The organism is Wolbachia endosymbiont (group B) of Hofmannophila pseudospretella (genome assembly GCF_964028515.1).
GTDB lineage: Bacteria > Pseudomonadota > Alphaproteobacteria > Rickettsiales > Anaplasmataceae > Wolbachia.
The window spans coordinates 115,344-173,014 of the sequence record NZ_OZ034788.1; the positions used below are offsets into that span (position 1 = coordinate 115,344).

Here is a 57,671-nt window from a genome sequence, read left to right on the forward strand (position 1 = left end):
CCGACCCATCAGCATCTAAAATTATTCCCTTCAGCGCTCCCATACGCAAATGCTCCAACGTTATTGCATGTTTATTTCTCATTAGCTGCAAATGGTCAGTTATTACATCTGCCAGCGCTTTCAGTTCACTTTCCGACCCAAATGCTCTTATTCCCTGTACTTCCTCTGGTAACACTACATCATCGTGAGGAATATGTGGAATCGTAAATGTTCTTACTTTTCTTTTTCCTCTTTTTCCTACTGTTGCTGGTGCTCCTGGTATTTGTGTTGGTAATAAACTTAATACTCCGTTGTGTTCTTCTATGGTAATATGTCTAAATCTTACTGATCTACTTGGAAACAAATTTAAATTTTCAATTCGTCCATAATTTATCGGCAATATATTTATCGCATTTGTTAGTGCCGTCATGCTAAATGCTGTGTTTGTAAATGGATTTTGCATTTTTTATTTTCCCCCTTTGTGTTTTTTATTGTTTAATATAGCCTTAGACTGCTTTACGGATAATGATCCCTCGTCCTTCAAGTTGCTTTATTGCTGCATTTTTTTGCTCTTCAGTGATATTTGCTGGCCACACCACTGCATGATCTGCTAGTATTGCACCACGAGTAATAATTACTGCTTTGGCATTTTCTGTCGCATTTACATCACTTACTATTGCACCTATTGCTGTTTGTGTACCATCTGTGGCAGTTGGATTTATTATCTTAATCATGTTATCTTTATCGAGAGCCACTACTGTACCAAGTTTAAGATTTTGTCCCTTTGCTACTGTTATCTGATCTCTTGAATATAGACTTGACACCTCATACTTTAATAGGTCACCAAGATTATTTTGTTCGCTTATACAACTCATAAAATTTCCTCATTTATTTTCCCCTTTAGTTTTACCGCCATGTTTATAATTGTTGTACGCGGCGGTTATAAAAAAACTTAAATACTTGATTGTGCTCTAGCTTTAGCTACTTGTATCATCAAATCTTCTCCTGAATTCTGTGGTATTGCACTCAGTATCTCTGTCTTCTTTGTTCTCTCTGCAAGTAATTCCATTAAAACTTCCCTAGCTTGCTCAACACTTACACTTTGCTCAATAAATTCTCCTATCTTTTCTGGCATCTTCGATAAATTACATAAACGTATTAATTCAAGAACTTCAGTACGATACTTGGTTAAATTATCAGTTTCTAGGTCATTTGTAGTTTGTTCATTCATAGTAATACTCCTGTTTTTATTAATAGATGAAAGAATTGTCATTCCGTCTGCAAGGCCTATTTCTATTGCTCTCTCGCCAAAATATAGCCCTGCCTCCGTTGATCGAATCTTTTCAATTGAAAGACCTCTGTTCCTCGCTATTAGCTGCACAAACATTTCATATAGTCAGTCTACTTCTTTTTGTAAGCTTTCCAGACTTTCAGACGTCATTGGCTCATGTGGATTTAAATCATTTTTTCTACTTCCTGCAAATACTGTGGTATATTTTATTCCACATTTTTCATTAAATCCACTTTGATCTATATGACTTGCTATTACCCCTATGCTTCCTACTCCTGAAGTTCTGCTCACAAATACCTTTTCAGCACTTGACGCTATAGCATATGCAGCAGAGTAAGCATCATCATTTGCTAATGCCACAATTCTCTTTTTTGCTCTTGATTCGTAAATAAAATCAGCCAGGTCAAACACTCCATTGACCTCTCCTCCTGGACTATCTATATCCAAAAGAATTATTTCCACTTTTTCATCCTCTAAAGCTTCTTCTATTTCCTCTTGTATCTTCTCGTACGATGTCATACCTAGAAAATCATCAAAAGCTTCTGGTTTTTTAGTTAAAATGCCATGTATTGGTATTATTGCTGTCTTTTCTATATTGTTCTTTACATAGTGTTTTACGTTTTTAAAGATAGGTTGTTTTTGACTATGAAGCGATAGTAGTTCAAAACTTTTTGCTTCAAGCATTAATGGTCTACTTAGAAACATTGTTTCCCCCAACATCAGAATCAAATATTAAATTGAGACTATTTGCTCGCTTTTGATCTTCTGCTATTTCTTGATCAATTTCTTCTACGTCGTAACCCATTTCTGATACTACTTCTGATCGACTTTTAAAGCCATTTCTTACTGCCATTTGTTGTGCTTGCTGGTCTTTTAAAGGATCAACCCAATCAAACCCTTGTGGTATCCATTTTACTTCTTTCAATGACTCACTTGTTAAATCTTTAGCTATAGAAAGTTTTCCAGATACTAACGCTAATTCTAGCCATCTATTCCATACTGGTCTGCAAAATTGAAATACCATAATGTTGTGTTGCAGCATAGCACATCTACGACGAAACTCTATTAATCCAGCTCTGATTGATGAATAATTAACGCCTGTTAAATCTCCTGTTAACTGCTCATATGTTATCCCTGTACCAATCGCTATTGCCCTCAGTTGCTGTCTCATGAATGCTTCATAACTTCCTCCAACATCAGACGGCTCTGAAAATTTTATATCTTCTCCTGGGTCTAAAAGCTGCATTGTTCCAGGTTCTAGGCCAGATAATGCTACTCCTTGCTCACTTGCTTCACCTTCTCCCATGATATTTGCTTCTGGATCGAGTCTTGTAATAAATCCAGCAAACATTGCTGCAGTTTTCTTTCTCACCAGCTCTGCATCATCATATTGATCAAGCTCATAAAGCTTCAGCAGTATATTAGAAAGCCATGGCTCTCCTCTAATTTGCCCAGGTCTTAGTGGTCTATATATATGTAAAACATCGTTTGCTGGTACTCTCACTGATTCTCCAAACGTACTTTCACCAGGGTGTTCTCTAAATAAGTAATATGCTTCTCTTTGCCCAAGTCTATTGAACTCAATCCCGTTTCTTATTACATTACCATTGGCTAGTGTTTGATTGCTCTTATTGTCCAAATGCTCTGATTCCAATACTTGAAGTTGCAATGGTACAGAAAATCCATCTTCGAGTTTACGATGTCGGAGGCGTACAAAACACTCTCCACCTTCTATCATGCTCCTACATACCAGAGCTTGTAATCCATAAAAATCACTTATTCCACAGCTATCTGCTTCATCTGTCCATTTTAGCCATAATTCTTGCACTTTCTTTCGAAATTCTGCATTCTTTGCTTTTGATTGTGGTTTTATTCCTGTTCCAATAGAGTTACTTACTATTGTATCAATAATATTTGCTGCATATGGATTTTTTCTCACCATATCACGTGATCTACTACGTAAAGTTTCAAGGCTTTGAGACAGCAAATTGTTTATACTTCCTAACTCTGGTTGAAAGTGAAAAAATCTTCTTCCTGAGCCTGCTGCATCCCACGCTGAGCTTTTGATTTTTGGCTTACTAAATAGTTGTTTGAACGATTTTAATAGCATTTTGCCTCTTTGATTATGCAGCAGTTTGTTGCGCAATTTGACATTAAAAAATTACAGCAAGCTGCTGGAGAGTCTGGCTGTTAACACTTTATAAATTATGCATGAGGCTCTTGCACAAATACCAACGCTTATTCTGGGCTGCGTTCATAAATGTCCTTCCGATGTCCCATTGCAGTAATAGTTACTGTGTGTTTTGAGTAATTTATCCTATAAATTACACGATAATCACTTACTCGTATCCTAAAATACCCTTTGAATTCATGCGGTAATGCTTTACCTATTGCTTTAGGGTTGGTTGCAAGACGACTATCTACAGCTCTTCTCACTCTAGATCTTATCGTTGGTGGTAATGCAAGAAAGTCTTCCTCAAGAACTTTTTTTGAATAGATAATATCGTATCTCAGCTTGTATCTCCACCTTTAGACTGTTTTTGCAGATAATATTCTATTCCAATCTACATCCTCACTTCTAATTTCTTCATCACCTCTAGCATCACGCTCAAGAGAAAGCTTAGCCAACTTTATATCTACTTCATCTATTTCATCATCTTCTTCAGATAATTTACTTGCTTCAATTTCTTCTTCCACTAGGTCCTTTACAACCTCTTCTATAGTTCTATTTTGAACTTTTGCCATTTCTATAAGGTAGTGAGCAAATTCCCCCTCAAAATTTACATTAACATTAAGCCTTTCTTGACTTTGATCCATATTTTAACTAGAAAATACCAATTTTAAACTATAACATTTTTACACAATTTTGTCAATTCCCTTACTTGTCGCAATCACAATTCTTCTCTTCGGTCTCACACCTGCAACTTTCAGTTCAGCCTTAATACGTTGCCGTAGATTCAGCAGGTCATTTATCTGAACTTCAGCATATCTCACCACATGGTCACCATATGCAATTGATACTACTCGCTCTCCGTTTTGCAGTTTTTTTATCGCTTCTTCGACTTGACTTAAATATTCCTGATTGTACATTTTACTTCTCATTCAACCATTTACTTTGTCTCACTTTTTTAGGCTTTTTACTTTCCATTTTTCCACTCAAACTATTCCACTTACTCTCTGGCCATCTGTCTATTCCCAGTGCTATCGATGCTGCTCTTGCATAAATCCTACAGTCTAATACTTCATTTCTTTCTCTTACCTTTTGCCACTCCTGTTTGGTGTATCCTTTTACTACCTTGCTGACTAATTGCTCTGCCGTTAGCTGCTTAAAATACTCATACCAAAATCCATTACTGACCGAACAAATAAGAAACATTACAAACTCGTTTAATAGTAGTACTGGAAATATTGACAATAAAATTACACAAAACATCTTCAAGTAAACCTATGGTATCGTAGATACTATTGCGTAAAGTATTGTATTTGATATATTGCCACAACCTTTCAACAGGATTCAGTTCCGGTGAATAAGGAGGCAAGTATATGATGGTAATGTTTTCCTGAATTTTCAAACTTTTTGATCTATGCCAACTTGCACAATCCATTACAAGAAAGGCTTCTTTCGTGCCTAAATCTTTCGACATCTGCTCCAGAAATATATTCATACAATCAGTGTTTACATATGGAGCAAGTAGGCTAATTTTCTTACCACTTCTTGGATTTACCGCACTGTAGATATAGAAATTTTGTCTACCAATTTTCATTTTAACCTGTGTTCTGACCCCTTTTTTAAACCATCCGTGTCCGATTTTTGAATGAGTTCCAAATCGTGATTCATCAAAAAAATACCTCCTTTTCAGGGTGGGAATTGACTATTTTATTGAAGTATTTTTTAAACTCTTCTTGCTTGTTTTTATCTTGTTTATGGTGAATTGGCCTCGGTGTTATGTAAGAAAACTTCATCCTTTGTATCTCACGGTGCACTGTTGATTTGCTAATGTTTAGGCCAAATTCCTCTGAGATTTTTATTTGCACTTCCTTAATAGTAATATTTGGATTTCTTTCTACCCATATTTCAATTTGCTCACGTTGATTTTTGTTTAATTTGCTTTTTCTTCGCCGCTGAGACGGGGAAAATAATCTTTCTACTCTACCAAATTTTAGATGCTTTATCCATTCAGTCAAAGCAGTCCTTGAAATTTTACATATTCTTGCCACAGCGCTTATACTACTTTCTTTTCCTGCTATCACCGCTTGTAACTTTTTTGAAACATATGCGTTATTTCTGACCTTTTTTAACATTTCTTTCGCCAAATTTACAACTTTTTCGTCTAATAGTTTTGACCTTAATGCCATTTATACCTCTCTATTTTATCTACTTTAGTATCACTTCTTTCCCATTATTGTCTATCTGTTCTTTATATAGTGGGAATTGGTATCAGGTGCATACTCGGGAAAATGACAATATCCAGGTAGAGCTTTTCCTTCTTCTCCTTTTGAAATATTAAGTAATTGAAAAAGCTCTGACTTTAATATCGATACTCCTACTGGCCAGAGCTTTATTCCTCTTTTCAGCTTTTGACCACCAACTGTTATATCAACTCTACTTGGGCTACTCAGCGGCACTAGTGCTTTATTTACACCTTTTACTGCCATTACTCTTCCAGAGCCCTGATGACCTCTTACCCAGTTGTAAACTTCCTGCGTTGCATACCCTGCATCAACCGCCATCATGCTTATCATATATTCAAGCCCATTTTCACCGATAAAATGATGATTTAAGAGCTCAGAGAGTTTTCCCCATACTTCTCCTCCTCCTGTATCTCCTTCAAATACTCGGTAGTCTATTGACCAACTTTCACGGCTTTTTCCCCATGCTACAACTTCCACCTCTAGACGATCTTTTTGGACATCTACTCCTGCAGTAAGTACCACTTCTCTCCTAGGTACTGTGCCTACGGGAAAAAATTCTCTCCTGTTAAATAATTGCTTCCAATCTGGTACTTCTCCTTTGTCTACCCAGGTTTCTCCAAGCGTAGTATTTATCCATACTTTTAGTAATTGTTCACTTTCTTTTGCATGAAGAAAATCTTCTACTGCTTGAGTCCAGCTATACCAGCCTACTGGACTATAAAGACTTGAAAGATGAAATCCTTTTTTCTCACCTTTTACTCTATTAGTAGGCCTCCATTCTCCACGCTCAAGCATCTCTGTCTTTTGATGATTTTCTATTTTGCCGCTACATTCAGTGCAGACATAATGTGCTGTTCTTGAGTCATTGTTTTCCCATTTTATTTGTGACCATTTTAGAACTTGATAGTAATTACAATGCGGACAGGGAACAAAAAAATATCTCTTATCTGTTGCTTCAAATTCTTTCTCAATTCTGCTTATTCCATGAATTGTTGGTGTTGATACTAAAAAAATCTTTCGTCGTGCAAACGTATTAGTTCGGGCTATGCTGAGTAAAACTGGATCTCCTTCTCCTCCTGAATCTCCTGGGTAGGCATCTATTTCATCAAGAAAGAGATATTTTACTGGCATAGATCTCAGTGCTACACTGCTATTTGCTCCGGTTATTACTACTATTCCACCTGGAAATTCCTTACTCTGCACAGTATTGCCTGAGTCTCTTGATCTTGGGTCTTTTACTTTACTCTTTAAACATGGCGTACTCTCTATTAACGGCGCAAATCTTCCTTTTGACCAACGCTTTCCCATTTCAACTGTTGGCTGCACAACTAACATTGGACCAGGAGTCTGATCTATAATATAGCCTATCCAATTATTTCCTGCTTCTGTTCCTCCAATCTGCGCTCCTTTCATGAATACTACTTTTTCAGCAGGTGAAGACGGAGAAAGTGAATCCATGATTTCTTTAAGGTATGGCGTTCTCTCTGTTCTCCATTTTCCTGGCTCTGATGCTGCAGTTGGCGCTAAAACTCGATACTCATTCGCCCACTCTGATACTTTAAGCGACGAATCTGGTTTTAAACCTTCAGAAAAAGCTCTAGCGTATATCATTGTCTGCATCTACTCATAATTGGTTCTATCTCAATATTGTTAACAGTAGAGTTTATTCCTCCACACTCCTCCAATTCCATAAACATCTTTTTCTGAAATTCGTTTTCTATATATCTTTTGCTCATCTCGCTTACCATTATTGCTACAGCAAGAGCAAATATCCCTGTTATTGTTGCAAAAATGATCACACTGCTTATTGTTGTTGCTGTTAACCCTATACATACCGCTATTGCTACTGCACTTACTGAGGTAAAAACACAGATCACACTATTGTATTTTCTCACTTTTGCATCTCTATGCTCTATACACCTATAATAAATTGGTACAGATCTGCCTATCTCGTCTGGTAATTTGATGCTCTTTTCTTTAAATAAAGTTTTTAGCAATTCTAAATTATTTAACTTGATTGCTAAGTGCAGAACAGGTGTATAATTTGCTCCTTTTTTCAGCAATAACTTTACTACATGTAAATGCCCTTTTTCTGCAGCAAGGTAAATCGGTGATAGACTCTTATTATTTGAAATATCAATATCAATTTCTTCTTTTAAGATAGACTCTACAAGCTCAATTTCTCCTCTTTGTGCAGCTAAATGGAGTAGACTATTCTTTTCAGAACCGTATTTATTACTCATCAAAGCCTTCTTTATCTCAGGTTTAGCGTAATCAAATGGTGTTTTACCGCTATCGTCTTTTACCAGAGGGTCTATATCTTCTCGCGTTAGTAAAACTTCTATTGTTTTAAGTCTTTCAGCATAGTGTAGTGGTGTTTTATTTTCGTAGTCTTGCAAATTGACTTGAGCATTAGGCTCCCTTATTAAGCATTTGAGAATATCAAGACATAAGTCTCTTTCATCGTAATTAGTATTACTTACAGCTATATGAACAGGTGACAATTTCATCGAGTTTTGTCCTACACGTGCGCTATTTACATCTGCTCCTAGCTCCAGTAATAACTTTACTATCTCCAATTTTTTGTTGTTAACTGCATAGTGCATCGGTGTCTGATTTCGTGCATCAAAAACCTCGATTTCAGCATTTCCTTCTCTTATCAAAATCTTTACAACTTCTGCATGTCCTATGCCTGCCGCTAGATGTAATGGCGTATGATGCAAAGCATTTCGTGCATTAACGTCAATACCTTTTCTGATCAAATATCTCACTGCATTAATTTCACCTATCATTGCAGCTAAATGAAGTAAACTATCTTGTTCTGACCCGTATTTGTTATTAATTAGCGCTTGTAATATCTCTGCTTTTTTCCCTTCTTTGGCGTAATCAAGAGATGTTTTACCATCATTATCTTCTACAAAAGGATTGATATTCTTTTTTGTGAGTAGCAGATCCACCATACTTAATTCATCAAACTCTATAGCGCAATGTAGTGGGGTTTTTCCATTTAATCCTCTGACATTAACATCTAATCCAGGTTGATTAATGAGACACTTTATTAACTCCAAACTTAAGTTATCAGCCATTATTTAAAATTTAATATTAGATAACTCTTCAAGTGAGTTTGTAATTTCCTCAGTCAATGTTCCATGAATCTTTTCAGTGTCACTCAGTGATGCAAGCAATGCTGAAACTCTATTCGGAATATTAAGCAAATTATTACGTATAACTCTTGCTACATTAAATGCTTCGCGCTTTACTTCCTCTACTGCTACAAGTTCACCAATCTCAGCTTTTGCCTTTGCCTCAAGAAGTTTACCTCGTTCCATTTCATTTTTTATTCTAGTTTTTAGCAACATCGTGGAAAGGTTACTTGTATTTTCGTTTTCTGGATTTTTCCTCCTAAGTGGCTGACTTGGATCTCTTATTGCTGCCACCGCTTCATTTGCTTGTTCTCTATTGATCAAACCATCCTCCAACTCAACTATTCCTTTTTTTACTAAATAACAGACATATTGCTTTGATACTCCTATCTCTCTTGCCCATTCTGTTTGTGTGATTTTCACTTTTTTTTCTCCTCTCTCTTGTTTCTACGAATTTTCTTCTTGAATCTCTGAAAAGGTTTTGCCAGTATCAGCAATTTCCTACCTGTTTATACTTGCCGGCGTCTTAGAGATATTTTACTAATATAGAGCGAAGTACTCCGGTTTATAGCTGCTTTCTTTTTACATAGTGAAATTTGGCCATTTTCAACTAATACTATAAATTGCATCTTTGTAGTTATGAGATTCAACCACTACTTGCTCTAGCGTTAAACTGCTGCATTTGGCATCTTTACTATGGTTTTCTTCAAGCACTTTTGTCCTTGCTTCCTTTATTTCCTCAATGAACTTTCCATTAACTTTTTCTGGTTCAATTCTTTCCTCACAATATACAAGATTTGTGCAATTTGTTTTTCTGTAGTAATGTACTCCAAGGAATATCACTGATAGTGCAAGTATACTCGAGCCTATAAGTAGTGATAACCCTACGTTATTAATCAAAGCGTTCTGGTAAAACTTCTGTACACTATTAATACCACCTTCTACATACAGTAATAAAGGCAATACTATATTTGCAGCAACCAAACTGCTTAATAATGCTGTAAATAATGGCCTATCTTTGATTACTGATTCTACTTTATTTCTTCTACTAATGACTTTGTCGTCAATATTAATGAAGTTGTTCTTACCCTCCCAAGCGTTAAGTGTAAAATGCGAATGAGTACCATTGCTGTATTCCAGTTTGACTGATTTTATTACTTTATCTTTTGGTTGATACTTTAGCACCTGATTCAAAGTTTCATTCGCATTCTTTCTCCCTACTTGACACTCTTCAATATCTCTAAATTGCTTTATTCCACAAAATATCGGACTAATTGCAACCAATAGTGCAACAGCTAGAATTGGTATAGTCACATAGATGGTACTGTTTGCAAAAAATGCAATTAATTGTGCTTTATTCTGTAAATATACCAAAGCTGCAGAAACGCTAAGTGCAACAGCAGCTATACCGAAAATTATAAATTCCTTCTGCTGCACTGTATATTTTATTCTTGGCAAAATTCTATTTGTTTTCTTTTCTTTTTTAATTAATGGAGTTTCTGAATTCACTCCTCCACTATTTGTTTGATCACTTTCATGTAGCAAAATATTTGAAGATATATCACTAAGTGTGTCAATAGATGACCTTTCTGATGCTCCCTCTCTATCAGATATTGAGTTATCTTTCAGTTTCTGTAGATCTGATCTTTGTACTCCAAAGCTATTACCACTTATTCCACTATCATTCCCTTCTAAAACCTTTTTTGGAGATTTTGTATCTTGGTTTATTTTTGAATAAATAGGCTCGCCATTAGCTAGTTCTTCGTTTATTTCTGAATAAATAGGATCAGCATTAACTAGTTCCTCTATATTTTCCTCGTTATATGATTTTACTTCTAATGATGATTTTGATGGTGCAATAGACTGTATAACATTTGACACATGATTTTTTGCTGTTCTAGGTGAAGGTGGAGCCACACTCCTACTATTGTCCTGCTGTACGATTTTAGGTGATGACTTTGGCTTATCCCCTGATTTTCTATCCTCTTCATGCACATCTATTGTGTCATATGTTTGGCAGTTGGAAGATGTACTGAATGCCACATTAAACTGATCAGGATAATATCCACCGTTATATCCTATTCTATTTGCCTCACAAACTGCATTAAATTCGTCCTCTATGTCTTCACCCTCATCTAATGATGAAAGTGCATCAAATTGATCAGCACCTGCCTCGTCCATTTCTAGTGTAATACTGCTATCACTACCATTTCTAATCACATTCGAAAAAGCTGCCTTGTATTCAGTGTTGCACTGCTTCAGATCGTGACTACCACAAGTTTGCTTCATATGTTTCTCCTTAATAATAGGTGTTTGCTTCGTACCTTTTTCAAACAATTCAATTCTCTTCTTAACAGATAGTGTAGAATCTGAAACATTATTTTCTACTTCTTCAGAAAACGATGTTTCATTACTTGTTTGCGACGTTACTACTCCAGCTGACGTCTTTGCTTGATTCATTGAGTGCATCACACTTAATCCAAAGTTATTTGTTACGCTAAACTCATTAAAATACGGTATATACCAGTAAATTAATATTACAACTACCAAGGCTTACTAAATTTCTGTTTGTGTTATCTTTTCCGCTTTTTTCTTACTGTTTTTCTTCTTGAATCTCTGAAAAAGTTTTACCAGTACCAGAAAGAATTGCTTCCCTACCTGTGTACACTTGCCAACGTTTTATCGTTACATCTACAAATTTTGAATCTAGCTCTATTGTTCTGCAAATTCTTCCTGTTCTCTCACATGCAATCAGTGTACTTCCAGAGCCGCTAAATGGATCAAGAACTATGTCTCCTGATCTGCTGCTGTTTACTATTGCTCTCTCCATTAGCTCTACTGGCTTCATTGTTGGATGTAATGAGTTATGTGTTGGCTTATCATAAAACCACAGATCACTTTGATTTCTACCCCCATGCCACTCACGTTTATTACCGCTTTTCCATCCATAGAGCATTGCTTCGTATTGTCTTTGATAATCTGATCTTCCTAGCGTAAAGTGATTCTTCGCCCAAATGATAAATGTTGACCATTTTCCTCCTGCCTCCTCAAATGCTTTTTGCAACGTTGAAAACTCTGATGATGATATGCAGATGTAAATTGCACCTTTCGTATATGCTAAAATATGGGAACAGATGTCGTAGAGAAAAAGCTCATACTTTTCACCTTGATTATCATTTAATATTTTTTTATCTTCTCTTTCTTGACTGCTACCATAATCAACGTTATATGGAGGATCACAAATAGTAATGTCTGCCATTTTATCGCCCAGTACTGCTTTAAATGATTCAACTACAGAGCTATCACCACAATAGATTCTATGATCACCTAAAATCCAAAGATCACCTGGTTTTGTTACCTTTTTGTCATCAACAGCTAAGTCAGAAAGATCTTCTTTTTCACTATCTAAATCATCAAGGAAATGTTGAACTTTTTCTAATTCAAATCCAGTCATTTTAAGATCAAACTGTAAATCTTCTAACTCTTGAATTTCTACTTTTAAAAGCTCATCATCCCACTTTGCCCAATTAGCTGATTGATTTGCCAGTAATCGAAAAGCTTTGGTTTGTGGTTCATTTAAATTATCACTTAAAACAACTGGAATACTCTCCATACCAAGTTTTCTTGCTGCTTTAAGTCTTAAATGACCATCAACCACAGTTCCATCGCTTTTTGCAACTATTGGTATACGAAAACCGAATTCCCTGATTGAAGCACACATTCTATTTACTACGTCATCATTCTTACGTGGATTACGCTCATATTCAACTAGGTTTTCAACAGGATAGTAGTGGATTGCTAAATTCATATCTTAATAATTAAAAAGTTAATATTCAAAATATATCTGACGCTAAAGAAGGCCTGGGGTCAAACCCACCAAACCCGCCAGTATGGCCGAAAGGACCCACTTTTATGGATTTTTCGTCTTATTAATATCTTTACTAATATAGAACATTAATGCCAAAGCATCGGCCTCATTATCATCTCTAGGTGAAAAACTTTTTTCACGTATCGCTTCAATAACTTCACTCTTACTTGCATTGCCTTTGCCTGCTATAAAGCGTTTTATAGTTTTAACATTAACACCTTGGTAGGGAATATTGTTCTCTTCACACCAAGCAGACAGAACTGCGAGAAAACCGCCATAGCAATGCGCTGCATCTGTTCCTAGATGTCTTCTTACTTCTTCAAAATAAACCGCAGCGAACTTATGCTCCAAAGAGTTAAGCCAATTACGAAAATTCAAGAAGCACATGCCACCTCCGCTAAAACGACTACCATGAAAGCCTTTGCTTCCACTTTCAATTATTCCATCTGTTAGAATTGCCCAGCCCGTTTGCTTGCCAAGGTCCAGTGTTAGGATTGACATTTATATTCAGAATTTGTTTCGCTAGAGTGCTATATAATATATATTCAGGATTTGAAAAATTTTTGTCCAAAAAATCTTCTTCTTAAGCAAACTTTTTAGAAAAAACTTGGTTAAAAATCAGTAAACAGCCCTTGCATAATTATTGGTCAAGGCTTTCAGATTTCTATCTTAACTATTTAAATAGTCTATTATGCTGTGGTTAGTTTCTTATGAACATTTATCCAAATCGTAAATTTTGGGAAGATGATTTAGAAGTCCCTGTTAACCATTTGCTTGATCGTTTTCACAATACAAAAATACGTCAGTCTTGGATAGATTCACTTTCTGGTAAGCAATTAAATATTATTTTTCAAAACTCCTTTAAAGATAAATTAAATGCTCAACTCTTTGATGACGAAAGTTACGATAATACATCTGTACAATACAAACGTAAAGTGATTGCTAATTATTCCGATTCTCTCGTTACTTATACCAAAATCCATTACTGACCGAACAAATAAGAAACATTACAAACTCGTTTAATAGTAGTACTGGAAATATTGACAATAAAATTACACAAAACATCTTCAAGTAAACCTATGGTATCGTAGATACTATTGCGTAAAGTATTGTATTTGATATATTGCCACAACCTTTCAACAGGATTCAGTTCCGGTGAATAAGGAGGCAAGTATATGATGGTAATGTTTTCCTGAATTTTCAAACTTTTTGATCTATGCCAACTTGCACAATCCATTACAAGAAAGGCTTCTTTCGTGCCTAAATCTTTCGACATCTGCTCCAGAAATATATTCATACAATCAGTGTTTACATATGGAGCAAGTAGGCTAATTTTCTTACCACTTCTTGGATTTACCGCACTGTAGATATAGAAATTTTGTCTACCAATTTTCATTTTAACCTGTGTTCTGACCCCTTTTTTAAACCATCCGTGTCCGATTTTTGAATGAGTTCCAAATCGTGATTCATCAAAAAAATACCTCCTTTTCAGGGTGGGAATTGACTATTTTATTGAAGTATTTTTTAAACTCTTCTTGCTTGTTTTTATCTTGTTTATGGTGAATTGGCCTCGGTGTTATGTAAGAAAACTTCATCCTTTGTATCTCACGGTGCACTGTTGATTTGCTAATGTTTAGGCCAAATTCCTCTGAGATTTTTATTTGCACTTCCTTAATAGTAATATTTGGATTTCTTTCTACCCATATTTCAATTTGCTCACGTTGATTTTTGTTTAATTTGCTTTTTCTTCGCCGCTGAGACGGGGAAAATAATCTTTCTACTCTACCAAATTTTAGATGCTTTATCCATTCAGTCAAAGCAGTCCTTGAAATTTTACATATTCTTGCCACAGCGCTTATACTACTTTCTTTTCCTGCTATCACCGCTTGTAACTTTTTTGAAACATATGCGTTATTTCTGACCTTTTTTAACATTTCTTTCGCCAAATTTACAACTTTTTCGTCTAATAGTTTTGACCTTAATGCCATTTATACCTCTCTATTTTATCTACTTTAGTATCACTTCTTTCCCATTATTGTCTATCTGTTCTTTATATAGTGGGAATTGGTATTACTACTTGATTACCTGTTTTGACCGTGCAAAACTAGAAGTTACTGTCAGTGAAATTGCAAGATCTGCATTAACTACGGAACTCATGAAATCCTACCTTGTAAAAAATAATAATAAATATGATAAGAAGTCTTTGCTGTTTCTACTGTTTCATGCAGATTACAATCTTTTAAAGTCTGTCTATCACTTTGAAAAAATACAAAGAAAGAGTTTCATGTCTTTTGCCTTACAAAAAATACCAAGACGACCAAGTACTCCATTTAAGGACTTTATCTCAGAGGAAATCATACAACAAATACTGAAAGAAGATAACATTAAGAGAAATGACAGTTTCGAGAATCAACTACAAGGTTTCTTCTATCATCAGAATCGTTTATATGTGTTAATACGAAAAGCTAGCGATATAGATTTGTTGTTAAATTCAAACAAAGTTATTCATGGCCATAAGGCAGAGTGGATGATTTTGGATTTTCTACTAAATGGCACTCAGGTAGATCTTGGTGCTAGAAATATCGATCAAGCTATAGAAATAGCAAATAGCATTGCAAGTTGTTACTTTGGCTGCGAATGTATTTTTGTAGATGTGCAGGATAAAAACTTTGCGGAACAGGTGCATAAATTTATAGAAACTTGTATTAATGAATCTGATTCAAATATTCGTGTTTTTGAGTTAAAGTTTCAGTCAAATCGTTTCAATTACAGCTATACTAATATCACTTTGACTGTTGCTCCATATGATCCTATTGCACCGGAATTGCATGTTTTAAAGCCATTTGTAGGAGACATAGTGCCATTGATAGAGTCGATTAAAGTAATATTTCAAGGCAAAAAGATAGGCTTATTTTTCAAGCGAAGTGATGAGTATATAGCAATTTACTACTCTGAACATCCTCTGAATAAAAGGGAAAGAGAGGATTTTAAAGCATACATAAAACAATTTTATGGTCTTACAATCTTGCCAAGAGCAAATCTCTGATCTTCTTAATTCTGGCAGCTCTTGGGTTAATCCAAATCAAAATTACATCAAAGCAGCAAGGTATTTGTCAGATCTTGAATTAATTAAGATGCAAGAGAGGTCTTACATTATCTGCTCTCGTAGACAAGATAAATTAGATTGGCCAAATATAGTTGATCCATACTGTAACAATGAGATTTTCATTGATGAGGACTTTAACGAAGCATGCGATAATATAATTTGTGAAAATTGTAACCGTGATATTTTACCTAATACCTACAAGAAGCAAAGATTTCACCGCTTATCTGCATATTTAAACCCAGAGAAATTTATGAATTGGTTTGAAGGTCAGCTAAGTGATACAAATTTTATGTGGCAAAAAGTGGAAAGTGGAGTTTATCATGTTGGTGGACAAGGTAAGATTGTAAGTTTAATCATACTTGATTTTTGCACCAATCCAACATTCTTAACGATAGATAAGCTTAAAGCTAATCCAACTGTATTAATAATACTAAGAAAAAATCCATCAAACATACCTCTTGATTTGCCCACAGTAAAAATGGTTGACCTTTTCTTTCAGCATAAGACTTTAATTGAAGTATTCCAAGAAGCAGCACAAAGAGGAGTACTAGAGTTCATACCAAATACTTCAATGCAAATCTTACATACTGCACTTAATCTAATTGAACCTCCTAAAGAGAAGGAATTACTAAAGTTGCAATTGATAGAGGGCTCACTTTACGTAAACAATATAGAGATTCTAAATAAGAAAGCTGTAGCATGTATGAAAGTTTTGCGCGTATTATTTGAACAATTTTTGAATGATTGTAAAAAAGAATTACCTCCTGAAAAACACATGTTGCTTCGCATAACTGAAATAGAAAAGCGCCTAAATCTTGATCCAGAAGCAGATCCAGAACATCACATCAGAAAACCACTAAACACAATCCAAAGAACAATAAAAACCACCTTAGCTAAAAAATTAGGACTAAACATCGAACGTAATGATGTGATTCAAACAGTTGGTTGGCCTGGATCATCGCGTAGAGATTATGGTTACCGTATTAACCCTTTTACTGTGGTAGTTCGTTAACTGTGTTGACGAGAAGTAAAAGTAGTATATTTTACCCTAAAGTCACATCTAGCTTTAAAATACAGTTTTTGTCTTATTTAAAGAAATTTGAAAATATAAATTCTCAATTACGCAACTCACCAAAAACCTATCTCGTTTCTTTTGCTTTCTTCAATCTTTTCTACTCTGTTCGTTTGCCGACTTTTGTGTTTGAAGCACATCTACACTCAATGCCCTTCTATAATATATATACCGGATTTCTTGCTACTTTTTCCGGGATTTTCTGAAAAAAAGTTAAAATAATTTGAATGTAGCTCAGAAATTAAAGAGCTTTAAGAATCCGCTAAACGGAACTCCTAGACATCTTACTATTTGAGTTGTTTCCATTTTGGAAATAACTGTTTACTGGAGCTGAGAAGAGTTCAAATGGATTTTTGATAAAACATATATCCCCCTCTATCTAGCTCATTAATAAGTTATAATAGCTCTCTAAAGACGTTTTAAAGAATTTGGTTGCAGTAAAGACAATTAATTGGTTAAATTCCTTAAACTTCATTAATGGTTTGTTTGTAAGTTATAGGAGATAGATAATGGATGAGAATAAGATTGTATTTTATACTACCCCAGGTGGAAATATAGAAATTGAAGTTTTATGCAGAGATGAAAATCTTTGGCTTACGCAAAAAAGGATGGCTGAATTATTTGATGTGCAACTGCCGGCTATTAGTAAGCATATAAAGAACATATTTGAATCTGGTGAATTACAAGAAAAAGAAGTTGTTTCCACTTTTGAGGTAACTGCTGCAGATGGTAAAAATTACCCGACGCAATTTTATAATGTAGATACAATCATAGCTGTTGGTTATCGAGTTAATTCTAAAAAGGCTACATCTTTCAGAGTATGGGCTACAAAAGTTTTGAGGGATTTTATCATCAAAGGATTTGCATTGAATAGTGAACGGCTAAAAAACGGCCCAAAGTTTGGCAAAGATTACTTCAATGAATTACTTGAAAAAATCAGGGAAATACGAGCATCCGAACGTAGATTTTACCAGAAGATTACAGATATTTATGCTGAATGCTCTGCAGATTATGATCCACATTCGGATATAACAAGACAATTTTACGCAAAAGTACAAAATAAATTATATTGGGCAATTTATGGTTTAACTGCAGCAGAGTTGATATGTTCTCGAGTTGATCACGAAAAGCCACATATGGGGCTAACTACATGGAAAGATGGTTCTGGCAACAAAATTCATAAGAGTGATGTGAGTACTGCAAAAAACTATTTGACTGAAAAAGAGTTGAGTGAACTAAATCATATTGTTTCGATGTATCTAGATTATGCGGAACTTCAAGCAAGAAAGCATCGGCTAATGAAAATGCAGAATTGGGTTGAAAAGTTGGATGCATTTCTATTGTTCAATGATTATGAAGTGCTTAAAGATGCTGGTAAAGTTAGTGCTGAAGTTGCAAAAGCTCTAGCTGAAGGAGAATACGAAAAGTATAGAGTTATACAAGATAAATTACATGAATCTGACTTTGATGAATTAATTAAAGCAAGTAAAGAAAGTGAGAAAATAACTACAACAAAAACCAGCTTGTAGTTGAGCTATCTATGTTTGACATCTTGCTTTTATTTTAATTTCAAGGGGGGTGACCCACCCTTTAGAAAGCCCTATCTGCCAATAAATAGTGAAAACATGAATCTTTGTCTTCATTATACGCGATAAAATTGGAGACGTAAATAAATAAATTTAGATCTTTGTCTCCATTTTGAACTATTAAGCGGGTTAAGAGTTCTGTAGCTTCTGTTTCTTCTTCTATGGCAGTAACTTTTTTCCTTTAGCTTCATCTACAATTTGCTGATTTCATTACTGAGAGTTTTGCAATCAATTGCTCAGAGGTTTGCAATAAAAGTTGTTGTATTCTCATATAGTCTCCATTAAACCCTTATACTCATACCAAAATCCATTACTGACCGAACAAATAAGAAACATTACAAACTCGTTTAATAGTAGTACTGGAAATATTGACAATAAAATTACACAAAACATCTTCAAGTAAACCTATGGTATCGTAGATACTATTGCGTAAAGTATTGTATTTGATATATTGCCACAACCTTTCAACAGGATTCAGTTCCGGTGAATAAGGAGGCAAGTATATGATGGTAATGTTTTCCTGAATTTTCAAACTTTTTGATCTATGCCAACTTGCACAATCCATTACAAGAAAGGCTTCTTTCGTGCCTAAATCTTTCGACATCTGCTCCAGAAATATATTCATACAATCAGTGTTTACATATGGAGCAAGTAGGCTAATTTTCTTACCACTTCTTGGATTTACCGCACTGTAGATATAGAAATTTTGTCTACCAATTTTCATTTTAACCTGTGTTCTGACCCCTTTTTTAAACCATCCGTGTCCGATTTTTGAATGAGTTCCAAATCGTGATTCATCAAAAAAATACCTCCTTTTCAGGGTGGGAATTGACTATTTTATTGAAGTATTTTTTAAACTCTTCTTGCTTGTTTTTATCTTGTTTATGGTGAATTGGCCTCGGTGTTATGTAAGAAAACTTCATCCTTTGTATCTCACGGTGCACTGTTGATTTGCTAATGTTTAGGCCAAATTCCTCTGAGATTTTTATTTGCACTTCCTTAATAGTAATATTTGGATTTCTTTCTACCCATATTTCAATTTGCTCACGTTGATTTTTGTTTAATTTGCTTTTTCTTCGCCGCTGAGACGGGGAAAATAATCTTTCTACTCTACCAAATTTTAGATGCTTTATCCATTCAGTCAAAGCAGTCCTTGAAATTTTACATATTCTTGCCACAGCGCTTATACTACTTTCTTTTCCTGCTATCACCGCTTGTAACTTTTTTGAAACATATGCGTTATTTCTGACCTTTTTTAACATTTCTTTCGCCAAATTTACAACTTTTTCGTCTAATAGTTTTGACCTTAATGCCATTTATACCTCTCTATTTTATCTACTTTAGTATCACTTCTTTCCCATTATTGTCTATCTGTTCTTTATATAGTGGGAATTGGTATCACCACAAGTTGTTCAATCTTTTTTGAAAAATTTTCTTTGCAACCAACAAAAAAACATGATAGACTAGCTTTAGGGTTTTTTGTAATAAATAAAAATTTGAGATAAAAAATAATTTAGAAATGCCTCATAATCGATTTTTAAGCTACCTTACATGAGCAACTTAGGTCTTGGTGGTATAATTGTACCCTGAAGTCGTAGAATCGTTTTAAAACCGCATTAGCAGACCAACGTTTATTTGAGTTTTATCAGCATAAAAAAAAGATGAGAGTAAGAGCCTTTTAAAAACGCACTAATTGTATTTTTCATTAAATGTAAATATCTTAATAATATTTTGTGGCAGCCTTTCTGGACTTCTTTCTTTTTGCTGTTTAAGTTATTGTACTTTATTTGTATTTTACTATTATTTTATATTATCTATTATTATTTATTACTATTATATATATATAATATATAAGGGTTTTAGGAACGCAGAATCCGCTATACTGGCTGACTTCAGACACATAATAACTAGGAACACTTTTAGGAATAGAGGGCAAAAGGTTAGGATTCAAGCGATCTTTAGCTTCCTAGTTTCTCATTACTTATTTAGTAACCAAGGAATCAGGAATATAATTCAACCATTTGATGTCTTATCCCTTTTTAATTGAAATCATAACTTATAATAGGGTTGTGGCTCCGAAGTTAGATTGAGTAGATGGTAGATTGAATAGAGAAAATAGGGCAACTCTAAAATATTTAAAGAGCCACCCATAAAGAAAGACTTATCCTAACATTAAATTTTGCCTATAGCTAAAATCTTCAGCTCCAAGAGTGAACTTTCCTATACCACAAGCAAATGGTCCAGTTGGAATGTCAAGCCACTTATCCTCTTTTGCACCTGTAGACATTCCTTTAACTAACTGCTTTGCTTGTAAAAGTTCCTGAACTATACGCTCTAGTCGATCTCTTCCCATACTGTGGAAAATCTCAGGTAGCCTATGCCGTTGTTTATATACTCCTGTGCTTCCTGTGTGAGTAAATGGGTGTCCTGCAACAGCAGATCGTGTAATTGCATCAGTAAGACATATTTTAAGGTCTTTTTCACTAGCATTTTTAACTGTTAGTTGTATTGTTATATCTTCTAGTAGCCCTGTTTCCTGATTTCTTAGGTAAGTTCTTACAGTGCGATCAGCTAAACCATTGGCCTTCACAACTGCCCCATGAAACAAAGCATTCTGTCTTGGTGTTTCTCCTACTGCCTTAAAGATTTCTAGCCTAGCTGTATTTTCTATTGGCCAAAAAGCGTATGAGCATCTAACACCATTAACAAGAGCAGAGGTACCTCTAATTGCATCGCGTGCTTGTTCAGCAGTTAATATTGGTTTTTCTCCTTTTGGCTTTCTCATGTGATGAGCAGTAATTATCGAAGCTCCAGTACTACATGCTAAATCAGATAATAAGCACATTAGATAATCCCCTACAGCAGGATCAGCATTTATATCTGCATGGATAAATGAAGCAAGTGGATCAAATACTATCAATTTCAGATCTTTAATTTCCTCGAGCTGTTTCATTACGGATTCGAATTCAGGAGAAACTTCGACGATTTTACCACGAACATTTCTGAGTATTGTAAGTGATCCTCTGACGTTTGGCAGTGGTACAATAAATAATTTATCTTTATGTTTCAACCTTTCACACTTAGGGTCGAGTCGTTCTAAGCGGCGGTGTATCTCACTTGCATCATCTTCTGCTGAAAAAATCACTACTGATCCATGTTCAGTAACAAGTGAACCAAAGCCACACATCTGATCCTTATCACTTGCAACCTTAAGCGCTAGGTCAAGAAGAAGCATACCTTTGCCTGTATCTCCCATTGCTGCTATTATTGAAGTAACACCTAAAGGAAATAGACCTTCAACAAGAAACTTTTGCTCTGGTACCGGACCTACAAAGCGCTCTGCACTCCAATCTAAAATGTTAAGTGGCTGTTTTGTGGATCTTTCTAAACTTTTCATATTTGAAGTATCAGTAGCTGGAGTATCAATAGTAAGCAACGGAGTTGAAGCTAAAAACTCTTTGACATCTATACCTTCCTCTACACAATCAGCAGCATCCCATTTCTCAGGCTTACCTCGAGGAATTTCAAGCACAGCAAGTGATGCAACTCCGATCTCTAAAAGCTTTTTTTCAGCATTTTTTGCGTATTTATTACCTGCTTCATCATTATCTGGCCAAATGATAATATGCTTACCTTTAAGTGGTGACCAGTCTGTTTTATCAATTGGTGCGTTTGCTCCAGACATTGCTGTTGTTGCTGTGATACCTTGTTCTATCAGCGCTTCTGCACATTTTTCCCCTTCAACCAGAACAACTTTATCAGACTTTAAAATACTTGGTATGTTATAGAGAGGTCTTACTTTTGGCGCACCATACCGAGATTGTTTAACATCAAAAGGCTTATATTGCTTTTTTCCTTTAGGAGGATCAGAACGATAAATTTTTACAATGACCTGACCATTTTCATCATAATAATTCCAACTGTGGGTAATAAATTTCTCGAAGTCTTCGTCAGCCTTTGCGCATTTCTTGTTATATCCAAGACATTCACTTATAGAGGCCATCACTTCACAAAAGTCTCTCTTTGTATCTTTTCCCTGTGCACCTGCCCAAATATCAAGAACATCACCTTTCTGCCCAGTTGCAAAATCCTGCCAGAGTCCGGCTTTTCCACCAGTTAATGCTACTCTGAGGCTTTGTCCTTTGTTACCATGCACATCACCTATTCGGAATTCATCTCCATGAAAAGTTCCCCTTGGGAATAAATAAGAAAGGCATGATCTTATGTTTAATAATAGTTGTCTTTTTATTTCTTCTACATCAAATTGCTCTAATGGTTCTACAGTATTATTAAAATCATAATATTCATCATTTAAAGTATTTTTTTGTTTGACATCAGTTAAAAAATCTTGTACCATAAGTTGAAACTCCTTTTAAGATTAAGCGTTTGAAAGGTTTTTGAGTAAGGCTGTTTTGATTGGGGTCTTACTCTTTCATTATGTAAGTAAAAACTACGGTGGGGGTTCTCTTGGCAAAGCTTGAAAAATATATTAACAAGTAAAGGAAGTCAGTTCAGGTGAAAAGTGAGGTTTTAGTATCTTCTTTCTTTTAAGGAAAAATACTCCATTATAATTCTACTACATTTTACCCACCATGTCAACCACTTAGTTTTTATTCTGTTGATATATTTAAAATAAATTAAAAAAACTAATGTTTTCTTTCTGCTATATAATTCATAATGGTGTCTTTGATAGAAAACCCTCTACTATATATATACCGGGTTTCTTATGACTTTTTCTGAAAAAATTAAAAACTTTTTTCTTTGGAGGAGTTTGGCCTACCTATTAATGATAATCTTTTCAAGCCATCTGTAAAAATGAAAAGTTTCTGAAAACGGCAATTACTTTTTGGTTCATGAATAGAATTATTAAAGATGCTTTTTATTCAAATTTTAAAGGGCATTACAGGTGCTAAAGGGTACAGTTTAAAGTGGAATCACTTTAAAACGTAATTACAGGCTTTTTGCCTACCAATGAGACATAAAGTACGAAATATAAATCTTTGTCTCTATTTTGAACTATTAGCGGTAGTTAGCTGGTTCTTTACATTAAATAACTCAGCTATATTATAGTGCATTTTTTATATTAACTAAATCTCTTAATTGATCGTTGTTAAATTCTGTAATCCAACTCTCGCCACTACTTATAGTTAGGTTTGCTAATTCCTTCTTGCTTTGAATCATCTCATCAATACGCTCTTCAAATGTACCTGTTGAAAGTAGCCTGTACACCATGACATTACGTTCTTGCCCGATACGATAGGCCCGATCTGTTGCTTGTGCTTCCACTGCTGGATTCCACCATAAATCGTAATGTATTACATGGTTTGCCGCTGTTAAATTAAGCCCTGTTCCACCAGCTTTTAAAGACACTATAAGAATGTTGGACTGGAATAAGTTTTGAAAGTCATTAATCATTGTATCACGTGCTTTTCTAGAAAGTCCTCCATGTAAAAATGGCACTTCTGATTCAAACCTTTCTTCAAGTAGCCTAGCTATAATCTCACCCATTTCAGTGTATTGAGTAAATATCAATGATTTTTCTGCAACTTCACCAATACTAATCAATATTTCCTCAAGCATCTGCATTTTACCGGATTGTTCAATACTCGCACGCTTTTTCTTGCCAAACTGTGATGGATGGTTACAAATTTGCTTTAAAGCATTGATAAGTTTAAAGATTAGTCCCTTACGTTCAATCCCTTCACTTTTTTCTATCTTCTCCATAGTTGTATCAACAACCTTTTGATAAAGCGCTGTTTGCTCTGAAGTGAGGGAACAATAACGATTGTTCTCAATTTTATCTGGTAAATCCTGAATAATGCTTTTATCACTCTTAAGCCTACGTAACATAAAAGGGCTAGTGATTTTCATAAACCTTTCTAGACAAGTTTTATCTCTTGCTTTTTCAATCGGTGTTGCAAAGCTGCTTTTAAACTGCTTAGGAGTACCAAGATAAGATTTGTTGATAAAGTCAAAAATGCTCCAATACTCAAGCAACCTATTCTCAACAGGCGTACCACTCATAGCTATCTTATGTTTTGCTGCAATAGTTTTAATTGCCTTGGTTTGTTCGGTATTAGGATTTTTTATATTTTGTGCTTCATCAATCACGAGCAAAAACCAGCGAATTTTATTAAGTTCTTTTTTATCACGACGTGCAAGACCATAGGATGTTAGAGCTACATCATAATCACTTGCCAATTCTCGATTTTGTCCGTGATAGACGAAAAGCTTTAATTCTGGTGCAAAACGTTCCATCTCTCGTTGCCAATTACTTAATATGCTTGTGGGAGCTACTACCAAGACTCTGTCCCGATCCAAAAACCCTGTATTTTTGCAACACAGAATAGCTGCTATAACCTGTAATGTTTTACCAAGACCCATATCATCAGCAATTATGCTACCAAACCCGTTTTCTATGTTCTGTACAAGCCAACTAAATCCACGTTCTTGATATGGGCGTAGTTGTGCTATTAGATTATTTGGTGTAGTAACAGGTGTGTAAGTATTAAGTTTATTAAATAAGCTTGTAAGCTGCTGGTCAAATGCTACTTTAGTTTCATTTACTTCTCCTGTTAGAGCAGCTTGCATAAGCTCTGCTTGACTTAAATAATCAGGCAATTTATCAATTTTTTTTAATAAAGCTTCTACCTCTTTGTCATCCAAAAGGACGTACTGATCGACTATTCGCACAAGCCCTCGGGAATCTTTTAGCAATTTTTTAAATTCTGTAACGCTTAGTTTTTTATCTCCTATTGCTACTTTCCAATCAAATTTCAATAAATTTTCCAGCGTTAAAAAGCTTTCGCGATCTTCTTTTATTTTATCTTTAGTAGACAAATTAAGACTTAATTGTGGTTTTAAGATTTTTTGTAAAGATTTCGGCAAAATAACTTTGATGCCTATTGCTCTTAGTACAGGCAAGATATGCGAAAATAATGGTGCAAAATTATCTAAATTAAATGATAATGTGCTATTATCGTCAATCGACTTTTCTAGTTCAGGTATATATTCAGACAAAAGTGCAAGATCAGATAAAATACTAAGCTTTACGTTTTGATTAGAGAGTGCTTTTTCCAGCTTGATGAATGACTTCTCATCATCCAGTGATAACTGTACCTCAAGTTCAAATTTTTCATGGTGATCTTTTATCATTAAATAGAGTTTGTAAGGTTTATCTGCTAAATAAAGACGTGAAAGCCAGAGATTAATTGCTTGCGGTATTTCCTTGTTGCTAAACTCAGTAAACTTGTATGATCTTCCAGTAAAGAATAATTCAAAGATGGATTTATCTCTATGCTTATCCAGTGATGCAGGAAAGTTATCTTCTATATACCCTAAAAGGATGAGAGAGATAGCAACATTTACTTGTTCCTCTGGTTCCATAACGATTTCTTGATATTTAATCAATAGAGGCGGACAAATAGATGATATCTTGCTATGAATTTCCTTAACTGACTCATTAAACAACGCCGGAATCCACCTAATTATTACTTCTCCTCTTTTGTTTTGTAATACTTGTGGTATTAGCGCTGACTTTTCCATTAGCATATGTGCAAACTGTGAAATCATATGCATGAAGCGAAGTTCAGGGTTAAGTTTGTGGAGTAACGAACTAGGAATATCATTTAAAAATCGTGCTACATCCCTCAATACATTTCCACTGAGCCTAAATAAATTAGTTGTACCATTGCTCACTTGAGTAAGGTAATGCTGATCATCAATGAATAGTTGAAATGTTTGCCAATTCTCAATATTTCCCCATCTTTTAATAAATAGCTCCTCTTCTGATAGTTCCTTCTTAGAAGCTGGATAGTACACTAATCTTCCTGCAGGATACTTTTGCCAATGCTTATAAGCTATCTGTAAGATATTATGAAAGTTTTTTTCAAAAAAAAGTGGATTATCTGTTAAAATACTACTGATACAATCAAAAAGGTTAGGAATAGTTGATAAATCAATATCATTTAAAATTGCTTGGTTATGTATTCTAATTTTAGAACATGCCTTAAATATATCATCTATCTTTAAAATGTTTTGAGCATTTTCTAATTTTCCATTCCCAAAATCATCGATAAGTGCTGACAAATTACAATTATGAATATTAAAAATCATGAAGGGGTTTTTATCAATTTCTGCAGCAATAAGATAAATTACAGCAGCAATGTGTTTACAAGGCATAGCCCAATCAGGACAACTACAACTTGCATTCATCTCCTGCCAATTTGAAGGAAATAATTTAATCCCAAGATCATTAAGCTTATCAAACAAGCTGGCTGATAATTGTCTATTTATCAATTTAGCTAATATAGCTGGTGAAGTTTCAATAATTTGACGAATGGTCTGTTGTTCTGATGAGCTTAATTCATTGAGTATAATTTTGACTTTATATGGTTGAGGTTTTGAACCACGATATGGGTAAGATCCTGAGCTATGAACTTTAGCTGTAACTATGTGACCATTAATTTTAATACCAAAAGCTCGACCAGTATTAGCACAAGTTCTGCCACGTGGAAGACGGTTATCATAATCTATTCCGTCAAAAGACTGGAGCCACTTCTTACCCCACCATGTTCTTCCATAAATAGTCATCTTGTAAAACTATATATTTTAACCTAGATAAGCTAGATGCTGATTCTATGGACGATTTTCTCTGAATATGCAAAACTCATCTTGAACTACTACAAAATGTTAATTATAACAACAGAGAGGGCAAAAGCAATAAACACTTATATCAAAGGAAAAATTGATTAAGGGAAAAGTGAAACTTTTTAAAGGTTGTTTAATACCTTTACACCTGTGATTGTAGCACTAATGTTGTGCGATAAATGTACAGTGAAAATGTCATCAGAAGTTACCCAATTATTGAGTAGTTTTTTTTACGGCGTCAAGACTCTTGCCAGCATAGAAAATATCAGTTCCTATATAAATATCCTTATGGGCTAAAAGAAACTTCTATTGGTTGATAGAAAACAGAAAAAAACTATTTAAAAAGTATACTCAACAATATAACAAGGAAGCATAAGTTAGGAAAAGTAGTAGGCCGTTGATAAGGATTTGCCTATTTTCTCGATCAACTAGCTTTTGTATAAGTACTGATGGGTCAATATAAATGAGTAGTTCTGGGAAGCTTACTTTATCGGCTAATCTATATTAGCGTCATAGAGGATTTATATATTTCAAGCATGTTAATTATTTTTTCTGGATCATTTAGGAAACTATAGTAGACTTTACAACTCATTAATTATCACTTAACTTACCTCCTAGTAAGTTCTTGAGTTATGTATGGATAACACGTTGATAATATTAGCAGCAGGAAAAAGCAGTAGAATGAATTCACAGTACTCAAAAACACTACACCTAGTAGGAAATTTTACTCTTTTAGAGCATATAATTCACAATGCAAAACCGCTGAGTTTAAAAAGTCTATCAATTGTCATTAACAAGCCTTTTCTAAAGGAGTTAGAAAGATTTAGTACCTTAAAAGATATAATTGATAAATATAATATAAAATTGATAATTCAAGAAAATATTACAGGTACTGGCACTGCAGTTAAAATTGCCCTAGAAAGCCTGGAGCGGTTATCTGACCAAGACATAGTTTTAATACAGTACGGAGACACCCCGTTTATATCTAGTGATACAGTTATGAGAATGACTGATTGTTTAAAGTGTAATAATAAAAATTTAGTTCTTCTTGGATTTAATAGTCAAGATAAGCAATATGGAAGATTAGTAATTGATGATAATGACAATGTTCAAAAAGTCTTGAAAAGTGAAGATGAAATTCTTCTTGCAAACTCTGGAATAATGGTTTCATACGCTAAAGATCTTTATACCCTAATAAAAGAAGTAAAATTTAATGATTCGACCAACGAATGTTGTCTTAATGATATAATACCCATTGCAGCAAGCAATAACTTACGTGCAGGTTATGTAGTCGCTGACGAAAAGGAAGCAATGGGGGTAAATAACAAAGAGGATTTGGTCAAAGCAGAACGTTATTTTCAGGCAAATAGAAGAAGACAACCAACCCTTCTTTCATAACTATATTTTTTTATTCATTGATCCTTAATTTAAGTTGACATTTGTTTTATACTAGTTTTATAATGCTTTTTAAGTCTTACTTGTAAGATGATAGGTGTGAAAGATTTTCCTGGTTGTAGTGAGAGGGACACATGGGAATATTAATAACAGGTGCTGCAGGTTTGATAGGATCGGCTTTAGTAGAAAAGTTAGAAAAGCAGGGTTATGAAGTAATAAGCTGCGATATTAGGTTTCGCGACAACCCACTCAGTTTTTTTTCAGAAGATATAATGCCGCTACTCGCTAAGTGTACGGGGGTTATTCATCTGGCTGCAATTTCTAGAGTTATACATGGTGAGCTTTATCCTGAATTGTGCCAAAAAGTTAATGTCGATGGTACAATCCAATTCTTAGAATTCTGCAAGTCGCTTCCGAATAAACCATGGTTTATATATGCAAGCAGTAGAGAAGTATATGGAGAACAAAAGGAACTACCAGTTGCAGAGTCTGCTAGTATCAACCCAATAAATAATTACGCCAAAGGTAAAGCATTTATTGAAGAACAAGTAATAAATTTAAAAGGTTCTAACTTTAATGTAGCAATATTACGCTTCTCAAATGTATATGGTGGTTTACTAGATCATAGTAGTAGAGTAATTCCTGCACTCTGTATCAATGCATTGAAAGGCGATCCAATTAGGATAGAAGGTAAAGAATGTGTTTTTGATTTTACCTATTTGGATGATGTTATAGAGGGTATATACTTAACTGTTAAATATTTACAAAACGAGAAATCTTCTCTTCCTGCTATTCATCTTACTACTAATAGCCCATGTACTTTAGAAAACTTAGCAAAAACAATATTAAAAGTCACGGAAAGTGATTCTAGAATTGATTTTTATCCTCCAAGAAATTTTGACGTAACTAAGTTCCATGGTGATTTTACTAGAGCTAAAGAGCTACTTGGTTGGTCTCCAAAGCATTCATTAAAAGTAGGATTAGGTAAATTTATAAAAAGTCTACAAAACAATACACAAGAATATCCTAACAATATAGATATGGTAATATATGAAAATATTAAAAGTTATTCATGGTTACCCTCCTTATTATAGCGCTGGTTCGGAGGTTTACAGCCAAACTCTTGCCCATGAACTAGCCAATAATAATGAGGTACAAATATTTACTAGGCATGAAAACAGCTTCTTACCTGATTTCCATTATACTATAGCTCTGGACTGTAGTGATTCCCGGATCTTACTGAATTTAATTAATATACCTACAACTAAATATCGTTACAAATTTATCAATGAAGAAGTAAATATAAAATTTAAAAGAATAATAGATAACTTTCAACCAGATCTTATACATTTTGGTCATCTTAATCATCTATCAATTACTTTACCAGAAGTTGCTTTTAAAGAAAATATACCTACAATTTTTACGCTACATGATTTTTGGTTAATGTGTCCAAGAGGAAGATTTATTCAACGTAATTCTGAAGATTTGTTACGGCTTTGTGATGGACAGAAGGATCAAAAATGTGCAACCCAATGTTACAAGGGGCATTTTACAGGAGATGAAGAATTCTTGAATTCAGACTTAAATTATTGGGAACAATGGGTTGCAACTAGAATGAAGCAAACAAAGAAAGTAGTGGACTATATAGATTACTTCATTGCTCCGTCAAAATTCTTAATGGATAAATTTACTCAAGACTTTAATGTTCCGATAAACAAAATTTCTTATCTTGATTATGGTTTTGATCTAAATCGTCTTAAGAATAGAAATAGGGTGCAAGAAAAAGGGTTTATTTTCGGTTATATAGGTACTCATACTCCCGAGAAAGGTGTTGACCTATTATTGAAGGCTTTTTCTCGCTTATCATCTAAAGCAAAACTTAGAATTTGGGGAGCGGCAAGGGAAGAAACTAAAACTTTAAAAGCGATTGCCGATCAGTTTCCACATGCTGTTAAAGAAAGGATAGAATGGATGGGAAGTTATAACAATAAAAATATAGTTACTGATGTATTTAATAAAGTTGATGCGATAGTTGTTCCTTCAATTTGGGGTGAAAATTCACCATTAGTAATACATGAAGCACAGCAACTGAGTGTACCAGTAATAACGGCTGATTATGGTGGCATGGCAGAATATGTAAGAGATGGAATAAACGGACTATTATTTAAGCATAGAGATACAAATAGTTTGTCAGAAAAAATGCAAGTCCTATCTACAGACCAGGAATTATACAGTGAACTGACCCAAAGAGGCTATCTTTATACTAAAAATGGTAATGTACCTTCTATAAGTGAGCATACTGAGAAACTTAACAAAATTTACCGTAATGTTATTGAAAATAAAGGCAAATCAGTGGCTACAAAACCTGGTCCTTGGAGAATTACTTTTGATACTAATCCAGATTACTGCAACTTTGCTTGTGTAATGTGTGAATGCTTTTCACCATATAGTAAAGTTAAAGAGGAGAAGAAAGCTAAAGGGATAAAACCCAAGATAATGTCAATAGAAACTATCAGGAAGGTAATTAAGGAAGCAGATGGAACACCTTTAAGGGAAATCATTCCTTCTACTATGGGTGAGCCTTTAATGTATAAAAGCTTTGATGAAATAATCAATTTGTGCCATGAGTTCGGCCTGAAGCTTAACCTCACGACCAATGGTTCTTTTCCTATTAAAGGAGCTAGAAAATGGGCTGAACTATTGGTACCAATTTTATCTGATGTTAAGATTTCCTGGAATGGGGCAACTAAAGAAACTCATGAAAGAATCATGAAAGGTTCAAAATGGGAAGTAGTGACAGAAAATTTAAAAACTTTCCTTGAAGTTAGAGATAAATACTTTAGCGATACAGGTGAAAGGTGTACCGTTACTTTACAATTAACATTTTTAGAAAGTAATTTACATGAACTTTACGACATAGTTGAGATGGCTATAAAAAATGGCATAGATAGAGTTAAAGGACATCATCTTTGGGCACATTTTAAGGAAATTAAGGATCTATCTATGAGGAGAGATGAATTAGCAATTAGTAGATGGAATACGGAGGTGGGAAGGTTATATGAACTTAGGGATAATATGCTATTGCCAAATGGTAAAAAGATAAAATTAGAAAATTTTACGATCCTTTCTCAAGAGGGTATCAAGGATTTGGCTCCAGGTGGTCAGTGCCCATTTTTAGGTAAAGAAGCATGGATAAACAATGAAGGCAAGTTTAGTCCCTGCTGTGCTCCAGATGAACTACGCAAAACATTAGGAGATTTTGGCAATGTTAATGAAGTTAAACTGGAGGAAATATGGCAAAGTAGCGAGTACCTAAACTTACAAAAGAATTATTTAAACTATGAATTATGCAAAACATGCAACATGAGAAAACCATTAGTCAATTAATGAAAGATAGTAAGTACCTTAAATCTATTAGGGTTTCCCCCTGTGAAAGGTTTCACCAATTGTCAGAAAATCCTTTGTACAAAAATAGATTTATTAGAGTTGATAAATTTCACGAGCCTGGCCTTGCACCAGTTTATGATGAGACAGGCGCTTATCACATCGATGCAATGGGAGAAGCAATTTATCGCGACAGATTTTTAAAAACTTTTGGATTTTACTGCAATAGAGCAGCCGTAGAAGATGACACAGGGTATTACCATATTGATCCATCTGGATGTAGAGTATACAAACATTCGTATCAATGGATTGGAAATTACCAAGAAGATATTTGTGTGATTAGAAAGCATGATAAGTTTTTTCATATTGATTTGAACGGCAATAGAGTTTATGAGCAAGAATACAATTATGTTGGGGATTTTAAGGATGGTATCGCTGTAGTCCATAAAGATGGTAAAGCTACACATATTAATAATCATGGAAAGTTAGTACATAATAAATGGTATAAAAAGCTTAATGTTTTTCATAAAGGATTTGCTATTGCAGAAGATAAGCATGGCTGGTTTCATATAGATATTAATGGCAATCCTGTTTACCGGCAAAGATTTAAAATGGTAGAAGCATTCTATAATGGCATGGCAAAAGTTGAAACTTTTGAAGGTGTATTAGGACAGATCGATATTACCGGAAACGTAAAGTTTAGTATTTTTGATTTAGATAAAGAATCTCAAGTGCATAAGATTTCTGCAGAACTTTCAGCCTTTTGGAAAACTTACCTCGCAAATGTTGCTATTGAACTTGATTTGTTAAATATCTTACCTGCAACTATGCCAGTTTTATCTCAAAAGTTAAATATTATCGTTCCAAATCTAGAAAGGCTGTTAAGGGCGTTGTGGGAAATAGGGTTTATTGATTACGATAAGAACAAGGACTTATGGCAACTATCATCAAAAGGTAAGTGTTTTAAGGAAATACCATTTTTGCCTAAAGCAGCAGCAATGTGGGCAAGGGTTGCCGCTGAAAAGAATTGGTTAAAAATTGCCGATATATTAAGGCAGGAGTCAATATCTTCATTTGAATCTTTTAAGGAGAAAGAAACATCAGAAGACAGGAAAATAGCGTTTTACCAAGCATTGCTAGGATATTCCAGGTTTGACACTAAAGAGTTTAATTCTAGGGTTAATATAGATGGTGCTAAAAATATATTGCTATTTGGCGTACACTCTTTATTTCTTGCTTATTCTGATATACACAATAAAGGTTCTATAGGCTTATATTATTACAACGAACATAAAGTGCCTAGGCAGGCAGTAGAAGATTTAAAAATTAAACTCATAACTCAAGAAGAATTATCAGCTACAAATTATGAATTAGGTGTCTTTTGCCGCTTTCTGCAGCATTATGATGATAATAAGGTATTGTCTTATTTAAAATTGGTAAAAAATAAAGGAATACCACGCGTTTTAGTGATAGAAACTATCCTAGATTACTACTCCCCAGTGGGAGGTTCTGTAGATATTAATGTAATGGTTGAAACAGGGGGTAAACTAAGGACATTGAGCGATTGGAAAAGAATACTAAAACAAGTAAAAGGGCTTAAAATTTTTAGTATTGTACCTTTAACAGATTATTTATCAGTTATTGACATTAGGTGTTAATATATGAAAGCATTGCAAAAAAATGGTTTTTTTATTATCAAAAATCTAGTTCCTTTAGAGTTAATAACTCAGTCTTTAAATGATATAATAAGCAAGATATCAAAGTTATCTCAAGAATTAGGTGTTTCAACTTCTGACTATTTAAACTGCACTGGAAGATGGGGTACATCATCTCAGGTAACTAGAATTGTATCTCAAGTATTAGATAAAATTATTAAAAATTATCTTGAAAAGTCACTTCAATGCCAGATACTGCAGAAAAAATCAAATGTTATATGTAAAACTGCTGATTTAATAGATGCAGTTCCCTTCCATCAGGACATCTCTTATAGCTTTAATGACCCTTATCATTTTTCTGTTTGGCTAGCTTTGAATAATGTCAATAAAACTTCAGGTGCACTACAAGTTATAGAAGATAGTCACAACTGGAAAATACAGCCTCTAGTTGATTTTTGGCATCCATACTTTTTGGATCAATACTCGGATAACCGGGAAAATTATAAAATTAAGTCACTACCTATTTCAGCAGGAGATGCGATAGTTTTTGATTCACGGTTATGGCATGGTAGTGATAAGAATATAGATGCTAAAGATAGGTTTGCTTATGTTACGAGATGGGTTGTAAAAGATAAAAGTCTTCCTTGTGTGCCAAAACCTCAGCCTTCAGTTTTTGGTATATTAAACTGTGGTGCATTAACAGAATTTATACTGAGAGAATACTTATCATTATTTCGTCGCCAGGAAAGTATAAAAACAAAAAATATGGAAGAACTTATTAAGAGCTGGTTAGCCTTTATTACAGACACAACTACAAATATTTCTGAGGTCAACACTGCTGAAGCTAAGCGAGATTTATATAAGCTACTTATTCTGAATCAAGCGCCAGCACTACATGATGCTGGAGACATTTCAGGAAAAATATACAAAAATTTATGGTTTTCACTGCTTGTATTTCTCAATAAAAAAGTCAATGTGGTGGAGCTAGCATTATAAATGAACAAAAGTAGAGTTGGTAGTTTCAAGTATATATTGGTGTTCATTTTGAATATCTTATCCAAGTTTAAGCTTAATGTGCTTGTAATGTTCCTGGTTGCCCTAGTAGTGGCTGTTGATTTATCTTTTAGAAAGTATTTAGTAAAAAATATCTTAGATACAGCTGTAAAATATCAAGAAGGTAATGTAATTGAAAATCTTTTATTACCTGTAAGCGCTTATGTTTGTATGGCATTACTTATTACTACTGCTTTTAGATTCTATGGCTATTTTGTTGACATTCGAATGTTTACCTCAATGCGTCAAAAAATAGCTGATATGTCTTTTTACAGGCTGCTTCAGCAAGACCATTCCTATTATCAAAACAACCTATCCGGAAGTTTAGTATATAAGGTCAGTAACTTAATGGATAGTGTGATAGAGCTAATAAGACTGCTTATAGACTGTTTCTTTAGTTATAGTATAGCATTAATCTTGGCTATTTATACTTTATCACTAGTAAATATAAAGTTTGCAATAGCTACATTCATTTGGGTGAACATTTTTATTTTGATTTCGGTTTTCAGTTTTCGGGTGCTTACCGGATTAGCCGATGATCATTCTAAACAAAGTTCACAAGTAATAGCGGGTATAGCCGACAGTATTTTAAATGTTATATCAGTAAGGTTATTTTCTCGGCAAGCGCATGAGAGGCATAAATTTTTTCAAGTATGCAAGAAAAAAACTATTGCAGAAAGAAAATTACAATGGGCATACTTTTGGCTTTGGTTTATATATGGCTATTCATTTGATATACTCCAAGCAGTAAACTTGTATTTTTTAATTCATGATTATCAATTGAACAAGATTGCAATAGGAGATATTGCTCTTGTACTTGGAATTAATATATCGATTATAGAGTTTCTTAACCATCTAACTAGGAATCTTACCCAATTTTCTACTCATTTCGGCAAAGTTTCAGATGCATTGCCAATCTTGACTACCGTACCAGAAATTCAAGATAAGGAAAATGCTAAAAAATTAAATTTATTAAGTGGAAGAATAACGTTTAATAATGTTTCTTTTTCTTATGAGGGTCAGAAGTCATTATTTCAAGATTTTTCAGTTACCATTAATCCTTGCGAAAAGGTAGGTCTAGTTGGTTATTCTGGAGGTGGTAAATCTACTTTTATAAACTTAATCATAAGGCTATTTGATGTTAAAAAAGGTAATATACAGATTGATAATCAAGTAGTATCGGAAGTTACACAGAGTTCTTTGAGGCAACAAATATCTGTAATACCTCAAGAACCATTGTTGTTTCATGATACTATTTTAGCAAATATTATATATGGTAAACTTCAATCTACTATCGAAGAAATAATAAGAGCTGCAAAGCTGGCTGGTATTCACGATTTCATTATGACTCTACCCGATCAATATGAAACTGTAGTCGGAGAAAAAGGCATAAAGCTATCTGGAGGGGAAAGACAAAGAATAATCATAGCGAGAGCATTTCTAAAAAACGCTCCGATATTATTTTTCGATGAGCCAACTAGTCAGTTAGATTCTATAACAGAGAAAACAATTCAAATGAGTTTATTTAAGTTGATGGAAAATAAAACCACCATTACTATAGCACACCGTATTTCTACACTTTTACATATGGACCGAATTCTAGTATTTAACAAAGGAAAAATTGTCCAAGATGGTAAACACGCTGAATTAGTTTCTAAGCAAGGTCTTTACAAGGAACTTTGGAATGCTCAAATTGGTTGTTTGAATGGCAAAAAATAAGATGGAAAAAATTATTGATCTGAGAAGTGACACTACAACTCTGCAGAGCTCCAACGTTATACATGCAATAAGTAATGCAACTGTTGGAGATTTTGCTTATGGTGAAGACAAAAGCTGTAATGACTTATCAGAATATTGCAAACAATTATTCAAAGTAGAAGAAGCATTATTTGCAACCAGCGGTATGCTTGCAAATAGATTAGCCATTGCCAGTCAAACAAGTCCTGGTGATGAACTAATAACTCATTATAATTATCACGTTAATTTTTTCGATAGCGCAGGCAATGCAAAAGTAAATAATATCGTATTTAATTGTATTAGAAATAATAGCGGAATCTTAGATGTTGCTGAAGTAGAATATGCTATTAATTCTAAGCCAAGGTACAAAATTTTTGCTCAGGTGAGTCTTGTTTCTATAGAAAATAGTATAAACGGGTTTAATGGTAAAATTTATCCTTTTGAAAAACAAGTCGAGTTATATCACTTTTTAAAAGCTCACAATGTAAATCTTCATTTAGACGGTGCAAGAATATTTAATGCTCATGTCGAAACAAATATTGCTTTAGCAGATTATGCTAAATATGTGGATACAATGAGCTTTTCTTTTACCAAAGGACTTGGAGCTCCTTTTGGTTCAATGCTTATGGGTAAAAGAGAGATAATTGAAAGGGCTAAAAAGCTACAGGTTTGGCTAGGTAGTGGTTATCATCAGATAGGGTATTGTGCTAATGCAGCAAAGTATGTACTACAGAACAATATTTCTAGGCTTAAAGAAGACAATAAACTCGCCAAACTGTTTGCAGACAAGATTAAGGAAATTCCACACATAAAACTGGTACTACCTTATCCAGAAACTAATATAGTAAGCTTTAGTATAAAAGCACTAAATGTAACTAATGAGGTTTTCTTGAGTAAGTGCCAAGCTTATGGTTTATTGCTTTTTCCTTGGCTCGAGTCTCATATAAGAGCAGTTACCCATCTTGGCACAAAGGAAACAGACATCATGAAAGCTGCTGAAATTATAAAGGAGGTTGTGTTAAATTTAATATGAGAGTAAAAATAGATTTCTTTAGCGATTCAAACACTGACCCTTCAGCTAAAATGAGGGAAGCGATGGCTAAAGCAAAAGTTGGAAACGAAGCTGCATGTGAAGATCCAACTGTGAACGAATTAGTGGCAACCGCATGTAAAATATTAGGTAAACCTGCAGGAATCTTTTTGATTTCAGGAACGATGTCCAATGTAATTGCTTATAAAGTACACATTCAAAGACCTGGTGATTACTTGCTGCTTGATGAAACTTCACATCCACTCATAGTACAATCTGGCTTGATCGCAGCCCAGGTACATGCTACTCCTTTGCCCATCAAAGGTACAAGAGGAATATTTACTGGAGAACAAATTGTTGAGTTTATTACTCGTCCTAGTTTAAGAAATATTCCGAGAGTTGGGCTTGTTTCTATCGAACAAACGACAAATTTTGGTGGTGGAGCTGTGTGGCCTTTAGAATATATTCAAGAGATCTCAAGTCTCTGCAAAGAGAATGACGTATTCACTCATTTAGATGGAGCAAGACTGTTCAACGCTTGTGCTCATACTAAAATATCTCCAAAGGAGTATGCAAGTTATTTTGATTCGGTATTCATTGATTTTAGTAAAGGATTAGGTGCTCCAATGGGTGCAATATTGCTTGGAAGTGAAGATTTTATTGAAAAAGCTTGGTACTATAAGTTTCAAATTGGCGGAGGTATGCACCAAGCTGGCATTATTTCAGCTGCATGTTTATATGCTCTACGTAATAATGTAAATTCTTTAGAAGAAGATCATAAAAAAATGCAGCACCTTATAGAAGGCCTAGACTCCATAGATCAAGTTATAATTGATATCGACCTGTATAAAACTAATATAGCGTATTTTTCATTACGTACTAATTGTATATCTACTCAAGAATTAATAAACGTACTAATGACAAATTATGGAATTAGAATGGCTAACATCAAAGGTAAAATCAGAGCTATAACACATAGAGATATAAGCTATGAAGATATTAATACTACTGTATCTGCTATAAGAAAGATACTAAGTAATTTTCTGCACTAATTGTTTGCAAACTTCTTGTCAAACAATATTATACCAATATAGTATTATGCTAGCATCTGCATAGAGCTATTTGGGAATAGGTGTGAACTTTGTCTTCTTTCAATATTTACTATTCTTCTGTGGATATATGCTGCTTTATTTATCAAGACAAAGTATACCAATTGCTCTACCACTGTTAATAGATACTGACCATGTAAAATTAAGCTATTTTTTTGCCTGCTTTTCTTTTTTTTATGGAGTATCAAAATTTGTTAATGGAATAATCATGGACTCCAAAAATAATCCATTATTTATGTTTGGGCTATGCAATATTGCAACTGGATTATTAACCATTGGTATAACTTTATCATATAATAATCTAACTTTATTACTGTTAACATTAATATTATTAGCTTGGACACAAGGGTTAGGTTGGCCAGCTATTACCAAGTTTATGGTTACAAACTCTAGCATCTTTTCAATTGCATCATCATGGGGAGTTATGAGCGCATCTCAGCAACTTGGTTCTTGTATTACTTTAATTGTATTACCAAGTATAATTAAAATATATAATGCAAAAAGTGCATTTTTGTACTCTGGTTTCTTATGCTTACTTTTTGGAATTTATATAATATTAAAGGCATATTACAAAGAAAGTGCCAACTTTACTACCTATTATAAGGTGCAGAAATCTCAAATAGGTATCAAGGTAACAAGTTCCATATGGTTTCTATGTTGTGCTACTTTTTGTGCTTATATTATAAAAATGGGAATCTTCTTTTGGTTTCCTATAATTTTAAAGAATAAATTACAAATTTCTCTTGTACAATCCTCACTAATAACAGGCGTATATGATTTAGGTGGAATCCTTGGAACTTTAATAACAGGAAGAATTAGTGATATGTACTTCTTTCAAAATAGAAGCTTGCTGGCATCACTTTATATGTTGGGTATAGCACTCACTTTTATTGCAATGAACTTTGGTCAAAACATAATTCTTATGAACCTTGGTGCAATCTTATCAGGATTCTTTATATTTGGAGTGCAAGTACTGACAGGTGTTATAGCTGTAGAAATTGCTCCACAAAATAATGTATGTGCAATTGTAAGCTTAACAGGATTATTTGGGTATATTGCAAGTTCAATATTTTCATGCGTGCTCTTAGGAGTACTTGTTAAGCACTGTGGTAACAGTATTATGTTTTCATTTTTTTCCATTTGCTCTGTTGTTGCACTCGTTTGCTTTTCCATACTATCAAGCAAAGATCTAAAAAAACTAAGTAAAGCGGTGTAAAAAAAATTTCTCAACAGTTAAACTTTGTAGATAGATTTTTTACCCAAGGAATAAACATGGTAACCATATCTTAGTAATAGCTCGCTATCTAATAAATTACGGAAATCAAAAACATTAGGTGCAGCCATAATACTCTTTAAACTTGCAAAATCTTGATTTTTAAATTCTTTCCACTCCGTTAACAATAACAAGGCTTCCGCGTCCCTTGCAGCCCCTATAGCATTGTCCGCGTATTCTATATCCTTTAGAACTTGCCTAGCATTATCCATCCCCATTGGGTCATATGCAGTAATTTTAGCCTTGTTATTCACTAACAATTGTGCAATATCTATAGCTGGGCTATTTCTTACATCATCAGTACCAGACTTAAAAGTTAGCCCCCATATTGCTATTTTTTTATTTTGGACTCCATTTAATACATATTCTACCTTTTTAGCAATGTTTGTTATATGATTATAGTTAGATTCCTTAACTGAATTTAAAATTTGTAGCTTGACATTGTGATCTTCAGCAAGCCTTATTAAAGCTGACAAATCTTTAGGAAAACATGATCCTCCAAATCCTGGACCAGCTTTGAGAAATTCCTTACCTATTCTATGGTCCATTCCCATACTGTTAGCTAAAAGGTCAATGTCTGCTCCTAATAGCTCACATAAACCTGCCATCTCATTGATAAAAGCAACCTTTGTTGCTAGAAAAGCATTAGAAGCATATTTAATCATTTCAGCAGTAACTGTATCAGTGACTATTAACGGAATATTCTTATCTATAAATGATCTATATATAACTTCTAGTTTTGCTCTAGCTAGCTTAGTTTTTACTCCTATTATTATCCTATCTGGGTATAAAAAATCTGATACTGCAGAGCCTTGCTTGAGAAACTCTGGATTAACCCCCAAATCAAAGTTATAGCCCTTATTAGATAAATAATTATATATATTTTCTGCAGTACCAGGAGGAACAGTTGACTTTATCACTATTAAGCAATCTTGATTAACTCTCTCAGAAACTTCACTTACTGCATTATATACATTCTGTAAATTTGCATTTCCTAGGGAGTCTGATGGAGTATCTACAGTTACAAACACTACTTCTGTGTTGGGATTTATTTGAGAATACGAATCGAAGAATCTTATCCTTTGTAACTTTATATTATTCTCTAAATAGTCTGCTAATCCAGGCTCATATATAGGAATTTTTCCTAATTTCAATAACTCAATCTTCTTAGTATTTATGTCAATGCAATCAACGTTATGACCCTGCTCTGATAACATTGCACAAGATACTAAACCTACATACCCTATTCCTATAATGGTTATATACATCTTGTCATCACCTTAAAAATATCCTAATGTAGCTCAACTGCTTAAACATTTAAAAAGAACATCATTAACAATTAGAGTCATAAATTTTTACTCTAGCGTTGCATACATTATTTTTCTTAATTACTTTACTTTCTGAATAAACTATAAACAAAGTCGATGGTATTAATATTAAAATACCATACAAAGCACTTTTATCAGGCAACTCATTAAACATAACATATGTTACTATTGCAGAAATTATTAGCTCTATGTATCTATATGGTGCAAGTGCAGTAGCATCTGCAAGAGTAAAAGCTTTTAATGTGAAGAACAGAATTAGATTTGAATTAATTCCCAAAATCAGTAGTAATACTAATTCTAACAAGGAAGGCAAATGCCAATAAAACAGCAAAGGCACAGTGGAAAAAATAGTTGTTGTTAGAGCTGAATAAAATAACATACTTATTACGGACTCTTTTATTGCGAGTTTCTTATTAAGTATGTCTAATATAGCAAAGATTAATGTAGATACAATAAAAATAAGAATTTTAGGATTAAAGTCTTCACTATAAGCTTTGGTAGTAATAGCAATACCAACAAAGCCAATAACAGTTACTGACCATCTTTGCCAAATTATATTTTCATTTAGTAAAGGGATTGCAAGAAGTATAACAAATAATGGTATAGAAAAACTTATAATTGTTGCAGTTACTATGGGAAAAATAGCTAACCCATAGGTCCACAAGGTTATTCCAACAAATAACAATACTCCTCTAGTTATCTGAATAGATATTTGACTTGTTTTAAAAGCTTCTCTTCCATAGTAAAGCATAAAAGGTACAAGGGTAATAGTGCTAAATAAAAAGCGGAAAAAGATTACTTCAAAACTTTGGAGATGTAAACTTAGATATTTTGATATAGTATCATTAGCTACACTACTAAGTAAACTGAGTATAAACCAGGTAACTCCAAGCAAATAAGCTCTTAATCTGTGATCCATAAAACTCCCAATTTAATATTTTATGAGATAACTTTACTATAAAAAAGATCAATACTAGACAAGTTTTCCTCTATCTACTGTTTAACCATATTCATAAATATTTAGTAGAAATGATTTGAGAAGTATTATATAAAGTGCAGCTTTATTGTATAATTTTAATAAACAGAAATGCTAACTGATTTTTTTGTAATATATGATAATACTTGCGAATACTATCACATTATCAGGAAAAGTAATCGGGAGTACTGACGGCTGTGGCAATTTTACCAACTAGCTTCTCTGCTAGCATTAGCAATATGTGTTTTCAGTGTTAGCTGTGAAGACGTTAAAGAAAGTTATCAAACAAGCAAATTAGCAGCAAAACTTTACGAAAATGCTTCAGTTGAGTCAGCTAAACAAATTTTCAGAATAGATGTATTAAATACGTAACCATCTTTACTTATATCTTAATATAATGTTTCTCAGTACCGTCTTTAACACAATTCAATTTTCACACTCATCAGCAGTTAGGCCACTTGCTCGCACAATAATATCAATTGCAACACCTGCCTTTGCTAGATTTTTCGCAACCCTGATTTTCTCTGCTTTTTTAACTTTTTCCTTGCCGCTTTTCATATCTTCAGATAGAGATTTGACTAACGCATCTAATGATTCCGGTTCTCTGTACTCGTTTATTAAACTCAATAGCTTTTTACTTTCTCTCGTTTCAGGTAGCAAGACTTTAATATTTACTGATAATGCTCCTGCTATTTCATATAATTTATCAAATAGTATGGTAGTATAACCTCTTTCATATTCATGTATTTCCTTGAGTGTTACGCCAACTTTATCCGCTAAATCTTTTTGAGTATACCTTCTTATTAACCTCCATTCTCTTATTCTTTGCCCTATTCTGTAATATATAGAATCAGTGCAGATTTCTCTCTCTGTATTATCATACTCGTAAATAGATAAGCCGGTTGCCTGGGAAATTATGTCAACTGAAACTCCTTCTTTCACTAGATTTTTTGCTATTTCCAACCTTGCCTCTTCTTGATTAATTTTTTCGCTAATATGAACAAACCTGACTAATGAAGGTACTATTTTGCCTAACTTTTGATTCTCATATATTTTCGTTAGATAGAGTATTTCCTCGTCTTCATAGCTGTCTTCCCTTACTATTACTGGTTCGGGTAATAAATCTATAGCATTAACTGACAATACTCTTGCTATTACATATAGTACTTCAATTGGAATAGGAATATACCCATTTTCATAGCTGTTTACTTCTTGGTATGTTAAACCTATTTCACTTGCCAATTCTACTTGAGTATGCCCTCGCATTAACCTGCTATCTTCTATTTTTTGTCCTATTTTGTAGCTTATAGAACTAATATCGCTTACAGAAACAAACATATATACCTTACTTAGAAATAAATTTTCATGCAATTTGATCAACGGATAAACCGATTATTTGCAAAATAATATCAATAGAAATTCCCCCTTTTACTAAATCCTTTGCAACTTTAATCCTTTCTATCTCTCTCACTTTCTCCTCACAAATCCGTATCCCTTCAAACAAAGACTTTATTAGTGCATGCCGTAGTTCTTGGCTCTCAATTTCTTTGTATTCTTTAATCAAATCAGGTAGCTCATTTTTCACTTTACTCCCTTCCTCTATTAGTAGATCCGTAATATTAATCGATAATGCTTCTGCCATTTCATATAATTTATCAAGTGGAACAGCAGTCCTTCCTTGCTCATAGTTGCTTATTTCGTCACGTGTTGTACTCATTTTTTCTACTAAATCTTTTTGAGTATACTCTCTCACTAGCCTCCATTCTTTTATCTTCTTTCCTATTTGGCAGTAAATAGAACCTCCTTTTTCTTCAACGCATTCATCAGCAGAGAGGCCAATTGTTTTTGCAACAATATCAACAGAAACTCCTGCTTTAACCAAACCTTTTGCAATCTTTATTTTCTCTGCTTTTTTACTACTTTTTTCACTAACTTGGACAAAATTGGTTAGTAAACAAAACATCTTACGTAACTCCTGGTCATTAATCTTTTTATATTCTCTTACTAGATTTAAGATTTCTTCTCCCTCATCTTCAAGACAGCTTTTTGATATAGGAATTAGATCCGTAATACTGATTGATAGTGCCTCAGTTATAGCATATAACCTTTCAATTGAAATTCTACGATTCCCTTTTTCATATTGAAGTATTACCCAGTACTTTACACCAAGTTTCTCTGCTAAATCTTTCTGAGTATACCCTCTCTCTAACCTCCAACTTTTTAATTTTTCTCCCACTTTATAATCTAGACTTTTTTCCACAAAAAGAACCATACATATAATATTTTATACTATAGCTCAAAGGCTCCAGATATAATAGCCAGACTCTGGAACCTTTAAATTGATGAATTAAAGTGCCCTACAAGTTTCTTTACTATTTTCACGTACTTTGTCTGCCCATGAAAACAATTTTTCACTTACTTCCTTCTGCTTTTCACTCCATATGCCGCACCTAGTGAAATTACCTCTTTCTACCACTTTCTTAAGTTTCACTCCCCCAAAAAGGCAATTTTTTCCAATTTCTTCTCCTCTTTTTTGTAATTCAGCCCACATTTCCTTATCCGCTACTTTTACTTGTACCTGACTGCAGTTTTTTACGTCCTGGTACAATACAATATTTAGCTTACCAAGGCTTGTAGGCAATTCTAACACAACGGAGCTACCATCTGATACATCAACGTAATTTCTTGCACCTCCTTCCTCCCTTCTGATCTCAACTGCATTATTACCCATTTTTAAAATGTTACTCCCTAACTCTCTCAGTATTTTGGCTACCTCTACCTTGCTATTCCCAGAAAACTCTATGTACGATGTTGTATTATCTATCTCAACATCTATTAATTCTCCTTCTTGCACAGCACTTTCGCCAGCTTTCTCTAGTTCTTCTAGTCTCTCATCTATCTGTGGCTGAACTTCTGGTTGTAGCTCATTATAGATTTCACCTATCAGTTTATTCTGTAGTAGAGTATCATGAAACTCTGCACCACTTAGCATTAGCTTACGCATTATCTTTTTTCGATCACTTTTTTCTAATCTGTGAAAGTGTGTGCCCAATATCATGTATTCTGCGAAGCTCCACTCCCCATCATTACATGCATTTACTCTTGCTCCAGAGGCTAATACTTGCTCTATAACTTTATGCAATGCATTTACGTTTTTTGTCTCTACTACAGCACTCTTAAACCAGCTCAACTTTTCACTTTCGCTTGCACTTGGTTTTATTTTTTGCAAATTTGAAGCAAATGGATTTAAATCTTCTGCTTGATCATTTAAAGGTTTTGTGCCATAAACATAGTCAAGGCTTTTCCCGTAGTTGATTTTGTTTTCGCGAATGTTTCTGCTAGGGGAGGCCTCCCGGTTTATCTCCTTCTGGTTATTAATTTTACTCACAAATTTAGACTGCTTTATATCAACGCCTTCAAGAGCACCAAATATTTTCTTGTGATTAACATTAGTCTTTTTATTCCGATCTTTACTAGTCATATAAACCTCATATTAAAAATACTTTTTAAGCGTACAATAAACTTTATACATCTTACTACTCATTATAAATTATAATGAGTAGATTTGCAAATACTTTCTACTATAACAATCCATTTTCTCGAAAGCTGAAATAGCCTCCACTTGTGATGATAATATGGTCAAACAATTTTACGCTTACAGTACTACATGCTGCTGCTAAGCTCTTCGTTACTGCTTGATCTTCTTCTGATGGCTCTAAGCTCCCTCCAGGATGGTTATGTGACATTATTATTGATGTTGCATTTTTCATTAATGCCTTTCTTGTAATTTCCTTTATGTATACTGGTGCTTTTTCCATTTCACCAATATAGGATTCTTCTCCAATTAGTTGACGCCTTTTATTCAAGTACAGTATTTTTACACATTCCCTTTCTGAGTGGCCTATACTTACGTTTAAGTACTCTACTATCCCTTGTAAGTCCATGATTGGCTCACTCTTAAGCTTTTCTTTCAGTACCCTTTCTAGTGTTTCCTTAACACACATAATCATTGCTACTGCAGAATCAGTTACTCCTTCTATAACTTTCAGGTCATCCATTTCTCTACCTAAAATCCTTCCTACTCCTGTATAAGTATTCACCAAATTTTTAGCAATTTCTTGAGCCTGTGGGCTTTCATGTACTGCACTTAGAAACGTTTCCATTATTTCACGATCAAGTAGTGCTTTGCCTTTGCTTTCTAATATTCTGAATTCGATTTCTTCTTTACTTTTATTCATATAATTTACCTTTCACTAACAACAAACTTTTTTTAGATATTTACTGCTGTTTTTTATCAGCATTGGCATAAAGCCATAGCTTTCGAGTGAAGTCAAATCAATTTCTCAATCTTTTTTACTTATTTTTTCATCTAAGAGTAAAGATATTAATATATACTGATTTTTTATTTTAAATCTGTTGAATTTCGCCTAAAGAGAGGCCTGTTATTTGCAAAATAATATCGGTAGAAATTCCTCCTTTCACTAAATCCTTTGCAATTTTCATCTTTTCTGCTCTTTTCACTTTTTCTTCGCAAATTTGTATGCTTTCAAACAGAGATTTTATTAGCGCATAGCGTAATTCTTGACTCTCAATTTTTTTGTATTCTTTTATTAAATCAGGTAGCTCACTTTCTACTATCTCATCTTCCTCTATGAGCAGATCTGTAATGCTAATTGATAATGTTTCTGCTATTGCATATAATTTTTCCAGTGGAATGGCCACACGTCCTTGCTCATAGTTGCTTATTTCATCACGTGTTGTATCCATTTTCTCAGCCAAATCCTTTTGAGTATACTCTCTCACTAGCCTCCATTCTTTTATCTTTTTTCCTATTTGGTAGTAGATAGAACCTGTTTTTTCTTCAACACACTCATTAGCAGAGAGGCCAATTGCTTGTGAAACAATATCAACAGAAATTCCTGCTTTAACCATACCCTTTGCAATTTTTACCTTCTCTGCTTTTTTACTACTTTTCTCACCAACTCGGGTAAATTTTGTTAGCAAGTAAAACACCTTGCGCAACTCTTGATCATTAATCGTTTTATATTTTCTTACTAGATTTAATATTTCCTCTTCTTCGTTTTTAAGGCAAATTTTTTCACTTGATACAGGAATAAGATCTATGATGCCAACCGATAACACTTCTGCTATAGCATACAATTTCTCAATCGAAATTTTACGTGTTCCTTTTTCATATTGTAGTACTACTTGATACGTTACGCCAATTTTTCCCGCTAAATCTTTTTGAGTATAACCTCGCTTTAACCTCCAGCTCCTTACTTTTTGTGCTATTTTGTACCTTATCGAGATATTTGCCATAAATATTATACAGGTTAATACTACCAAATAAAGATATACAAAAGGGATGCTTCTTTCTATGTTTGAATTTTAGTTGAATATTTCTTCACAATTGTGTATAATTATTAATGCTTTTTAAGTGGATTTCCTATGGCTCTTTCGAAGTTTCTCGATCCCAAGAATGATATATCGTTCAAGCGCATCTTTGGTACTGAAAAAAATAAAGATATCCTTATTCACTTTCTTAATGATATTCTCGGCTTTGCTGGAACAAATGCAATACAGGATATAGAGTTTTTAAGTACTATTCAAGATCCTGATATTGCTTCTAAAAAACAAAGCATTGTTGATGTTCTTTGTAGAGATAAAAATGGGCTGCAAGTGATAGTCGAAATGCAGGTCGCTAAAACTAAGGGCTTTGAAAAACGTGCTCAATACTATGCTGCTAAAGCCTATTCAAGACAGGCTGACAAAGGCGATCAATATCATGACCTTAAGGAAATTATCTTTATTGCTATAGCAGACTGTATTTTATTTCCTGATAAGTCTGAGTATAAGTCAAAGCATACCATTCGCGATGAAGATACTAATGAACATGATCTAAAAGATTTTTACTTTATATTTATTGAGTTGCCTAAATTTCCAAAAACCAAAGAAGATCAGCTTTCAAGTATTGTTGAGAAATGGGTCTACTTCTTTAAATATGCAGATGAGACTAGTGAAGAAGAGCTGGAAAAAATAATAGGTAGTGATCTAATAATTAAAAAGGCCTATGAAGAACTAAATAGGTTCAACTGGTCAGAAAAAGAATTTATTGCCTATGAACAGGAAATAAAACGTATTCTTGATGAACAGGCTGTCCTTGCTCAAAAACTTGATGATGCTACTGCAAAAGGCATCCTCATCGGACATGAAAAAGGCAGAAAAGAGAGGGAAATTGAAGTTGCAAAGAATCTACTTAAAGCAGGAGTTTCTATTGATATCATAGCTCAAACTACTGGTCTTACAGCTAATGAAATTAAAGACTTAAGCTCTTTGGATGTTTAGATGAACATCTTTGTACTAGATGAAAACCCAGAGATTGCGGCAAAAATGTTATGTGATAAGCATATAGTAAAAATGCTATTAGAAACTGCTCAGTTACTGAGTAATGTTTTTTCAATAGCATTAAAAGTGCCAAATCCTTTAGTCAGCATCACAGACCAGAATATAGAAGTTCCATATAAACTTACTCACAAAAACCACCCTTGTTCTCTATGGGCTAGACAATCCAAAGGGAACTTTTTCTGGTTAATAAAATACGGAAGGGAGCTGTGCAAAGAGTATACTTGGCGATATAAAAGAAAACATAGATCAGAAGAAGTTATAGATTGGTGTGATAGTAATAAGAATTTGCTTGTTTTTCAATCAACCGATATAAAGCCTTTTGTACAGGCGTTACCAGATCAATATAAGTCTAGTCATTCAGTAAAAGCTTACAGAGAGTACTACCTAAAAGAAAAGATGAGGTTTGCTAAGTGGGAAAAGGGTAGAGAAGTACCGGATTGGTTGCTAAGCAGAATCGTACGTCTGAAAAGCCGCAAATAAAAAGAACGCCTTAATTAGTAGAGAGGAAGGTGCATAAAAACTAAAACATCTTCTCACTTTAACTCTTAATTAGATTTGAGGTAAATCATTAAAATCTCCACTCTTTTAACTGAGTCTGATAAAATTTAAAAACGGCAGTTTATTGAATACTTTACATGATTAAACCATTAAAACTCTTCAATTTTACTGAATTGATGGTAATTTCAAGGTATTTGCTGCTCAAATTTAGATACATGCTAATTTCTCTATTATAAATACTTAAATTATAAACTATTTACTCTTTAATTTTGGTTATTAGTACTGCGATCCAGAGGTATTCCAACATCACTCACTTCAGAAGAGCAAAGTACTCTGATAATCTGGAATTTCAAAGTAAGGTCTCGATATTACTTCTTTTATAACCTAACGAAAATCTGAGTTCAGAACATAAAACCAGTCCCTTAATATAACTACTTTGCTGTTCCCTTACTATCATTTACAAAGAAGCCCTTATATTTTTCTACTAAATCTGGTCTTTTCTTCATCTATATCTCCTTCTACACCTAGAACTCTATTCGCCAATTCCCTATTCTCTAGAGAAATAAGTAATGCTCTATATCACCGTCAGAAATTAATCTGCCGCACCGAGAACTGATAGACCTTTTTATCTTTCCCATTATCTCTTTTCTTGGGGTGAGTAAAACAATATATTTTTCCACATAGTTATAAGCTGGGAACCATAAAAACAGCTTCATGATCAGCCATTTTAAAAGTTCGATCAAGTTCAATATTCCTAAGCGTTGTACTTGCCTTATATGAACAATAACATCCCAATGTAAGGAAAGTTAATGCAGTCAAAGCAAGTGAAATAGATATTCCTAAATGAGACATTGTTAAACTTGTGCCAACAGCAAATACTCCAGATAATATAAGAGAAGCAGAGGCATAAATTATTTGCTTTCTACTCTGAGCTCTTGCTTCTGAGAATTGAGATTTTACTGCTGAACTTTGTTCAGAGACTCGAGATAGGTTGCTAGTCCTTTTACTATAACCTTGTTTTACATTAACACCCACAGACTCAGTGGCAACTTTTGAATCCATCTCATCCTGGATTGATATATCAATATTTTCCGGCTGTTCATTAGCTAGAATAAGCTCATCATGCAAATTTTTTACAGAGCAAAAATGTGAGGGATCGATACTAAAGCTTTCTTCAATGCCTTCTAATCGTTTATTCTCTTCCTTTAATCGTTCTATATTTCCTCGTAATATACTATTTTCTAATAGCAATTCCTCACATTGTTTCCCTTTTGCATCTATCTCTTGTTCCAGCTTTACTAGTTTAATTTCATAGTCTTTACATAACTCAGCTTTTCCTTCCGGTATATCTGCATCCTCCACTTGTATACACGAATCTTCGGTTTCTCTTTTTGTCTTTTCCGCTCTTAACAAATACTCATAATCATCTTCTAACCCATTTATTTTTTGCATTAATCGTTGATTGTTCTCATTCAGCCCATTTATAACTTCCTGCATCTTTTCTTTTTTATTAAATAGCAATTCCTTTTCTTCTTTCGCTGTAGCAAGTTTTTCCTTAAGTTCATCATTTTCTGCTAGAAAATCTTTATTCTCTTTTTCAAGTTTATCTACTTTTTTCTCTAACTCTTGAACACTGTTATCTAAGGATTCATTCATCTTTTCCAATCCCTTCAATTTTTGTTCAAGATACATGCTTTTAGAATCACTTTGTGGTAATCTTGTACCAATATCTACGAGAATTTCTCCTACAAAATCCATAAACTTTTTGAAATGTCTCTCATGAACTATCACTTCTTCACTTAGTGTAGTATTACCCAGCTTTTCCACAATTTCTTGGATTTTTTTTAAACTATTGGATAATAGCTCCATTCGTTCAACAATTTTAGTTACTTCACTTACGTTCAATTCATCACTCAGATCTGCATTACTAGTATAATTCTCACCAGTGGTAACTAGGTTAGATGGATTGGCAGGTTTAATCGGGGTACTCGTATCAACAGAAGCTCCAAATGGCATAAACAGTGCACTTCGGCTGCTCTTAATCGATCTACCTAGTGAAGGTATATCACTATTATAAAGTGTTCTATCACCACTAGAGGCAACTTGCTCTTGTCTATAATTTGTAGAAGTTCCTGTTGGACTAGTACCATTTTTCTGATCTTCTCTACTGCTTTCATTCGTAAAGCGCTTCACTCCCATTACCCTCCTAATATTCTCTCCAAGTTCTTCTCTTTCGATTATAATACGAGATTCATTTTTTTCATAGTTAATTTTATCATATAATTGTTCACATTCTTTGTAGGACAATATTGGTTGTAGCGTCTTCTTCTTTACTTCTTCATCGTAGAAAGCTCTCAGCTTATCATTTGATAATATTGCTATAGCTTCTTTTACATCAGGATGCAATTGAGAATGCCCATTTTTGCATGAATGAACACGGTTCAGTAGAAAAATCTTAACAGAGTGTTGCTTGTATTCCATAATTTCCTCTAATGTAATCCCCATAACTTTTTCTTGTGATTCTATGTATCCTAGAGCTTCTTCAAAGTCTTGTCTGTTAGAGGTGAGAGGTTGAGCTTTTTTTAACTTTTTGATCTCACTATCTTTTGGATGCACACCATTAACTTCAATAACAGGGATAACACTTGCAGAGTCAATCGCATTTAACACAATACTACAATCATCTTGATTTTTTAGGAAAGCTTTTAGCTGTTTTTTAAAGTTCAATAAATTACTTAATTTATCTTCATTAGTTTTAGATTTTTTGATTTGATCATAAACGTTTCTGGCTGCTTGGTTATTCTCTTTATCAGTCCTTATTTTACTTTCTAACTTACCAAGGAGTTTGCTCAGTGGTTTTTTAAGTTTCTTATAATCGTTAACAAGCAGTTCTCTTATCCGTCTTTCAAAATCTCCTTTTTCTTTGAATCTCAAAACAGTATATAGATCATCTTCAGCCCTCTGCTGATCGGATTTTGTATTTACAACCATAACCTTACCTAACACTAACAGATACTGCTGAACAGAACTTAAGGGCGAAGTTAAAACACACTTAGTTAAAGTCATAAGCACTTCTCCAATTAATCTTACTAATATTCTTCTGGAAAACAACATATCTACTGACCTTATTCTTGGGAATATAAATAGAAAAAGTGCATCACCTATAGTCTCCAGAAAACCTGGTGTTAGCTGTCAAATTAAGATTTCTAGAAAATACTCAATAATTCCAGACAGATTTCTCTAGGCCTGACCAGAACGTTTGGGTATCAAATAGGTCTTTCTGGAGTAATTAGGTGTTGTAACTTAGTTACAAACTTAGTACCATAGCGTTGTTTTCATGATATAGGGAGGTTTAAATGCCAATAGAAACAAAACGTCAGGCTGAAGTGCTTAAAAAGCTACAAGATGTGATAAAACATACAGATCGTGACATTGCGGCTGGAAGAAAGTTAGCTATTAAAAGGTGGGTCGAGACCTATATAGAGTATATCAAACTTTTTAAGGATGATAAGCTGGAATTCTTATATAATGTTTTTCGAGATGAAGGTTGTTGGTTAGGTACAAGGTTAAATAATACTGTTTTAGGTCAGAAATTGACTGAAGAGAAAATAGGAGAAATCGATAACCCACTACCAAGGTATGGTATGGCATCTAGGTACTGTATAACGGGCAAGATAGGTGATTTTTTCAACAAACAGTTTGTACTCTCTAGAGGTCAATTTACTTCAGAAGAGGTAGATAGTCAAGGTAATCCGATCAGTGATCAATATGTAAGAAACATTCTGCTATCATCCATGAAGAGAAATGGTCCTGTGTTTGATTTCTGGATCGATAGAGAATCTGGGGAATTAAAGAAGTATGATGCAGTAGAAGGTTTTGACAGTGCTGTAAAACTTAAGTGGAGCGAAGGGGTAGAGTATTTTTATAATCAGTTAGAGGAAAAAGATAAGGAGAAGAAGCTTACAGAAGCTATTGTTGCTCTTTCTCGTCCTCAATCTGTTGAGAAAGACGCTCCTATTTTAGATTTTTGTGTAAGGAATATAGGCGATAAAGATACTCTTTTACAGAAATTATTGCAGAAAGATAAGGGAGTATATTCCCTTCTTGCTGAATTAATAGAGTCATGTTTTTTTGATACGGTTCATGATTTGGTACAGTGCTGGTGTTATAAAGGCGTTTCAGCAGGAGGAGACTGTTCGGACAAGATATTCTCACAGCAAGACTATGAACTTTTTCTTTATTCACTTTCAAATGTGATGTTGAAAAATCCTGAGTTAAGTGTTCAAGCTAGATCCCTTATTATGGAGATTTGGAAATGTGAACGCTTTGCTGAATACAGAGAGACCTCTGTTAATACTTCTAATTATACAGTTCCTATAAAGAGTGTACTTGGGGGATTAATCATTAATTGGAAACGAGAAGATGTTTGTAAGCCCGATAGGGAAATAGAGAAAGAAGAAATATTAGATATGATTTCATTTGCCAAAGGTTGCTTTCCTGAAAAGTTTGACCTTTTTAAAGAAGTCATGATAGAAAATCTTAGAATATGTGGTAGGGAAGGAAAGAGGAAAGGTGTAGATTACGGCAAGTTTGCAGAAGAGTTATTTCTTCAGTTAGAGAAAGTAACTTTACCTTCTGTAGGTGATGGTCCTTGGAATAATTTGCGGTCTCAATCTAAGGTATCTTTGCCACTTGATGGTTCTGGTGATGGCCCACAGTCTGAGTTTGAAGCTCCTAGTGTGAGTGGTATTTCTGGTTCTCATAAGAAAAGAAGAATCTAGTCTACTCATTAATGTGAGTGGTTTTTCTGGTCTTAGCAAATAGAGAGGTGCTTTGTGTCTTTAATAAGAAGTTTAGTGGATGGAGATCTTGATGGTTTTAGACAAGAGTTTGAATCCTTTTTAGATCAATGTCCATTTTTCTTGTATCATGTAAGTACAGGACGTTTCCTTCCTGTATTCTTTTTCAGTATGTTTGCTACTGCTCATGATGCTAATATCTTAAAAGCAAATGAGAGAGTGTATTTTCGTTTTGATAATCATGGTATTGATACAGGTGGTAGAAATAGAAATACAGGGAACCTAAAAGTCGCTGTTTATCGTGACGGACAGCAAGTTGTCAGATGCTACAGTATTTCTGATCGTCTTAATAGTGATGGGTTAAGGTTCAGTACAAGGGAAAGAAATGCTCTAGTGCGAGAGATTAGAGGGCAAAATCCAAATTTAAGGGAAGAAGACCTAAATTTTGAGCAATACAAAGTATGCATGCATGGAAAGGGCAAGATTCAGGGAGAGGCGATTGCAACAGTATTCGAGGTGATTCGTGAAAAAGATTCTCAAGGTAGAGATAGATTTGCTAAATATTCAGCGTCTGAGATTAGCCTTCTTAGGCATATAGAACGCAATAGGCTTAATGGGATTAATGCGCCTGCGCCACGCAGTTTGTTGACAGTTAAGGAAATAGGAAGTATACGACTCAATCAAGATCAGAGAGTACAGCTTGGTCATTTGGTCAATTTTGTGCAAGTTGCACCGGGTCAGCAAGGGATTTTCAGTTTTATGGAAGTGCTAGCAAGTAACCAAAGAATAAATATAGAACGTGGAATAAATGAAGGAATTTTGCCATACATAACTCGAATCTATCGTAGTTACCTAGGCAACCTACAAAATGACATTCAAAATCGCAGTCAAAAGTTTGAGAGTCACGGATTTTTCTTAGGTTTGTTGGCAAATTTTATTCATCTCTACACAATAGATATTGACCTTGACTTGTCTCCTGGAAATTCATATGTTGCTTTTCTTATATGTCATCAGGCAGAGAGAGAAAACATTCCTATCGTTATTAATGTTACTAGATGGAGGACATCGTCTGATATTGCATTAAACCGCGCTAGAGCTGATGCTAAAAGATTACATGCTTCTTCATTTATATCTATTCACACTGAATCAAGAAATGCTGTTTGTATTGGATTAAATTTTAATCTGAATATAGATCCTTTTAGTATTGATACAGTAGAGTTTTTAGAGAATAGATTTCCTTTGGTACAAAGATTATTTGAGTGTTTGGAGGATGAAGGAATTAGAGAAAATATTAGAGATTTCTTGCTTCAACATCTTCCTAACGAAATACCAAGAAATGCAGAGAATTATAACAGAATATTTGATTGCATAACTGGTTTTGCTTTTGGGAATAGTATTTTAGAAGAGTTCAGATTAGTAAACGCAGTTCAACAACGTGTAAGAAAGTATATATTTAGATATGGTGATGAGAATCATGCTTTAACCATGGTCTTCCATACTCAAGGTTCTGATATAGTTATACTTCATATTAGAGATAACAACGCTGTACAACAAGGAGCCATCAATTTACAAGATCTTAATGTTGACGGAAATAATGTTCATGTACGGGAAGTTTCATGCACACTTAATAATCAACTTGGCCTTAATATTCATACAGATAACCTTGGTTTATATCACAATTACCAAAATAATAATGCAAATAATTTTCTTGGTGGTAATCTTGTGCAAGTGCCTAATGCTGGAAATGTGCATAATGCTTTAAATCAAGTTATGAATGATGGCTGGCAAGATAGATTTCAGCATCAAGAATTATTTAGAAACATTTCTGCAGTATTAATGCCAGAAGATACGCATGGCAATATGATAATAGATGTAAATAGCAAAGATAAGTTTCGCTCTATACTACATGGTACATTTTATGCTAGTGATAATCCTTATAAAGTGCTTGCTATGTATAAAGTTGGTCAAACATATAGTTTAAAAAGGTGGCAGGAAGAAGAAGGAGAAAGGGTAATACTTACAAGAGTTACAGAACAGAGACTAGGTCTTCTATTATTAAGACAACCTACAGCAGATACTCACCCAATTGGATATGTATTAGGATTTGCTGATAATGCAGAAGAAGTAGAACAGGAGCAAGACGAGGCAAGGTACAAAATAACAGAATTGATGAGCAAACAAAGGGGATATTTGCCTATTACTTCTGGAAATGAGGTGGTTTTGTCTTATGCTGTATTTAATAGAGGTGCACAGAGAGCAGAAGACTTTATATCTCTTCCACAACAAGCAGTGTATGTACATAGACTTGATCGTCGTGGTCATGACTCAAGACCAGAAGTATTAGTGGGACCTGAAAGTGTTATTGATGAAAATCCACCAGAAAATCTATTGTCAGATCAAACTCGTGAAAATTTCAGGCGCTTTTACATGGAAAAAAGACCAGGACAGAACTCGATTTTTTTGCTTGATATAGATGATAATCTGCACGTTCCATTTAGTTACTTGCAAGGTACTAGAGCACAGGCAATAGAAACATTAAGGTCAAGAATAAGGGGAGGTGGTACTTCTACAGCACAAGGAATATTACAACAAATAAACACTATCCTTCGTAGAAACAACGCTCGTGAAATAGAAGATGTGCATAATCTACTTGCACTAGACTTTGCAACAGAAAATCAAAATTTCCGTTATTGGCTACAAACTCATGACATGTTTTTCGCTGCACGACAATATACTTTCCATGATGATCGATCTAATCCAACTAATGATCGTCATGATTTTGCAATAACTTCAGTAGGAGTCGATGGAAATCAAAATGATCCAACAGGTAGGGACTTATTAAGTAGTAACATAGATAACTTTAAACAAAAAGTAGATTCGGGTGAAAAAGATAGATTAACTGCTATTATTAATGTAGGTAATCGTCATTGGGTTACATTAGTTATTGTCCACCAAAATGGAAATTATTATGGGTATTATGCTGATTCACTTGGTCCAGATAGTCGTATTGACAATAATATTCGAGGAGCTTTAAGAGAATGTGATATTAGCGATGATAATGTCCATGATGTTTCCGTTCATCAGCAAACAGATGGCCATAATTGTGGCATATGGGCATACGAAAATGCTAGGGATATTAACCAAGCTATTGATCAAGCTTTACAGGGAAATAGTAACTTTGGAGAGAAAGGTGAAGGTATTATAGGTTATATACGTGGTCTTCTTAGTGCAGGAATTGGAAATGACACTAGACAACCTCAAAGAAATGAACAATACTTTAGAAATCGGAGAAGAAATATTTCACAATTATTCCAAAATGATTCTCTATCTTCTCCTAGGGGTAGATTGATTCAAGGTCGTCCAGGAATTCAACATGAAATTGATCCATTACTATTACAATTTTTAGAACTCCAATATCCACAGCGTGGAGGTGGGGGAGCATTGCAATTAGGCGGAGAAAGAGTGATATCAATTGATTTTGGTCCGCAATCTGTATTGGATGAAATTGATGGAGTGAATAGAGTTTATGATCATAGCAATGGTAGAGGCAGTAGGTAGAGGTTAATAGGTGAATGAAGTATTTCTTTACTCCATATTTACGCGTTGGTTGTAATGGGTCTTTTAATTTATTTCTGCATATTTTTTTTGGGGGGTTGTTTATTAACAATAATATAGAAGATATTAATAAAGCTTTTGTCCGTAAAGCACATTCATGAGAGCGATATTTTCTTAAAATCAGCTAGCTTTAGATGCTGAAGTTGTGTACCGTTTAGAATAACTTCCTTAATTTTGGATATAAAATAATTTAAACGTAAGATCCACTGTAAAAGATAAGATTTAATTTGGAAGAAAAATTGATGTGATTAGAACTTGACCTTACATAGTATAGGAATATTTTTTATAAAAAGAACAATATCCATTT

Annotated in this window: 43 protein-coding genes and 1 pseudogene (1 of these 44 only partly in view); 17 read left to right on the forward strand and 27 right to left on the reverse strand. The window is 34.0% G+C overall.

The genetic code is table 11. The features are described 5' to 3' along the window. The 15 genes and pseudogenes from ABWU24_RS00555 to ABWU24_RS00625 form a co-directional block, all read right to left on the reverse strand. Positions 1-442 carry the 5' portion of a major capsid protein gene (locus tag ABWU24_RS00555; RefSeq protein ID WP_264685631.1) on the reverse strand. It extends 563 nt beyond the left edge of the window, so the window shows 442 of its 1,005 coding nt (coding positions 1-442); the start codon lies at positions 440-442; its stop codon lies beyond the left edge, outside the window. A gap of 43 nt (positions 443-485) precedes the next feature. Further along, positions 486-854 (reverse strand): head decoration protein, encoded by a 369-nt coding sequence (locus ABWU24_RS00560; protein WP_191110935.1) that lies wholly within the window; start codon positions 852-854, stop codon positions 486-488. 77 nt (positions 855-931) lie between these two features. Then, positions 932-1,975, reverse strand: a pseudogene (locus ABWU24_RS00565) (S49 family peptidase). Beyond that, entirely contained in the window at positions 1,962-3,380 is a 1,419-nt protein-coding gene (locus ABWU24_RS00570; protein ID WP_143688827.1) for a phage portal protein, read from the reverse strand. The pseudogene ABWU24_RS00565 and the gene ABWU24_RS00570 overlap by 14 nt, the downstream one beginning before the upstream one ends. A gap of 128 nt (positions 3,381-3,508) precedes the next feature. Next, positions 3,509-3,784 (reverse strand): type II toxin-antitoxin system RelE family toxin, encoded by a 276-nt coding sequence (locus tag ABWU24_RS00575; RefSeq protein ID WP_353274774.1) that lies wholly within the window; start codon positions 3,782-3,784, stop codon positions 3,509-3,511. Between the two features lie 15 nt (positions 3,785-3,799). Beyond that, positions 3,800-4,087, reverse strand: coding sequence for a hypothetical protein (locus tag ABWU24_RS00580; RefSeq protein ID WP_143688829.1), 288 nt, complete (start codon positions 4,085-4,087; stop codon positions 3,800-3,802). Positions 4,088-4,126: 39 nt separating this feature from the next. Then, positions 4,127-4,360, reverse strand: a complete 234-nt coding sequence (locus ABWU24_RS00585; protein ID WP_341815820.1) for a gpW family head-tail joining protein — start codon at positions 4,358-4,360, stop codon at positions 4,127-4,129. Position 4,361: 1 nt separating this feature from the next. Next, on the reverse strand, positions 4,362-4,703 hold the full coding sequence (locus ABWU24_RS00590) for a terminase gpA endonuclease subunit (protein WP_410542172.1): 342 nt from the start codon (positions 4,701-4,703) through the stop codon (positions 4,362-4,364). Continuing rightward, a protein-coding gene (locus tag ABWU24_RS00595; protein ID WP_353274215.1) for an IS630 family transposase occupies positions 4,621-5,626 on the reverse strand; the annotation gives its coding sequence in 2 pieces (ribosomal slippage) (positions 4,621-5,115 and positions 5,117-5,626; 1,005 coding nt in all). Before ABWU24_RS00595 ends, ABWU24_RS00590 begins: the two co-directional genes overlap by 83 nt. Positions 5,627-5,677: 51 nt before the next feature. After that, positions 5,678-7,294 (reverse strand): phage terminase large subunit family protein, encoded by a 1,617-nt coding sequence (locus tag ABWU24_RS00600; protein WP_353274271.1) that lies wholly within the window; start codon positions 7,292-7,294, stop codon positions 5,678-5,680. Continuing rightward, on the reverse strand, positions 7,291-8,769 hold the full coding sequence (locus ABWU24_RS00605) for an ankyrin repeat domain-containing protein (protein ID WP_341815819.1): 1,479 nt from the start codon (positions 8,767-8,769) through the stop codon (positions 7,291-7,293). The genes ABWU24_RS00600 and ABWU24_RS00605 overlap by 4 nt, the downstream gene beginning before the upstream one ends. 3 nt (positions 8,770-8,772) lie before the next feature. Continuing rightward, entirely contained in the window at positions 8,773-9,249 is a 477-nt protein-coding gene (locus tag ABWU24_RS00610) for a hypothetical protein (RefSeq protein WP_264685626.1), read from the reverse strand. 183 nt (positions 9,250-9,432) lie between these two features. Then, entirely contained in the window at positions 9,433-11,286 is a 1,854-nt protein-coding gene (locus ABWU24_RS00615) for a hypothetical protein (protein WP_264685625.1), read from the reverse strand. Positions 11,287-11,419: 133 nt separating this feature from the next. Continuing rightward, positions 11,420-12,634, reverse strand: coding sequence for a DNA modification methylase (locus tag ABWU24_RS00620; RefSeq protein WP_341815989.1), 1,215 nt, complete (start codon positions 12,632-12,634; stop codon positions 11,420-11,422). 102 nt (positions 12,635-12,736) lie between these two features. Further along, positions 12,737-13,195 carry a Holliday junction resolvase gene (locus ABWU24_RS00625; RefSeq protein WP_341810117.1) on the reverse strand — a complete coding sequence of 153 codons (459 nt, stop codon included), beginning with the start codon at positions 13,193-13,195 and terminating at the stop codon, positions 12,737-12,739. 209 nt (positions 13,196-13,404) lie between these two features. On the opposite strand from ABWU24_RS00625, the gene ABWU24_RS00630 reads away from it, so the two are divergent. Further along, positions 13,405-13,683, forward strand: a complete 279-nt coding sequence (locus ABWU24_RS00630; protein ID WP_353274273.1) for a hypothetical protein — start codon at positions 13,405-13,407, stop codon at positions 13,681-13,683. Here ABWU24_RS00630 and ABWU24_RS00635 read toward each other — a convergent pair. Continuing rightward, a protein-coding gene (locus ABWU24_RS00635) for an IS630 family transposase (protein ID WP_353274215.1) occupies positions 13,677-14,682 on the reverse strand; the annotation gives its coding sequence in 2 pieces (ribosomal slippage) (positions 13,677-14,171 and positions 14,173-14,682; 1,005 coding nt in all). The two genes, ABWU24_RS00630 and ABWU24_RS00635, sit on opposite strands and share 7 nt — an antisense overlap. Between ABWU24_RS00635 and ABWU24_RS00640 the strand changes: the two genes are divergently transcribed. From ABWU24_RS00640 to ABWU24_RS00650, 3 genes are all read left to right on the forward strand, one after another. After that, positions 14,676-15,740, forward strand: coding sequence for a hypothetical protein (locus tag ABWU24_RS00640; protein WP_353274274.1), 1,065 nt, complete (start codon positions 14,676-14,678; stop codon positions 15,738-15,740). The two genes, ABWU24_RS00635 and ABWU24_RS00640, sit on opposite strands and share 7 nt — an antisense overlap. After that, positions 15,706-16,812 (forward strand): hypothetical protein, encoded by a 1,107-nt coding sequence (locus ABWU24_RS00645; protein WP_341815988.1) that lies wholly within the window; start codon positions 15,706-15,708, stop codon positions 16,810-16,812. The genes ABWU24_RS00640 and ABWU24_RS00645 overlap by 35 nt, the downstream gene beginning before the upstream one ends. A gap of 569 nt (positions 16,813-17,381) precedes the next feature. After that, positions 17,382-18,401: a virulence RhuM family protein gene (locus ABWU24_RS00650; RefSeq protein ID WP_138265019.1), complete on the forward strand. Its 1,020-nt coding sequence runs from the start codon at positions 17,382-17,384 to the stop codon at positions 18,399-18,401. 367 nt (positions 18,402-18,768) lie between these two features. Here the strand turns inward: ABWU24_RS00650 and ABWU24_RS00655 are convergent. The 3 genes from ABWU24_RS00655 to ABWU24_RS00665 all read right to left on the reverse strand — a co-directional run bounded on the left by ABWU24_RS00655 (position 18,769) and on the right by ABWU24_RS00665 (position 27,050). Next, positions 18,769-19,774 (reverse strand): IS630 family transposase gene (locus tag ABWU24_RS00655; protein WP_353274215.1). Its coding sequence is split into 2 segments (ribosomal slippage): positions 18,769-19,263 and positions 19,265-19,774, totalling 1,005 coding nucleotides; the frame shifts between segments, so codons are not numbered across the junction. Positions 19,775-20,619: 845 nt separating this feature from the next. Beyond that, on the reverse strand, positions 20,620-22,815 hold the full coding sequence (locus tag ABWU24_RS00660) for an AAA family ATPase (RefSeq protein WP_006280189.1): 2,196 nt from the start codon (positions 22,813-22,815) through the stop codon (positions 20,620-20,622). A 707-nt stretch (positions 22,816-23,522) separates the two neighbouring features. Then, positions 23,523-27,050: a DEAD/DEAH box helicase gene (locus tag ABWU24_RS00665; RefSeq protein ID WP_353274217.1), complete on the reverse strand. Its 3,528-nt coding sequence runs from the start codon at positions 27,048-27,050 to the stop codon at positions 23,523-23,525. A gap of 693 nt (positions 27,051-27,743) precedes the next feature. Between ABWU24_RS00665 and ABWU24_RS00670 the strand changes: the two genes are divergently transcribed. The 9 genes from ABWU24_RS00670 (at position 27,744) to ABWU24_RS00710 (ending at position 39,686) form a co-directional block, all read left to right on the forward strand. Next, complete coding sequence (locus ABWU24_RS00670; protein ID WP_010082157.1) at positions 27,744-28,505, forward strand: sugar phosphate nucleotidyltransferase; 762 nt, start codon at positions 27,744-27,746, stop codon at positions 28,503-28,505. A gap of 131 nt (positions 28,506-28,636) precedes the next feature. Further along, positions 28,637-29,596, forward strand: a complete 960-nt coding sequence (locus ABWU24_RS00675; protein WP_006280064.1) for an NAD-dependent epimerase/dehydratase family protein — start codon at positions 28,637-28,639, stop codon at positions 29,594-29,596. Next, positions 29,553-31,889 (forward strand): glycosyltransferase, encoded by a 2,337-nt coding sequence (locus tag ABWU24_RS00680; protein ID WP_006280065.1) that lies wholly within the window; start codon positions 29,553-29,555, stop codon positions 31,887-31,889. The genes ABWU24_RS00675 and ABWU24_RS00680 overlap by 44 nt, the downstream gene beginning before the upstream one ends. Further along, positions 31,850-33,544: a WG repeat-containing protein gene (locus tag ABWU24_RS00685; RefSeq protein WP_341815986.1), complete on the forward strand. Its 1,695-nt coding sequence runs from the start codon at positions 31,850-31,852 to the stop codon at positions 33,542-33,544. Before ABWU24_RS00680 ends, ABWU24_RS00685 begins: the two co-directional genes overlap by 40 nt. Positions 33,545-33,547: 3 nt before the next feature. After that, positions 33,548-34,537, forward strand: a complete 990-nt coding sequence (locus tag ABWU24_RS00690) for a phytanoyl-CoA dioxygenase family protein (RefSeq protein WP_341815985.1) — start codon at positions 33,548-33,550, stop codon at positions 34,535-34,537. Then, positions 34,538-36,313: an ABC transporter ATP-binding protein gene (locus tag ABWU24_RS00695; RefSeq protein WP_006280068.1), complete on the forward strand. Its 1,776-nt coding sequence runs from the start codon at positions 34,538-34,540 to the stop codon at positions 36,311-36,313. Between the two features lies 1 nt (position 36,314). Next, on the forward strand, positions 36,315-37,364 hold the full coding sequence (locus ABWU24_RS00700) for a threonine aldolase family protein (protein ID WP_006280069.1): 1,050 nt from the start codon (positions 36,315-36,317) through the stop codon (positions 37,362-37,364). Next, the gene (locus ABWU24_RS00705) at positions 37,361-38,413 is read left to right on the forward strand and encodes a threonine aldolase family protein (RefSeq protein ID WP_341815984.1); all 1,053 of its coding nucleotides are present in this window, start codon (positions 37,361-37,363) and stop codon (positions 38,411-38,413) included. The genes ABWU24_RS00700 and ABWU24_RS00705 overlap by 4 nt, the downstream gene beginning before the upstream one ends. Before the next feature lie 127 nt (positions 38,414-38,540). Then, a complete protein-coding gene (locus ABWU24_RS00710) occupies positions 38,541-39,686 on the forward strand; it encodes an MFS transporter (protein WP_341815983.1) in 1,146 nt (381 codons plus the stop codon). A 17-nt stretch (positions 39,687-39,703) separates the two neighbouring features. Here the strand turns inward: ABWU24_RS00710 and ABWU24_RS00715 are convergent, their stop codons facing one another. The 7 genes from ABWU24_RS00715 to ABWU24_RS00745 form a co-directional block, all read right to left on the reverse strand. Continuing rightward, the gene (locus ABWU24_RS00715; protein WP_006280072.1) at positions 39,704-41,011 is read right to left on the reverse strand and encodes a UDP-glucose dehydrogenase family protein; all 1,308 of its coding nucleotides are present in this window, start codon (positions 41,009-41,011) and stop codon (positions 39,704-39,706) included. Between the two features lie 64 nt (positions 41,012-41,075). Further along, positions 41,076-41,990, reverse strand: a complete 915-nt coding sequence (locus ABWU24_RS00720) for a DMT family transporter (protein WP_006280073.1) — start codon at positions 41,988-41,990, stop codon at positions 41,076-41,078. 483 nt (positions 41,991-42,473) lie between these two features. Continuing rightward, positions 42,474-43,385 carry a helix-turn-helix domain-containing protein gene (locus ABWU24_RS00725; protein WP_010962716.1) on the reverse strand — a complete coding sequence of 304 codons (912 nt, stop codon included), beginning with the start codon at positions 43,383-43,385 and terminating at the stop codon, positions 42,474-42,476. A gap of 25 nt (positions 43,386-43,410) precedes the next feature. Further along, complete coding sequence (locus ABWU24_RS00730) at positions 43,411-44,319, reverse strand: helix-turn-helix domain-containing protein (protein WP_006280075.1); 909 nt, start codon at positions 44,317-44,319, stop codon at positions 43,411-43,413. Between the two features lie 75 nt (positions 44,320-44,394). Then, the gene (locus tag ABWU24_RS00735) at positions 44,395-45,528 is read right to left on the reverse strand and encodes a hypothetical protein (protein ID WP_341815917.1); all 1,134 of its coding nucleotides are present in this window, start codon (positions 45,526-45,528) and stop codon (positions 44,395-44,397) included. 100 nt (positions 45,529-45,628) lie between these two features. After that, positions 45,629-46,285 carry a RadC family protein gene (locus tag ABWU24_RS00740; protein ID WP_006280787.1) on the reverse strand — a complete coding sequence of 219 codons (657 nt, stop codon included), beginning with the start codon at positions 46,283-46,285 and terminating at the stop codon, positions 45,629-45,631. Positions 46,286-46,454: 169 nt separating this feature from the next. Further along, positions 46,455-47,366 (reverse strand): helix-turn-helix domain-containing protein, encoded by a 912-nt coding sequence (locus ABWU24_RS00745; RefSeq protein ID WP_010962718.1) that lies wholly within the window; start codon positions 47,364-47,366, stop codon positions 46,455-46,457. A 129-nt stretch (positions 47,367-47,495) separates the two neighbouring features. Between ABWU24_RS00745 and ABWU24_RS00750 the strand changes: the two genes are divergently transcribed. Beyond that, positions 47,496-48,392 (forward strand): Rpn family recombination-promoting nuclease/putative transposase, encoded by an 897-nt coding sequence (locus ABWU24_RS00750; protein WP_010962719.1) that lies wholly within the window; start codon positions 47,496-47,498, stop codon positions 48,390-48,392. After that, positions 48,393-48,932, forward strand: coding sequence for a pyrimidine dimer DNA glycosylase/endonuclease V (locus ABWU24_RS00755; RefSeq protein WP_010082266.1), 540 nt, complete (start codon positions 48,393-48,395; stop codon positions 48,930-48,932). Positions 48,933-49,634: 702 nt separating this feature from the next. On the opposite strand, the gene ABWU24_RS00760 is transcribed toward ABWU24_RS00755, so the two are convergent. After that, on the reverse strand, positions 49,635-52,016 hold the full coding sequence (locus ABWU24_RS00760; protein ID WP_353274276.1) for a hypothetical protein: 2,382 nt from the start codon (positions 52,014-52,016) through the stop codon (positions 49,635-49,637). Between the two features lie 290 nt (positions 52,017-52,306). On the opposite strand from ABWU24_RS00760, the gene cifA reads away from it, so the two are divergent. Then, positions 52,307-53,731, forward strand: a complete 1,425-nt coding sequence (gene cifA / locus ABWU24_RS00765) for a cytoplasmic incompatibility factor CifA (protein ID WP_155968735.1) — start codon at positions 52,307-52,309, stop codon at positions 53,729-53,731. Positions 53,732-53,806: 75 nt separating this feature from the next. After that, positions 53,807-57,307: a cytoplasmic incompatibility factor CifB gene (cifB, locus tag ABWU24_RS00770; RefSeq protein WP_353274776.1), complete on the forward strand. Its 3,501-nt coding sequence runs from the start codon at positions 53,807-53,809 to the stop codon at positions 57,305-57,307. The last annotated feature ends 364 nt before the right edge of the window (positions 57,308-57,671 follow it).

Excerpts from the sequence above, each read along its gene's own strand:
- ABWU24_RS00560 (WP_191110935.1), bottom strand. The coding sequence starts at position 854 with ATGAGTTGTATAAGCGAACAAAATAATCTTGGTGACCTATTAAAGTAT.
- ABWU24_RS00570 (WP_143688827.1), bottom strand. The coding sequence starts at position 3,380 with ATGCTATTAAAATCGTTCAAACAACTATTTAGTAAGCCAAAAATCAAA.
- ABWU24_RS00580 (WP_143688829.1), bottom strand. The coding sequence starts at position 4,087 with ATGGATCAAAGTCAAGAAAGGCTTAATGTTAATGTAAATTTTGAGGGG.
- ABWU24_RS00585 (WP_341815820.1), bottom strand. The coding sequence starts at position 4,360 with ATGTACAATCAGGAATATTTAAGTCAAGTCGAAGAAGCGATAAAAAAA.
- ABWU24_RS00590 (WP_410542172.1), bottom strand. The coding sequence starts at position 4,703 with ATGTTTTGTGTAATTTTATTGTCAATATTTCCAGTACTACTATTAAAC.
- ABWU24_RS00600 (WP_353274271.1), bottom strand. The coding sequence starts at position 7,294 with ATGATATACGCTAGAGCTTTTTCTGAAGGTTTAAAACCAGATTCGTCG.
- ABWU24_RS00605 (WP_341815819.1), bottom strand. The coding sequence starts at position 8,769 with ATGGCTGATAACTTAAGTTTGGAGTTAATAAAGTGTCTCATTAATCAA.
- ABWU24_RS00615 (WP_264685625.1), bottom strand. The coding sequence starts at position 11,286 with ATGAATCAAGCAAAGACGTCAGCTGGAGTAGTAACGTCGCAAACAAGT.
- ABWU24_RS00620 (WP_341815989.1), bottom strand. The coding sequence starts at position 12,634 with ATGAATTTAGCAATCCACTACTATCCTGTTGAAAACCTAGTTGAATAT.
- ABWU24_RS00625 (WP_341810117.1), bottom strand. The coding sequence starts at position 13,195 with ATGTCAATCCTAACACTGGACCTTGGCAAGCAAACGGGCTGGGCAATT.
- ABWU24_RS00630 (WP_353274273.1), top strand. The coding sequence starts at position 13,405 with ATGAACATTTATCCAAATCGTAAATTTTGGGAAGATGATTTAGAAGTC.
- ABWU24_RS00640 (WP_353274274.1), top strand. The coding sequence starts at position 14,676 with ATGCCATTTATACCTCTCTATTTTATCTACTTTAGTATCACTTCTTTC.
- ABWU24_RS00645 (WP_341815988.1), top strand. The coding sequence starts at position 15,706 with ATGGTCTTACAATCTTGCCAAGAGCAAATCTCTGATCTTCTTAATTCT.
- ABWU24_RS00650 (WP_138265019.1), top strand. The coding sequence starts at position 17,382 with ATGGATGAGAATAAGATTGTATTTTATACTACCCCAGGTGGAAATATA.
- ABWU24_RS00660 (WP_006280189.1), bottom strand. The coding sequence starts at position 22,815 with ATGGTACAAGATTTTTTAACTGATGTCAAACAAAAAAATACTTTAAAT.
- ABWU24_RS00665 (WP_353274217.1), bottom strand. The coding sequence starts at position 27,050 with ATGACTATTTATGGAAGAACATGGTGGGGTAAGAAGTGGCTCCAGTCT.
- ABWU24_RS00670 (WP_010082157.1), top strand. The coding sequence starts at position 27,744 with ATGGATAACACGTTGATAATATTAGCAGCAGGAAAAAGCAGTAGAATG.
- ABWU24_RS00675 (WP_006280064.1), top strand. The coding sequence starts at position 28,637 with ATGGGAATATTAATAACAGGTGCTGCAGGTTTGATAGGATCGGCTTTA.
- ABWU24_RS00680 (WP_006280065.1), top strand. The coding sequence starts at position 29,553 with ATGAAAATATTAAAAGTTATTCATGGTTACCCTCCTTATTATAGCGCT.
- ABWU24_RS00685 (WP_341815986.1), top strand. The coding sequence starts at position 31,850 with ATGCAAAACATGCAACATGAGAAAACCATTAGTCAATTAATGAAAGAT.
- ABWU24_RS00690 (WP_341815985.1), top strand. The coding sequence starts at position 33,548 with ATGAAAGCATTGCAAAAAAATGGTTTTTTTATTATCAAAAATCTAGTT.
- ABWU24_RS00695 (WP_006280068.1), top strand. The coding sequence starts at position 34,538 with ATGAACAAAAGTAGAGTTGGTAGTTTCAAGTATATATTGGTGTTCATT.
- ABWU24_RS00700 (WP_006280069.1), top strand. The coding sequence starts at position 36,315 with ATGGAAAAAATTATTGATCTGAGAAGTGACACTACAACTCTGCAGAGC.
- ABWU24_RS00705 (WP_341815984.1), top strand. The coding sequence starts at position 37,361 with ATGAGAGTAAAAATAGATTTCTTTAGCGATTCAAACACTGACCCTTCA.
- ABWU24_RS00710 (WP_341815983.1), top strand. The coding sequence starts at position 38,541 with ATGCTGCTTTATTTATCAAGACAAAGTATACCAATTGCTCTACCACTG.
- ABWU24_RS00715 (WP_006280072.1), bottom strand. The coding sequence starts at position 41,011 with ATGTATATAACCATTATAGGAATAGGGTATGTAGGTTTAGTATCTTGT.
- ABWU24_RS00720 (WP_006280073.1), bottom strand. The coding sequence starts at position 41,990 with ATGGATCACAGATTAAGAGCTTATTTGCTTGGAGTTACCTGGTTTATA.
- ABWU24_RS00725 (WP_010962716.1), bottom strand. The coding sequence starts at position 43,385 with ATGTTTGTTTCTGTAAGCGATATTAGTTCTATAAGCTACAAAATAGGA.
- ABWU24_RS00730 (WP_006280075.1), bottom strand. The coding sequence starts at position 44,319 with ATGGTTCTTTTTGTGGAAAAAAGTCTAGATTATAAAGTGGGAGAAAAA.
- ABWU24_RS00735 (WP_341815917.1), bottom strand. The coding sequence starts at position 45,528 with ATGACTAGTAAAGATCGGAATAAAAAGACTAATGTTAATCACAAGAAA.
- ABWU24_RS00740 (WP_006280787.1), bottom strand. The coding sequence starts at position 46,285 with ATGAATAAAAGTAAAGAAGAAATCGAATTCAGAATATTAGAAAGCAAA.
- ABWU24_RS00745 (WP_010962718.1), bottom strand. The coding sequence starts at position 47,366 with ATGGCAAATATCTCGATAAGGTACAAAATAGCACAAAAAGTAAGGAGC.
- ABWU24_RS00750 (WP_010962719.1), top strand. The coding sequence starts at position 47,496 with ATGGCTCTTTCGAAGTTTCTCGATCCCAAGAATGATATATCGTTCAAG.
- ABWU24_RS00755 (WP_010082266.1), top strand. The coding sequence starts at position 48,393 with ATGAACATCTTTGTACTAGATGAAAACCCAGAGATTGCGGCAAAAATG.
- ABWU24_RS00760 (WP_353274276.1), bottom strand. The coding sequence starts at position 52,016 with ATGACTTTAACTAAGTGTGTTTTAACTTCGCCCTTAAGTTCTGTTCAG.
- cifA (WP_155968735.1), top strand. The coding sequence starts at position 52,307 with ATGCCAATAGAAACAAAACGTCAGGCTGAAGTGCTTAAAAAGCTACAA.